Below are 56784 nucleotides of genomic sequence, written 5' to 3' on the forward strand. Positions count from 1 at the left end.
GGGTCGATGTCGGTCTGGTTCACTGAAGTGGCCATATCCAGCGCAGCATCGCCCAGCCAATCGCGAAAGGCCGCCGTAAAAGCGACATCGGCGATCTGGTCTTACGGAGTTACCCCTTGGCTTGCTGGCGAATAGCACTCGATGACAGCGATGAGCGTGGGCCGTGGATGAAGGTCCAGGCCGGCGCCTTCATGCGGGCGAGCCGGGGCGCGTCACCCTCGTCGACGCGGGCATAGTCGAAGGTCTTGGCCACGACCGAGGACAGGAAGGACAGCGTCGCGCCCGGGCGGTCGATGACGGCGATCGGGAAGGTCATGACGATCTGGCGCCAGCGCTGCCAACGGTGGAAATCGCGGAGTGAGTCGGCGCCCATGATCCAGACGAAGTCGACGCCGGGATTGCGTGCCTTGACCAGCGCCAGCGTGTCGGCGGTGAAGCGAATATGATGCGCCGCCTCGAAGGCGGTGACCTTGATCTTCGGGTTCTTGGCGATCTGCTCCGACTGCAGCAGCCGGTCGCTCAGCGGCGCCAATTCCCTCGTGCTCTTCAGCGGATTGCCTGGAGTGACCATCCACCAGAGCTGGTCGAGCGCGAGGCGCCGCAAGGCAATTTCCGCCACCAGCGCATGGCCGGCATGCGGCGGGTTGAATGAGCCGCCGAACAGGCCGACGGCAAGGCCCTTTTCGGCATGCGGCATGCGGAGGTAGTGCGAGGAAAGAGGCGCCCCACCCTCCCCCTTGTGGGGAGGGTCGATCCGCGAAGCGGAGCGGGGTGGGGGGATTGCAGAATTCAGCGTCGTACCCCCACCCGGCTCGCTGCGCTCGCCACCCTCCCCACAAGGGGGAGGGTAAGGCCAGCGCTCAAGGCCTCACCTGTCCCGACCCGCGCACGCGGTATTTGAACGAGGTCAGCTGTTCGACGCCAACCGGTCCGCGCGCATGCATCTTGCCGGTGGCGATGCCGATCTCGGCGCCCATGCCGAACTCGCCGCCATCGGCGAACTGGGTGGAGGCATTGTGCAGGAGAATCGCCGAGTCGATCTCGTTGAAGAAGCGCTGCACAGCCTCTGCATCCTCGGCGATGATCGCCTCGGTGTGATGTGAGGAGAACGTCTCGATATGGTCGATGGCACCGGCAATCCCGTCTACCAGCTTTACCGCGATGATGGCGTCGAGATATTCGGTCACCCAGTCGGCATCGGTCGCCGGCTTGGCGTCGAAGAACAGCTTCATCACTTCCTGATCGGCATGGATCTCGCAGCCGGCTGCGCGTAGCGCGTCGAGGATCGGCACCAGATGCGTGGAGGCCACCGCGCGGTCGACCAGCAAAGTCTCTGCAGCGCCACAGACACCGGTGCGCCGCATCTTGGCGTTGACGGCGATCCTGACCGCCATGTCAAGATCGGCCGAGCGGTCGATGTAGAGATGGCAGATGCCTTCAAGATGGGCAAAGACCGGCACCCGCGCCTCGCTCTGGACGCGCCCGACCAGGCTCTTGCCGCCCCGCGGAATGATGACGTCGAGATTGCCGGAAAGCCCTTTCAGCATCTCACCGACGGCGGCGCGGTCAGTGGTCGGCACCAGCTGGATGGCGTCTTCGGGCAGGCCGGCGGCCTTCAACCCCTCGACCAGGCAGGCATGGATGGTGGCGGATGAATTGAGCGAGTCCGAGCCGCCGCGCAGGATCACCGGATTGCCGGCCTTGAGGCAGAGTGCGCCGGCATCCGCCGTCACATTCGGCCGGCTTTCATAAATGACGCCGACAACGCCGAGCGGCGTGCGCACGCGCTCGATCTGCAGGCCGTTGGGGCGATCCCAGGCGGCAATCACATCGCCGACCGGGTCCCTGAGCCCGGCGATTTCACGGATGCCATCCGCCATGGCACGGGTGCGCGCCGGATCGAGCTTCAACCGGTCCATGAAGGAGCCGGACAAGCCCGATTCGTGTCCGTTAGAGACATCGATGGCGTTGGCATCGAGAATCTGCTGCTGGCGCGCGATGATCGCGTCGGCCATGGCGAGAAGTGCGGCATCCTTGGCGGCGGCGGTCGCAATCGCCAACGGTCGGGCGGCCGCGCGGGCGCGGCGGCCGATATCAGCCATCAGCGCGACGGTGTCATCCCCGGATTGTTCATGCAACTTCAGCATGTCTCATCCTCCGCTTACCTCGCCCCCGGCCCATACCTGGCCGGCAGCCCGTATCTGGTCACCCGGATCGCTCACCACCAGATCGTCGCGGTGGATCATCGCAGAGCGCGCCTCATAGCCGAGCACGGTTTCGATCTCGGCTGTCTTCAGGCCTGCGATCCTTACGGCATCGGCGGCATCGTAGGCAACCAGCCCGCGCGCGATCTCGCGTCCCTCGGGCGACAGGATCGCCACCGTGTCGCCACGCGAGAAATTGCCGCTGACCAGCCTGACGCCGGCCGGCAGCAGCGATTTGCCGGACAACAGCGCGCCGATGGCGCCGGCATCGACGGTGAGCCGCCCGGCCGGTTCGAGCTGGCCTGCGATCCAGCTCTTGTAGCCTTTCACCGGGTTGGGGCTTGGTTTGAAGAAGGTGGCGCGCTCGCCACGTTCGATCGCCATCAGCGGCGACAGCCTGGTGCCCGAGGTGATGATCATGGCGGTTCCGGCGGCGGTGGCGATCTTGCCGGCATCGAGCTTGGTGCGCATGCCGCCGCGCGACAGTTCGGAAGCGGCCGCCCCCGCCATTGCTTCGATATCGGGTGTAATGCGGTCGACCACCGGAATGAATTTCGCAGCGGGATCGCGCGCCGGCGGCGCCGTATAGAGCCCGTCAATGTCGGAGAGCAGCACCAGCAGGTCGGCGCCCATCATGGTCGCCACCCGGGCCGCCAGCCGGTCATTGTCGCCATAGCGGATTTCGGAGGTCGCCACCGTGTCGTTCTCATTGATGACCGGCACCGCCTTCATCTTGAGCAGCGTCGAGATCGTCGCGCGGGCATTCAGATAGCGACGGCGCTCTTCGGTGTCGCCCAGCGTCAGCAGGATCTGGCCCGATTTCAACGAGCCCTTGCCCAGCGCATCCGACCACGCGCCGGCCAGCGCGATCTGGCCGACGGCCGCAGCCGCCTGGCTTTCTTCCAGCTTCAATGCCCGTTTGCCGAGACCGAGAATGGTCCGGCCGAGCGCAATGGCGCCCGAGGACACGACCAGGATCTCGGCGCCACCATTGGCCAGCACCGCAATATCCTCGGCAAGCGAAGCCAGCCAGTCGCGCTTCAGGCCGCTGGTGCGGTCGACCAGCAAGGCCGAACCGATCTTGACCGTGATGCGCCGGTATTTTGTCAGCGACTGCGCCGTCATCGCTATCGGTCCCAGCGGGTCTCGACGGGAGCGGCAGCCCTGTCGCGCGCTTCGCCGACAACCGCCATCAGCGCGCGCAGCACCGCTTCGACGCCCTCGCCGGTGGCCGCCGACAGCAGCATCGGCGCGCGGCCGGCAGCGCGTTTGAGCGACGCAACCTTCTTCTTGCGCTCATCGGCATCTAGGATATCGACCTGGCTGAGCGCGACGATCTCGACCTTCTCGATCAGCCCATTGCCATAGGCGTCGAGCTCGGCGCGCACGGTCTTATAGGCTTTGCCCGGATTTTCCTCCTGCGCCGAAACCAGATGCAAAAGCACACGCGTGCGCTCGACATGGCCGAGGAACCGGTCGCCGATGCCGACACCCTCATGCGCGCCCTCGATGAGGCCCGGAATGTCGGCGATGACGAATTCGCGCGCATCGATGCGGGCAACGCCGAGACCTGGATGCAGCGTGGTGAAGGGGTAGTCGGCGATCTTTGGCTTGGCTGCGGTGACGGTTGCCAGAAAAGTCGACTTGCCGGCATTGGGCAGCCCGACCAGGCCGGCGTCGGCAATCAGCTTCAGCCGCAGCCAGACATTCATCTCTTCGCCGGGCTGGCCCGGATTGGCGCGGCGAGGGGCCTGGTTGGTCGAGGTCTTGAAATGCTGGTTGCCGAAACCGCCATTGCCGCCCTTGGCCAGCAGGAAGCGCTGGCCGACCACGGTCAGGTCGCAGATCAGCGTCTCATTGTCCTCGGCAAACACCTGGGTTCCGGCCGGCACCTTGAGCGTCACATCGGCGCCCTTGGCGCCGGTCATGTTGCGGCCCATGCCGTGGACACCGGTCTTGGCCTTGAAGTGCTGCTGGTAGCGATAGTCGATCAGCGTGTTCAGCCCATTGACCGCTTCCAGCCAGACATCGCCGCCGCGGCCACCGTCGCCGCCATCCGGGCCGCCGAACTCGATGAATTTTTCGCGCCGGAACGACACAGAGCCGGCGCCACCGTCGCCGGAGCGGATATAAACCTTGGCTTGATCGAGAAATTTCATTGGACTACGCAGTTTCTGTTGGCCTTGCGGCTTTGCTTTAGATCTTGCGCCTTGCTCTAAACCAAGGCGCGGCCAAGGGCGAGGCCGTTTTGCGACTAAAGCGCCGGATGCCCTTTTGCCGGGGACGCGGTAGCAGTGTTCGCGGACGGAGCTTGAGGGGCGCGGGAATGAAGGTTGTAAGCTACAACATCCAGTACGGTATCGGTCTGGATGGCCGCTACGATCTCGGCCGCATCGCCGCGGCGGTTCGCGGCGCCGATGTGATCGCGCTGCAGGAAGTGACCCGCAACAATCCGAGGAACGGCAACCGCGACATGGTCGCCGAGATCGGCGAGGCGCTGCCCGAATATTTTGCCGCCTACGGCAGCAATTTCGAGGTCAATGTCGGCTCGCGCCTGGAGGCCGGCCGCGCCGTCACCACCACTTTCCAGCTCGGCAACATGGTGCTGTCGAAGACGCCGATCCATCTGTCGCGCAATCTGCTTTTGCCGCGCAGCCGCAGCCTTGAGGCGATGAACTTCCAGCGCGGCGCACTCGAGGCGCTGGTCGAGACCCCGCTCGGCTTCATCCGCTTCTATTCCACGCATCTCGACCATCGCAGTCCGGTTGAACGCGCCAGCCAGATCCGTTTCCTGCGCCAGCGCCTGTTGAACTATGCCTTCGAGGGCGGCGGCCTCTCCGGCATTCCCGAGATCGGCCTGCCGGACCTGCCCTATCCCGAAGCCTTCATCGTCATGGGCGACTTCAACATGCTGCCCCGCTCGCCCGAATATGTCGAACTCGTCGGCCGCCCGGATCATGAATTCGGCATGCCCTTGACCGCCGATCTCGCCGTCGACGTCGCCCAGCGCCTGAACACACCAGACGTCGTCACCTGGGTCGATCCCACGCGACCCGAAGACACAAGCCGCCACAAGCGCATCGACTACATCTTTACCTCGGCCTCGCTCGCCGGATCGCTGAAGCGCCTGTGGGTCGACCCGCAAGCGGTCGGTTCGGACCATCTCCCGATTTGGGTCGAGATGGGCTGAGTTGAGCCCGATCCACAACCAACGTTTCCAAACCTGTCGTTTGGAGGCACGCGCTAGGTGTGTTGAGATTCAGGTCAGGCCGAGCCGAAAACACTGGTTTTCGAGAACCGGAGCGGAGTGTACTTAAGTACGTGCACCGGAAGCGCATAAAACCCGCGTTTGCAGGCCGGCCTCACCTGAATATCAAAACACCTAGAAATGCACCCAGTTTCGAAGACTGATCCAGGTCTTTCTGTCCAGCCGGTACCGCTCGACCGGCACCTGGCCGGCGACGATCGAGTTCAGCATGCCCTGGCCGGCATACTGGAAGCCGCATTTGTGGATGACCCGGCGCGAGGCCGGATTGATCACCCGCGTCGAAGCCTGCAGCACCTGGATCGAGGTCCGTTGGAAGGCGAGGTCGACCAACGCGTGCGCGGCCTCCGTCGCATAGCCGCGCTTCCAGTAGGGCTCGCCGATCCAGTAGCCGAGCTCCAGCCCGCGGTCGGTCATGTTGAGGCCGGCGCAGCCGACGAAAATGTCGGTACTGGCCAGCGTCAGCGCATAGGCGATGCCGGCCCGGCGCGATCTCGTCATAGCCAGGAAGGCGCGTGCCTCTGCCTCACCATAGGGGTGCGGCATGCGGGCCAGCATCTCGGCGACGTGACGGTTGTCGGCAAGCTCGACCAGTTGCGCGATGTCGGCTTCGCAGGGAGCGCGCATCACCAGCCGCTCCGTGGCCAGCACCGGGCAATCTATCGCGTAACTTTCGTCTTCGGTGTCTTCCGCTTCGGCAACCATTCGACGTCCTCCAGGCAAGAAAAAAGGGGAGATGGAAAACCCATCTCCCCTGATCCTTTTCCTGGCTCCATTCACTGGTTTGGCCAGACACCGGTTCCCGAGATGGGCGCCGGTTTTATAGTGCGGAACCGGCTACTCCGCGGCTTTGGTAATCGGGTTGACCGATACGTAGGTTCGGCCGTTGGCTTTTTTGTTGAAGGTGACTGCGCCGGTCTCGAGCGCAAAAAGGGTGTGGTCCGTGCCCATGCCGACATTGACGCCGGGATGCCAGGTGGTGCCGCGTTGACGGATGATGATGTTGCCCGGGATGACGGCTTCGCCGCCGAACTTCTTCACGCCCAGACGCTTGGAATGCGAGTCGCGACCGTTGCGCGACGAGCCGCCAGCTTTCTTGTGTGCCATCTAACTAACTCCGATGCGCCCTGGGGCGCTTGAATGGTCTTATGAACGCGTTCGCGTTCCGTTTCAAGTCCGATCCGGCGACCTTGTCGCCGGATCGTTTTACTTCTTCGCCAGTTCCTTGGCCTGCTCGCGCCAGTCGTTGATCTGGTCGGTGCTGAAGGGCATGTGCGCGTCGATCTTGGCCACGTCCTTGTCCGACAGCTTGGCAAGCTGGGCGAAGGTGGTGATGCCCTGCTCGTGCAGCTGGCCGGCGGCAACCGGGCCGATGCCCTTGATCACGGCCAAATCGTCCGGCTCGCCCTTCGGCGCCTTGAACAGCGGCGCGGCGACGGCGGTCTCCGTCTTGGCTTCATCCTTCGGAGCAGCCTCGGCTTTGGCTTCCTTCTTCGCCTTGGCTTCCTTCGGCGCGGCCTCGGCCTTCGCCTCGGGCGCTACGTCAGCCTTGACTTCCTTGGCTTCCACCTTGGCTGAGGCCTTCTTGGAAGGCTTGGCGCCACCCAGCAGGATCTCGGCGATCCGCACGGTGGTCAGAAGCTGGCGGTGGCCGATCTTGCGGCGCGAATTCTGCCGGCGGCGCTTCTTGAAAGCGATGACGGTGCGGTTCTTGCCCTGCTCGACGACTTCCGCCGTGACCAGAGCGCCATCGACGAACGGGGCGCCGAAGGTGACATTTTCGCCTTCGCCATGGGCGAGGACGCTGCCGATTTCGACGATATCGCCGACATTGGCTTCGAGCTTCTCGATCTTCAGGAGATCGTTGGCGGCAACGCGATACTGCTTACCGCCCGTTTTAATGACTGCGAACATTTTTTGCCTTTCGCTGTTCGGTCGGCCTCGATGAGCCGCGTCACGCGGTTCGGCCGTCTTTTTGTCAGTCTGCGGGTTCGAAAAACAAGCGGCGTGGAAGAACCCTCCACGCCGATTGCGCGCTTCCCCTAACCGAAGGTTCGGTACGAGTCAAGGCAAACGGGCGGAATCCTTGGCCACGCCGCCTCCTTGCCGCCCCCGATCCCTCCGGTCGAGGACCGGTTAGCCCCATCTGCCGACGTGGCCGCAACGCAGCCCTCCCGGCAGAGCCCGCACAGGAAGCTGAATTCCCCCGCGGATTTGGCCTTGTAACCTGCCCGCCCAGCCGTTATCTAGTGCGCCGCGCCGGCAACGGCCGACCATGACCGCGGAGAGGTGGCAGAGTGGTCGAATGCACCGCACTCGAAATGCGGCATGGGTGCAAGCCCATCGGGGGTTCGAATCCCTCCCTCTCCGCCACCCTACGCCCTGCGGGCTTCGGGTGGCAGGCCACCCGGAACCGCATCTGGGCGTAGGAGTGTCGCCCGAAGCTACGAAGTAGCGTAGGGGGACCGGAACGAAGCAGGATGCCCTCCGAAGCTTCAGCGAAGGGGCTGCCGCTAGGCAACGAGGCCTTGCCTCATTTGGTTTACCTCTTCGATCGGGACTGGATGCCCGGTGAGGAAGCCCTGCATCAAATTTACCCCCAGGCGCTGCAGCAATATGTACTGCTCTTCGGTTTCGACGCCCTCGGCGAGCACGACATGGCCGAGATTGCGAAGCAGTCCGACCATGTCCCGCAACAGGCTCAAGCCGCGAGAGGTCTGGCAATCGTGGAGGAAGCTGCGATCGATCTTGACCACGTCGAATTTGAACCGGCGCAGCCATGTAAGGCCGGCAAATCCCGTTCCGAAATCGTCCAGCCAGATCTGAACGCCGAGTTTTCGCAGCCGCTCCACGTTTCTTACCGCTTGCGCCTCCAGAAAGATGTCACTGCCTTCGGTGATTTCGATGGCCAGTTTCTGGGGCGCAAGGCCGTGCCTGCCAAGGATCTCGGTGATCCGGAGTGAAAAGTTGGGAGCCTTGAGCTGAAGAACGGAGACGTTCACCGTCACGACCGAGCCCAATCCGTATTCCGCCATGTCACCGCAGGCTCGATCGATCAGCCACGTACCCAGTTCCACGATCGCTCCGGTCTGCTCGGCAACGGGTATGAACACGGACGGACTGATCATGGTGCCGTCGAAGTCGCATACACGCATCAGACTCTCGTGCCCCAGCACGCGGCCCGACGCCAGCTCGCGAATTGGCTGGTAGGCGACAGAAACGAGCTGGTTGGAAACTGCCACCTTCAGCAGTTCTGAAAGATTTTCGCCGGAGCGATCCTGGCTGGTGGCGTGCGGGTCGTAAATCGTGAACGTAGCCCGACCGGCAAACTTGGACGCGTAGAGCGCGCGGTCAGCTTCCTGCAGCAGGATTCTAAGCTCTATGCTCTGATCGGCGCGCGTCAACGACGCCCCGGCACTGATCGTTACGATGTTGAGCTTGTCGCCCCGATCAGGGTGGTAGATATCCAAATCCTCTACAGCGCGACAGAATTTCTTCGTTATCTCATGAAGGTGAGCCCGCCCGGTGACCTTGCAGAGAATGACGAATTCTTCTCCGCCATAGCGGGCCGCGATGGCGTTGTTGGCAGCCGCCATCTCGGAGAGGACATGGGCGAGTTTGATCAGGCAATCGTCGCCGGCCTGATGACCAAGTCCGTCATTGAACCTTTTGAAGTAGTCGACGTCGATCAGAATGAGCCCTATCTCGTCGTCGTCCGCGGCCCAGTCTTCGCGCAGCTCCGAGAATTCTCGAATGATCGCCCTGCGGTTCTTCATTCCCGTGAGCGGATCGGTGTCGGCGATTTCGGTTAGCTTTTGCCCCTTCTTGATAGCAGCCTGCTCCTGGAATTGTGCCCGAAGCGCGTGCAGGAAGGTCTGGTAACGCTCCAGGCTCAGCCGCCAGGAAAGATAAAGCGACAAGACGAGGCAGTTCACGAAATAGGCCGACAACACGACCCGACCGGCGATGTCGGCCTGAAGGGAGAACATCGCGGCGTACACAAAGCTTGCGGCGACCGTCGCGGAGGCAAGGGCTGAAAGCCAAAAACGGAAGTTGAAGAACAGATTCGCACCCAGGATGAACACGGTGCCAAAAACCATGAAATGGGAGAGGGCATCCTGATGCTCTGTTCCAACAGCGGAGACGAGCCACCCAAGGGCACCGGAGACAATCGCCAGCGCTGCTACAAGGTGCAAGGTGGCAAGGGCAAAGCCCCGTCGGGCGACAAATTCGACAAGCGCCAGGGAAGTGATCCCTAGCGTAACGCGCGTCAAAACAAGCCGGCCGGCGATATCCGGAAAAAGAAACCAATCGAAAAGGCCATAGGCCACATAGCTGAATACAGCAGCCGCAATACCCCATCGCACAAGACTGCGATTCTCATCGGCATCCTTCTGCAGGAACAGTGCCAGCAGTTCCGGATCGGCGGAATGCCACCGCGGACGTCCAATCGCTGCCGCCACCTTCTGGGCAACGTCCTCGCTCAGTTGCATCGCAACGCTCCTCCGCGATCTGCAGTAGCGAATGCAACAGCCGACGTCGCCTGCGGTCGGGGAATGAAGACGCCCCTGTCCGCAGGAAAAGTCAGATGTCGCTAACCGAGGGTAAACGGGTGGTTCGGATTTAGCCAGTTTTGCAGAATTGATGGCCGCTCCATCGACTAAAATTTTATTAAAATTTTATTAAAATTGTTAGCATTGGTTGGCGGCGCACCTATGCTGCTGACCGGGGACCGGGGCGGTAACCGGAGAGTAAACGGCATGCCTATCAAGCCAAAACTGCAGCTCGACCAATACAGCCTGGTCACCACCAGGCTGATGAAGAAACATGTTGCGACCTCCGAAGAGGCAGCTGACTCCGACGAGTTGAGGGACAGCACGGCCCAGCTCGCCCTGATACTGGACCTTGCTCATCAAGCCTTTGCGCGACACAAACCGGCCGCCCCCATTGTCCATCGTTTGGCGGGGCGACTCCACAAGCTCCGCCGGCAGGTTGCTCCCGCGGTTTGGCAGAAACTCGTTCCTTTGGCTCAGCAGCATCGGGTTGCGGAATATTTGCTCCAGGACCCGTTCACGCGGTGGTCGGTCGAAAAACCGCGCGGGTATTCGGGCGATGCAGGCCTGCTGGATATTTACTACAAGCATCCGATCGCCGACGAGATCGTGGCCTCGTCGACCTTACTTGGTCGGCAAATCTATGCGTACACCAGTGAAGCTGCCAGTTCGGTGGCGGGGCGCGAGCGGCGGGATATTCTGGCCAGGACCGTGGAAGAGACAGCCAGCAGTGTGGAAAAGGCTGAGGTGCTGGCGATTGCATGCGGCCACCTCAGGGAAGCCGAACGCTCCGACGCGTTGGCCAGGCATAAACTGCAACGTTGGATCGGCCTGGATCAGGACCCCGTCAGCGTAGCCACGGTGAACCACGACTTTGCCGGCACGGCAGTCGAGGCAGTCCAGGGTTCCGTACGCGGCATCCTGCGCCGCGCCTACGCCCTTGGCACATTCGATCTCGTCTACGCATCGGGGCTTTACGATTACCTGCCGCGTGCCATCGGCGTCCGCCTGCTTCAAAGAGCCATGGAACTAGTCAAGCCCGGTGGCGAATTCCTGTTTGCCAATTTCAGCGACGAGATAACGACGGATGGTTACATGGAGACTTTCATGGATTGGCCGCTCATCCTACGTTCGGCCGACGATATGTGGGACATCATCAATGCCGCCCTCGGCGGGAGTCCTTTCGACGCGAAAGTCTACTATGGCTCGAACCGGAATATCGTTTACGGCAAGGTGAGGAAGGGCGATCTCTAACTAGGCGCGGGAATCGCGCGCGCATCCCCGTAACAAGGTAGGTCTGCCATGACGAGGCCATGCCTTCGCCGGCTTTCCGGCGACGGGCGAGCAGGTCGTCCGGGCTGCGGGCGGCCTACGCCGTGTTCGTTCTGCTTGCCGCCATACAGATGTGGCGGCGGTTCCAGCAGCACGACGGTGCTGCCCGCTCGGCGGGCTGTGTCTGGCCGTGTTGCTGGCACTGCCGCTGATCGCCAGGCTGTCGGTCGTGCAATGCAACGCGACTGGCCGGCCTGATCAGGCCTCGAAATAGCGGGCAGGATCGAGATCGGCGATGAGCCCCGGCCCGGTCGGCTGCCATCCCAGCGCAGTGCGGGTCTGCTCACTTGACGCCGACAAGTCCCTGCCGATGAAATGCCCGAGAAAGCCGAAATGCGCAGCCGCGTCCTCGGGGCCTATGGAAACGACCGGCAGGCCGAGCCGGCGGCCGATGATCTCGGCGATCTCTTTGCTCGCCACGCCCTGTTCGGCAACCGCATGATAGCTGACGCCGCCCGCCCCCTTCTCCAGCGCCAGCCTGTACAGGGTGGCGGCGTCGAACCGGTGCACCGCCGCCCAGCGATTTGCGCCGTCGCCGACATAGGCCGAGACGCCCTTTTCACGCGCAATGGCAATCAGCATCGGCACGAAACCGTGATCGCCCTCGCCATGGACGGTCGGCGCCAGCCGCACCGTCGATGCGCGCACCCCGCGCGCTGCGAGCGCCACGGCCGTTGCTTCCGAAGCGCGCGGCATGGCGGCCGATGGAGGCGCGGGTTTGTCGTCTTCGGTTGCCGGCCTTCCCTGCGCAAAACCGGCGAGGCCGGAGGTGACAAGCAGCGGCCGCTCGGAACCCTCGAGCGCCGCGCCGAGCGTTTCGATGGCGCGCTGGTCAACTGCGCAACTGGCGGCGAATCTCGAAAAGTCGTGGTTGAAGGCCGTGTGGATGACGCCATCCGATTGGGCAGCGCCGCTGCGCAGGCTCTCGAAATCCTCGATATCGCCGCGATGCGCCTCGGCGCCCGCGGCCACGATCGACTCCGCACCTGCTTCCGACCGCGCGAGGCCAAGCACCTGATGGCCCGCCCCGAGCAATTCCCGCACAACAGCCGAACCGACAAAACCGGTAGCCCCGGTAACGAACACACGCATGATCATTTCTCCTTGGTTTTCGGCGAAGGCCGTACAGGCAGCCTGTTGCCGAAGGAGATAGAAGGTTGCGATCATACGATCTATACTGTAAAATCCGAGATATCTTCGCAATCGTCCGAGAACGCTCATGGATCCGCTGTCAGACGTGCTGTCGCTACTGAAGCCGCGCAATTACCTGTCGGCTGGGCTGGAAACCGGTGGCGACTGGGCGATCCAGTTCCCTGACCAGCAGGCCGCCATCAAATGCGGCGCCGTGGTGTCCGGCCGATGCTGGCTGTCGGTCGAGGGCGTCCCTGACGCGGTGCGGCTGGACGTGGGCGACTGCTTCCTGTTGCCGCGCGGCCGGCCTTTCCGCCTTGCCAGCGATCTCGGCCTGCCGACGGTCGATGCGCGAACGATCTTTTCACCGGCGCGGACCGGCGGCATCACCGTCCATAATGGCGGCGGCGATTTCCTCCTGGTCAGCAGTCGCTTCACGCTGTCCGGCGACCATGCCGGCATCCTCTTGCGGATGCTGCCGCCCATCGTCCACATCCGCGGCGAGAGCGACCATTCGGCGCTTCGCTGGCCGGTGGAGCGGATGATGCAGGAATTGCGCCAGCGGCGTCCCGGCGGCTTTCTCATCGTCGAGCACCTCGCCCACATGATCCTGATCGAGGCCTTGCGCCTGCATATGACCGCGCAAGGCAATGTCGGCTGGCTGTTCGCACTTACCGACAGGCAGATCGGCGCGGCGATCGGCGCCATGCACGAGGACCCGGCGCATGGCTGGACATTGCAGCAACTGGCGGAGCGCGCGGGCATGTCGCGATCGACTTTTGCGCTCAGATTCAAGCAGACGGTCGGGGCCTCACCCCTGGATTATCTGACGCGCTGGCGCATGATGCTGGCCGGCGACAGGCTGATGCATTCCGGCGATCCGGTTTCCGTCATCGCGCTGGCGCTCGGCTACGAATCCGAAAGCGCCTTCAGCACGGCATTCAAGCGCGTCATGGGCTGTTCGCCGCGGCAGTACAGCCGCCGGGAGCCGGACCTGACTGCGCAGGCCGAACGCGAAGCCGCCTGAGGCGGCGATCCGATCGCCTTGATCACCTTGCCCTTAAAGGCTGAAGCGCGAACGAAACTCGGTGAACGACATCGCCAGATGGTTCTCGTCCACATGGCCGGTGATTCCGTCCACACTGCGCGAGTCGAGTTGTAGCGGGCGAGCCAGAGCGGACAATTGCCGAAGCCGCTCGGATTTCCCAGCGCGCTTCGACCGCTGCGGCCCTTCTGCTCAGATCGATCCCTTGCTTGCTCCATGGCATGCGCTTGACAATCGACTGATTCGCAACCCTTCGGGAATATAAGTATTTCAGTTAACTTGGGGATAATCGGCAGCAGGAACTAGATTTCAGACGCTCAATTGGCACGAGCAAAATCGCGTTTTTCATGCTTTCAGAATGACTTGCTCGCGTGCTGGCGGTTAACCGGCACCAACTTCTCCGATTTCCTTGCCTCTACGGCTGGGTAGCGCAATACGGTTAATTGCGCGATTGCTAATATGCCTATATCTTAGGCGGCGCGGGGGGCCTCATATCTTCCCGCAGTGGCCGGTGCCGTGAAGCCCCACAAGCATGCCCAACCTGCACCGGCCATTCCCTATGGCTGGGTATGGTGTTCCCGCTCGGCAATCTTTTCCAAGAGCTTCCGTGAAGCCTCTAGGACGCGTCGCGTTTCGGCGATGGTCGATTGCAGGGAGTCCAGTTGGCTCTCCGCTCGGAGCTGGCTACGGCGGGCGCTTTCAATGAACTGGTGGTCAGGTTCCCACCGGTCTTTCAGACGAACGAACTTGTCGAGAAGCAGGCGTATCCGCTGGCCCTCAGCATAGGACAGCGCAAACGGTTCAATCACGAATGATCGGGTAATTTCCTGGTCTTCCTTGGCCACAGGAACGGACCATTCGCCGCCGGTTCGACCACTTCCACGCAAGGCAATGCTTTGCGGATTGGACCCACGTTTCCACCACAGCCTCTATACGAAAAGCAATGGTAACCTCGAGTTTTATACTCCCGTCGAACGCGGGTTTTCAACAACAAAGATGGTCTGAATCATACCATTCGGGTCAGCGGATCGCGGCTGCCGACGTAGCGTCTCCAAGGCCGCGAAAACCGCCATCCGCGCGCAACAGCGGGTTTCCATAGTCACGGCTACATCCGAAGAATCGACCGCATAGATTCAGGAATGTGTGTTGTCGTCACGGTTCCATACAATTTGGAAGGCCATTCCCCTATGGCAGGGTAGCGCCAAAATGAAAGGATAAGCGGGCGGGCAAGTTGAAGGCGTACTGATGCCGGATCGGGCTTTGGTCCAGCAAAAGCCTCTCAGCCTGACGCCTCGGAAAGGTGCGCGGCAATGGCGCTCAGAAAAACCTTGCCGAACTCCTTGAGTTTGGCGGCGCCGACGCCATTCACTTCGGCAAAATCGTCGAGGTCTTGCGGACGACGCTCGGCCATGTCGATCAGTGTACGATCCGAAAACACCACATAGGCCGGCACCTGGCGTTCCTTGGCCAGCCGCAGCCGCACCGTCTTGAGCGCCGCGAGCAGCGACGCATCGACATTTTCGCTCTGAGGGCTCTGCCCGGCGCGAGCCGCGCGGCGCGCGGCGCGCGTGCGCATCTCGACCCGATACTGGAACGGCACCTCGCCCCGGCCGAGTGCGTGGCCCTTGTCCGCGATGGCCAACCCGCCATGGCCGGCCGGGTCCGGCATCAGGAAACCGTTCGCGACCAGCTGGCGAATCATAGATTGCCAAAAATCCTTCTTGTGCGCGGCGCCATTGCCGAAGGCTGCCAGCCTGTGATGCCCCCTTGCCGCGATCTTTTCAGTCTCGTGGCCGATCAGGATGTCGATGACATGGCCGGCGCCGAAGCGCTCGCCGCTCTGCGCCACCGCCGACAGGATGAGGCGCGCCTCGGCGGTGCCGTCGGCGCGCGGCGCCTGTTCCAGGCAATTGTCGCAATTGCCGCAAGGGACCGCCTCTTCACCGAAATAACCGAGCAGCACCTGGCGGCGGCACTCGGCCGTCTCGCAATAGCCGATCAGCGTATCGAGCCGGCCATGCGAGCGGCGCTTGTGTTCGACAGCGGCGTCCTCGTCGTCGATGAACATGCGGCGCATGCGGATGTCGCCAAGGCCGTAAAGCATATGCGCCTCCGCCGCCCGGCCGTCGCGACCGGCGCGGCCGATCTCCTGGTAATAGGCTTCGAGGCTGCCCGGCAGGTCGGTGTGGAAGACATAGGCGACATCAGGCTTGTCGATCCCCATGCCGAAGGCGATGGTCGCCACCATGACGACGCCCGACAGCGTCATGAAGGCGTTCTGGTTGGCATCACGCGCCTCCTTGCTCATCCCGGCGTGATAGGCGAGCGCGGTCACGCCGTTCTTTTCGAGGAATGCCGCCATCTCTTCGGTCTTCTTGCGCGACAGGCAGTAGACGATGCCGCTGCGCCCCTGATGGCGCTCGATGAAGTTGAGCAACTGCCGCTTGCTGTCCTGCTTGGGCTCGATGGCAAGCTTGATGTTGGGCCGGTCGAAGCCAAGCACCTGCGTTTCGACACGCCCGCCAAACAGCCGTCTCTCGATGTCTGCCCGCGTCGTCTCGTCCGCCGTCGCCGTCACCGCAATGATCGGTACGTCGGGAAAGATGCCACGCAGCTGCGACAGGTCTTCATATTCGCGCCGGAACGCCGGCCCCCACTGCGAAATGCAATGCGCCTCGTCGATGGCGATCAGGCTGACATCGAGCCTGGCAAGCGCATCCAGCATCCGCTCGGTCATCAGCCGTTCCGGCGCGAGGTAGAGCAGCCGCGTCTGGCCCGACGCGACGCGGCGCCATGCCGCGACATTGGCATCACGGTCGATCGAGGAATTGATCGTATCGGCGGCGACGCCGGCGAGGCGCAGTGCCGCGACCTGATCCTGCATCAGCGCCACCAGCGGCGAAACGACAATGGTCAGCCCACCCTTGACCAGCGCCGGAACCTGGTAGCACAGCGATTTGCCGGCACCCGTCGGCATGACGGCCAGCACATGGCGGCCGCCAAGCAGCGCCTCCATCACCGCGGCCTGTCCGGGACGGAAATCGTCGAAGCCGAACACGTCCTTGAGGACGCGCCGTTTGGGATCGTGCGTCGGCACGCTCGTCGTCGATATCTGCATCACTGATGTTTTTGCGATCGGCCGCCCGAAGCAGCGGCGTGGACAGAACGATTAGCGCAGCCCCTGCGTGACCACAACAAGCAGCAGCAACACCCCACCGGCGATCGACCTGATTGGCATCGTTAAACCTATCTTCACCATGTTGCGGCACCGTCCAACCCTGCGGCGATGTTTCGAGTACCGCTGCGCCACGAGCGCACAGGCAACAGCCCGCGCCTCCCCAGGAGGCGCGGGTTTCCTGTTTCTGGAATTGCCGAAAAAGGTTCAGGCCAGGAAATCGGCGCGGTGCGGGGTAAAGCTGTCGACCAGGCGCCCGGCCTCCAGCGCCTTGACGCCGTGCACCAGATTGGACGGCACGATGAAGCTGCCGCCGGTCTCGATGGTCGCGGTGCGGCCGTCGATGGTCACCTCGAAGCGACCTTCGGCGACATAGCTGGCCTGGACATGCGGGTGCGAATGCAGTGCGCCGACGCCGCCCTTGTCGAAGCCGAACTCGACCATCATCAGCTCATCGGTGGAGACGAGAACGCGGCGTCTGTTGCCGTCCGGCGTCGGCGTCCAGGCGCTCTCGCCGGGCTGTGCGAAAATCTTGGCTTCAATCATGACCATCTCCTCATCGCGCCAGCCAGCCGCCGTCCACGGGAACCACCGCGCCATGCATATAGTCGGACGCTGGCGCCAGCAGGAACACGGCGGCATCGCCTATGTCTTCCGGCCCGCCCCAACGTCCCGCCGGAATGCGCGCCAGGATGGCAGCACTGCGGTCGGGATCGGCGCGCAACCCCTCGGTGTTGTTGGTTTCGATATAGCCGGGCGCAATCGCGTTGACGTTGATGCCTTTTGCCGCCCATTCGCAGGCCAGCAGCCGGGTTATGCCGAGCGCGCCATGTTTCGACGCGGTGTAGGACGCGACGCGGATGCCGCCCTGGAAACTCAGCACCGAGGCGATGTTGACGATCTTGCCGCGCCGCCTCGGGTCGGTCAGCACGCGCCTGGCAAAACCTTGGCTGAGAAAGAATAGCGTCTTCAGATTGACGTCGATGACGTCGTCCCAGTCGGCCTCGGAGAAATCGACCGCATCGGCGCGGCGGATGATGCCGGCATTGTTGACCAGCCCGTCGATCGGGCCGGTCTTTTCCCAGACCTGGTCGAGCATCGCCTTGGCGGCCGCATGGTCGGCAAGATCGCATCGCACCGCCTCGAACTGGCCACCGGCTTCCGCGACTTGTCTTTCCGTGTCGTCCATCGCCGAGCGGCCGACACCGATGACGGTGCCGCCGGCGCGCGCGATCGAGCCGGCGATGCCCTGGCCGATGCCGGTGTTCGCGCCGGTGACCAGGATACGCTTGCCGGCCAGGCTGAAGGAGGAAGGGCCGCTCAACGCAATTCACCCAGCGGCACCGGGTCGACATCGGTGTAGTCGACATTGTCGCCGGCCATCGCCCAGATGAAGGCATAGTTCGAGGTGCCGGCCCCCGAATGGATCGACCAGCCCGGCGACAGCACCGCCTCCTCGTTAGCCATCACCAGATGCCGCGTTTCGTCCGGCTCGCCCATGAAATGGAAGACGCGCGCCGTCTCCGGCAGGTCGAAATAGAGATAGGCCTCCATGCGCCGGTCATGCACATGGCAAGGGATAGTGTTCCACACCGAGCCCGGCGCCAGTTGGGTCATACCGACCACCAGTTGGCAGGTCTTGACGCCATCGGCATGGATGAACTGGAAGATGGAGCGTTCGTTGCAGGTTTCCTTGCTGCCGAGATCGAGGCGCTTGGCATCGCCAATGCGGATCAGCCGGCTCGGATGGGTATGATGCGCCGGCGCGCTGAGCAGATAGAATTTGGCCGGTGCGCCCGCGTCGGCCGACGCGAACGACACGTCGGTCCTGCCCATGCCGAGATAGAGCATGTCACGTGCCTGCAACTGGTGGGTCTCGCCATTTGCCGTCACCGAGCCGGCGCCGCCGATGTTGACGATGATCAGCTCGCGGCGGTCGAGAAAATTCTTGGTCCCCGTCGGCTTGATCGCCTCCAGCGGCAGCGCTGTCCCTTCCGGCACGGCGCCGCCAACGATCATGCGGTCATAATGGGTGTAGGTCAGGCTGATGCGTCCCTGCTGGAACAGGTCGTCAATATGGAAATTGTGACGCAGTTCGTCGGTGCCCATGGAAGCAGCGGCGACCGGGTCGATGGCGAAACGCGAGGTGAAATCGGTATGCGGGTGACTTTGAGTCATTGCTGCTCCAGCTGAATGAATGGCTATTTGGTTGCCGACGCCTTGACCGAGTCGGCGTAGTAGACCTGGCGGGCGTGCAGCCGCTCGCGGTAGCGCTCTTGGCTGGCGGTGAGATGAGCGCGCATCGCCTCGCGCGCGGCTTCGGCGTCGCCTGAGGTGATCGCATTCAGGATCACCAGATGCTCGCGTTGCAGCCCTCGCTGATAGCTGTCGGATTGCACCAGTTCGGTCGACCAGGGCGAGGTCACGTCGCAAGGAATGGCGCGGCGTCCGAGCACATCGAGCATCTCGACATAGAACGGGTTGTTGGTGGCGCTGGCGATTGCCCGGTGGAAGGCGAGATCGGCCGGACCGGTCGGCTCACTGTTAAGAAGCAGCCGTTCGAATTCGAAGAACGCTTCCTGGATCGCTGCTTCCTGCGCGGCGTTGCGGCGAATGGCGGCGAGCCCGGCCGATTCGATTTCGACGGCCAGGCGCACTTCGAGCACATTGAGCGCGATGGAATCCTTGCTGCCCATGTCGGCGGCGAGCGCGCCGAACATCGTTGAGATGTGCTCGGTGACGAACACGCCTGCGCCCTGGCGCGCCTCGACCAGCCCGTCGGCGGCGAGCTTGGCCAGCGCTTCGCGGATGACGGTGCGGCTGACGCCGAAGGTCTCGGTCAGTTGTCCTTCGGTCGGCAATTTGTGGCCGGGCAGGATCTCGCCCGCCTGCAGCTGCTTGCGGATCGCTGCGACGACGGTCTCCGACAGTTTGGGTTTTCTCTCGACCCTGAGATCAACAGCGCTATCCGATGCCATATCGCACCCCTGTTTGAAGACGTCTATTTGAAGACGCCCTATTTGAACACGCTCGGCAACCAGAGCGAAATCGCCGGAATATAGGTCACCAGCCCCAGGACCACGATGCCCGCGCCATAGAACGGCCAGATCGAGCGCATCGCTTCCCAGACCGTAATCTTGCCGACGGCACAGGCGACGAACTGCACCGTGCCGACCGGTGGCGTGTTGAGCCCAATGCCGAGATTGAGGATGGTGATGACGCCGAAATGCACGGGGTCGACGCCGTAATGGGTGACCAGCGGCAGGAAGATCGGCGTGCAGATGATGATCATCGGCCCCATGTCCATGAAGGTGCCGAGCAGCAGCATCAGGACGTTGAGCAGAAGCAGCACCACCAGCGGATCGGTGGAGATGGCGTTCATGCCTGCGATCAGCAGCACCGGCACTTTGAGATAGGCCATCAGCCAGCTGAACGAGGCCGCCGTGCCGATGATCAGCAGCACCATTGAGGTCGTGCGCACCGCGCCCTTTGTGGCATGGACGAAATCGCTCCAGGCCATCGACCGGTAGACGAAGACGGTGACCAGCAAAGCGTAGATGATGGCGATGCAGGAGCTTTCCGTCGCCGTGAAAATGCCCGAGCGAACGCCGCCGAAGATGATCCCGATGAGCAGAAGTCCGGGGATGGCGATGACCGCCAGCTGGCCGACACGCGAGAAGCCGGGAAAAGCCTCGACCGGGTAGCCGCGGCTGCGGGCGACGAAATAGGCGGTGACCATCAGCGAAGCGGCGAACAGCAGACCAGGCAGGATACCGGCGGTGAACAGGTCGGCGATCGAAATCTTGCCGCCGCCGGCGATCGAATAGATGATCATGTTCTGCGACGGCGGCAGAAGCAGCGCGATCAGGGCCGCCATCGAGGTGACGTTGACGGCATAGTCGGCGCCGTAGCCGCGCGCTTTCATCTGCGGGATCATCAGCCCGCCGACGGCAGCGGCTTCCGCCACAGCCGAGCCGGAAATGCCGCCGAACAACGTCGCGGCGATGATGTTGACCTGACCGAGCCCACCGCGGACATGACCGACCAGCGAGCCGGCAAAGGAAACGATGCGCTGCGCGATGCCGCCGCGCACCATCAGGTCGCCGGCAAAGATGAAGAACGGGATCGCCATCAGCGAGAACGCCGACATGCCCGACTTCAATTGCTGGAACACCACCAGGGGCGGCAGGCCGAGATAAAGCACGGTGGCGAAGGACGCCGCACCCAGGCAAAAGGCGATCGGCGTGCCGGCAAACATCAAAAGCGTGAAGACGCCAAACAGGATCCAGAGTTCCATCTAGGCCTCCTGCACGGCCGGCATTTCCGGCACTTCTTCGAGATTGATATCCTTGTCGATGTCGGCGCCGGACCAGCGCAGCGCGATGCGTTCGGCCGAGAACAGGCAGATCAGAAAGCCGCCGGCAACCAGCGGCAGATAGTCGAAACCGCCGGGAAGTTCGAGCGCCGGGATGACAGTGTGCCAGGTCAGCCCGACCAGCTTGCAGCCGTACCAGACCATGCCGAAGCCGAAGCCAAACGCGATCAGGTCGGACAGGGTGCGCAGCGCCCATTTGCTGCCCTTGGGCAGGATATAGAGCAGCACGTCGAAGCCCATATGGTAATTCTCGCGCACGCCGACGGCAGCGCCCAGGAAGATGAACCAGTTCATCAGCATGATGGCGGTGACTTCGGTCCAGCTCGGTGACGCGTTGAGCACGAAGCGGGAAAACACCTGGTAGGCAACAAGCGCGGTCATGGCGACCATCCCGATGCCCGCGAGATAGAGCGCACCGTCGCAAATCTTCGAAAGCACCGCGCTGAAGCGCGGTGGCGCTCCGCTCCTGGCCGTTCCCGCAGTCATCCGATCCTCCCGGTCTTTCCGTCCCCTAAAAGCGATTGGCGGGGCGGCGCCATGCCGCCCCGCCAGAAAATCACTTGGTCGCCTGGATGCGCGTCGCGAGGTCCTTGAGCTCCGGCGTCTTCAGATACTTGTCGTAGACCGGCTTCATCGCATCGATCAGCGGCTGCTTGTCGATCTCGCTGACCTTGACGCCGGCCTTCTCGACGATCTCTCGCGACTTCTTCTCCTGCGCGTCCCACAATTCGCGCATCTTGACGACGCTATCCTTGGCCGCCTGCTTGACGATCGCCTGGTCTTCCGGCGTCAGTCTGTCCCAGCTCGATTTCGACATCACCAGCACTTCCGGCACGATCTGGTGCTGGTCGACGGTATAGTGCTTGGCGACTTCGTAGTGCTTGGCGGATTCGAAGCTGGGCCAGTTGTTCTCGGCGCCGTCGATGACGCCGGTTTCGAGCGCCGAATAGACCTCGCCATAGGCCATCGGCGTGGCATTTGCGCCAAGCGCGTTGACCATGTCGACGAACACGTCGGACTGGATGACGCGGAACTTCATGCCTTTCAGATCGGCGATCGAGGTGATGTCCTTCTTGGTGTTGTAGAAGGAACGGGCGCCGGAATCGTAGAAGGCAAGGCCGACCAGATCATGCGTCTCGAAGGCCTTGAGGATCTCGTCGCCGATCGGCCCGTCCATGACATGGCGCATGTGCTCGACCGAACGGAACATGTAGGGCAGCGACGGCACGGCGGTTTCCGGCACGATGCCGTTGAACGGACCCATCGAGACGCGGTTCAGATCGATGACACCGGTCTGCGTCTGCTCGATCGTGTCCTTTTCCTCGCCGAGCTGCGCCGAATGATAGACCTCGACCGAATAGCGGCCGGCGGTGCGCTCCTTGATGAGCTCGCCGAGATATTTAACCGCCTCGACAGTCGGATACCCGTCCGGATGGGTGTCGGCCGAGCGCAGTACGGTTTGGGCGCCGGCAACGCCGATCATCAGCGAGCCGAAGGCGAATGTGGCTGCCACCAGTTTTGAAAAATGCAACATGACTGTCTTCCTCCCTTTTAAAATTCCACGCGCCCGGCTCACAGCCGGTACGCCTTCTTGGCAAGCGTGTAGGCAAGCTCCCGCGCCAGCTCATGCGCCTCGTCCTCACGCAGCCGGTGCTCGGCGACGAGACGGGCGAGAAAGGCGCAGTCAACCCGGCGCGCCACATCGTGACGGGCGGGAATCGACGGAAAGGCACGGGTGTCATCGTTGAAGCCGACGGTGTTGTAGAAGCCGGCGGTCTCGGTGGTCATCTCGCGGAACCGGCGCATGCCTTCCGGACTGTCGTGGAACCACCAGGCCGGCCCGAGCTTCAACGCCGGATAGACGCCGGCCAGCGGCGCCAGTTCGCGCGCGTAGCTGGTCTCGTCGAGCGTGAACAGAATGATGGAGAGGTCGCGCTCCAGCCCGACGCAGTCGAGCAAGGGTTTGAGCGCCGCGGCATAGTCGGTGCGGGTCGGAATATCGAAGCCTTTGTCGCGGCCGAATTTTTGGAAAACACCAGGCGAGTGGTTGCGCCAGGAGCCGGGATGGATCTGCATGACCAGCCCGTCGTCGCGGCTCATCTTGGCCATTTCGGTCAGCATCTGGGCGCGAAACAGTTTGCGCTCGCGCTCGTCGTCCGAGCCGCGGCGGATGCGGTTGAACAGCTCTTCCGCCGCCGCATCGGAAAGATTGGCGGTCTCGGCCGTCGGATGGCCGTGATCCGACGAGGTTGCGCCGAAACTTTTGAAGAAGGCGCGGCGCTGGCGATGGGCGTCGAGATAGCCGACCCATGTGCCGGTGTCGCAGCCGGCGATCTCGCCCAGACGATCGAGATTGGCCGAAAATCCTTCGAAGTCGGGATCGACGACGGCATCCGGCCTGTAGGCAGTGATGACGCGGCCCTGCCAGCCGCTGTCGCGGATCGTCTTGTGCCATTGGAGATCGTCGAGTGCGCCCTCGGTCGTCGCGATGACCTCGATGTTGAAGCGCTCGAACAGCGCGCGTGGGCGATAATCGTCGCGCTGCAAAAGCGCCGCGATGGTGTCGTAATGGCGGCTAGCGGTGCTGGCGTTGAGCGGCTCTTCGATGCCGAACAGATGCTCGAGCACATGGTCGAGCCACAACCGCGTCGGCGTGCCGCGGAAGAGGTAATAGTGCTCGGCGAAGCGCCGCCAGATCGCCCTGGGATCGGTCTCGACCGGCGAGCCGTCGAGGGTCGGGACGCCGAGATCTTCCAGCCGCACGCCCTGGCTGAACAGCATACGGAAAATGTAGTGGTCGGGCACCACCAGCAATTGCGCGGGATCGGGGAATGGCTCGTTGAGCGCATACCAACGCGGATCGGTGTGGCCGTGCGGGCTGATGATCGGCAGGTCCTTGATGCCGGCATGGAGATCGCGCGCGATCGACAGCGCGCGCCCTTCGGCGGCAAAAAGCAGATCCGGATCGGTCAGTCCCGCCACGTCGTTCCTCCCAGGGGCGATATCGGTAGGATTGGAAAGAAATAATGTCAACATACAAAAACTGGATTGTTGTATGATGACTTTTAACCGGCGTCAGGTCATTGTGCGGCGGAAGAGCGGATGTTACGCCGCTAGCAGATCCCGCCCCGCACACCATCCAGCGACAAGCCGCGCCATGACCAGCAGACGCCTTTCCAACGCAACAGTGCAATCCTTGCCGGCCTCGGTCGCGGTCCCCCCCTATGATCGCGCCAGTGTCGCCCCAGGCATCGTCCATCTCGGCGTTGGAGCCTTCCACCGTGCCCATCAGGCCGCCTATGTCGATGACTGCCTGGCGGCCGGCGAGACCGGCTGGGGCATTGTCGGCGTCTCGCTGCGCAGCCCCGACACGCGCGATGCGCTGACGCCACAGGACGGGCTCTACACGCTGGCGGTGCGCGGCAGCGATGGCGAAGCGCTGCACATTATCGGCTCGATCCAGTCGATGCTGGTCGCGCCGGAAGACCCCGGCGCGGTGCTGGCCGCGCTGACCGACCCGCGCACCCGCATCGTCACCCTGACCATCACCGAAAAGGCCTATCTCAGGGCCGCCGATGGCAGCCTCGACGAAAACCATCCCGATATCGTCCACGATCTGGGCAATCCCGGATCTCCCAGGACAGCGCATGGATTCCTGGCGGAAGCGCTGGTGCGACGCCGGGCCGCCGGCACGCCGCCCTTCACCGTGCTTTGCTGCGACAACCTGCCGGCCAATGGCGCCACGCTGCACCGGCTGCTGGTCGGGTTTGCAAAACTGCGCGATGCCGGCGCTGCTGCTTCAGGCGACGCTGCCCTCGCCGGTCATATAGCCGATGACGTTGCATTCCCATCGAGCATGGTCGACCGCATCGTGCCGGCAACCACCGATGCCGACCGGGCGCGCATCGCGGTCGAACTCGGCCTCGAGGACGCCTGGCCGGTGATGACCGAACCGTTCCGGCAATGGGTGATCGAAAACAGGTTTCCAGCCGGCCGCCCGGCCTGGGAGAAATTCGGCGTCACCATGGTCGAGAATGTCCGGCCGTTCGAGGACATGAAGCTTCGGCTGCTCAACGGCGCCCATTCGGGCATCGCCTATATCGGCCTGCTCAGCGGCCACGTCACCGTCGACCGCGCCTTCGCGGATCCCGCGATCCGCGCGTTCGTCGACCGGCTCTGGGCCGAGGCCATCCCGACATTGCCTGCGGATGCCGGGCTCGACACGTCAGCCTATACGGCCGAACTTGCCGAACGTTTCTCCAACACCGCGCTGGCCCACCGCACCGCGCAGATCGCCAATGACGGCAGCCAGAAATTGCCGCAGCGCATTGTCGCTACCGCCATCGAGTGCATCCAGGCCGGCCTGGTCCCGGAGCATCTGACGCTGGTGATCGCCGCCTGGATCGCCGCCTGCGAGGCGCGCGGCAAGGACCTGCCGGAAGCCCACTTTACCGATCCGCTCGACGCCGCGTTGGCGGCGCTCGGAGCGCAGCCGACGCTGGAACGGGTGGTGACGGTGTTTGACCTCGCCGGCTTCGCCAGCGGCAGCCCCGAGCGCCAGACGCTGATCGAACTGGTTGCCGCCCATCGCGAGCATATCCTGCAAGGCGGGGTGGCGCTCGCGCTCGCGGCACTGGGTGTACCGGGAAAGACCAGGTGACCTGACGTCGCCTGGATACAAAAAGCCGGGCTTAAGCCCGGCCTGTTTCATACCTTTGCCCGACCATGACCCCTCGGATCACGTCCAATCATTCTGCGGCTTACGCCGGCAGCAGCGCGCCTTCGAGCGTGGTAAGCTGGCTAAGGAACTGCTCCGCCTTGCTGCGGCTCTGGTCGTCCTTGGCGTCGGCGGCGTCTTCCTTGGCTTCCTGGATGCGGCGGGCGAGATCGGCGCGGTCGATATCGCCGACGGCGACCGCCGATTCGGCGAGCAGCGTGCAGCCGGCAGGGACGATGTCGGCAAAGCCGCCGAACACCACATAGCGTTCTTCCTTGCCGCCGGCGGTCTTCAGCGTGACGACGCCCGGCTTGATCGTGGTCATGACTGGCGCATGGTGCGCCATGACTGTCATTTCACCTTCGGCGCCTGGAATGACGACGGACTCGACCTGCTCGGAAACCAGGAGGCGCTCCGGCGAGACCAGTTCGAACTTGAAAGCTTCAGCCATGTCAATTTAGTGAGTAGGGAATAGTGAGTAGGGAGTAGGGAGAGGACAGCTGTCCTGATCACCCGGCCGCTATTCACTACTGACTACTGACTACTCCCTATTGCCTTGATTACGCTGCTTCAGCCGCCAGGCGCTGAGCCTTCTCGACCGCTTCGTCGATGCCGCCGACCATGTAGAAGGCGGCTTCCGGCAGGTGATCGTAGTCGCCGTTGCAGAGGCCCTTGAAGCCCTTGATTGTGTCGGCGAGGTCGACCAGCTTGCCCGGCGCACCCGTAAACACTTCGGCGACGAAGAACGGCTGCGACAGGAAGCGCTCGATCTTGCGGGCGCGGGCCACCGTCTGCTTGTCCTCTTCCGACAGCTCATCCATGCCAAGGATGGCGATAATGTCCTGCAGCGACTTATAGCGCTGGAGGATCGACTGCACCTGGCGGGCGACGGCATAGTGCTCCTCGCCGACGACCAGCGGATCGAGCATGCGCGAGGTCGAGTCGAGCGGATCGACGGCGGGGTAGATGCCCTTTTCCGAGATCGCGCGGTTGAGCACGGTCGTCGCGTCCAGGTGGGCGAACGAGGTCGCAGGCGCCGGGTCTGTCAAATCGTCGGCCGGCACGTAGATCGCCTGCACCGAAGTGATCGAACCCTTGGTCGTTGTGGTGATGCGTTCCTGCAGCGCACCCATGTCGGTGGCCAGCGTTGGCTGGTAACCCACGGCCGAAGGAATACGGCCGAGCAGCGCCGACACTTCAGAACCGGCCTGCGTGAAGCGGAAGATGTTGTCGACGAAGAACAGCACGTCCTGGCCCTGGTCGCGGAAATATTCGGCGACCGTCAGGCCGGTCAGGCCGACGCGGGCACGCGCGCCCGGCGGCTCGTTCATCTGGCCATAGACCAGTGCCGCCTTGGAGCCTTCGCCGCCGCCCTTCTTGTTGACGCCGGACTCGATGAACTCGTGATAAAGATCGTTGCCCTCGCGGGTGCGCTCGCCGACGCCGGCGAAGACCGAGAAGCCGCCATGCGCCTTGGCGACGTTGTTGATCAGCTCCTGGATCAGAACCGTCTTGCCGACGCCGGCGCCGCCGAACAGGCCGATCTTGCCTCCGCGGGCGTAGGGCGCCAGAAGGTCGAGCACCTTGATGCCGGTGATCAGGATCTGCGCTTCCGTCGACTGTTCGACATAGGTAGGCGCCGGCTGGTGGATGGCGCGCATCTCGATGCCGTCGACCGGGCCTTCTTCGTCGACCGGCTCGCCGATGACGTTGATGATGCGGCCGAGCATGCCCGGGCCGACCGGAACGGTGATCGGCGCGCCGGTGTCATAGACGTCCTGGCCGCGAACCAGGCCTTCGGTGGAATCCATGGCGATACAGCGCACGGTGTTTTCGCCCAGATGCTGGGCAACTTCGAGCACCAGGCGGTTGCCGACATTGGAGGTTTCGATGGCGTTCAAAATGGCCGGCAGATGATCGCCGAACTGCACGTCGACGACGGCGCCGATGACCTGGCGAACCTTGCCGATGGCGCCGGTCTTCTTGACGGCAACGCTCGTCGTCTTCACTGCCGGAGCCGCGGCCTTGGCGGGCGCGGCCGCCTTCTTGGCCGGAGCGGCCTTCGCCGCTGCTGCCGGAGCCTTTGCGGCCGCCTTGGGGGCCGTCTTCGCGGGGGTCGCTGCTTTCGCCATCGTCTTTACCCTTCTCGTCCTTTGTTTCTCACGCTCCATCAGAAGGTCGATGACCTCCTGGCGGTCGCGCCTAGAGCGCTTCGGCGCCCGAAATGATTTCGATCAGTTCCTTGGTGATCTGCGCCTGGCGCTGGCGGTTATAGGTGATCGACAGTTTGTTGATCATGTCGCCGGCATTGCGCGTTGCATTGTCCATGGCGCTCATTTTGGCGCCCATCTCGCCGGCTGCGTTTTCGAGCAGCGCGCGGAAGACCTGGACCGAGATGTTGCGCGGAATGAGGTCGGTGAGGATCTCGCCCGGCTCCGGCTCGTATTCGTAGACGGCATTGCCACCGGCGGTCGCTTCGGCGGGAGCGGAAGCCACGCCGGCAGGAATGATCTGCTGCGCGGTCGGAATCTGGCTGATCACCGACTTGAACTGCGAATAAAACAGCGTGCAGATATCGAAGCCGCCTTCGCCGAACAGATGGATGATCTTACGGGCGATCGCATCGGCATTGACGAAGCCGAGCTTCTTGACATCGCGCAGGTCGACGCGGTCGATAATCAGCGAGGCATAGTCTCGGCGCAGAATGTCGAAACCCTTCTTGCCGACGCAGATGATCTTGACCTGCTTGCCGTCGGCCAGAAGCCGGCGGATATGGTCGCGGGCCAGACGTGCGATCTGCGAGTTGAAGCCGCCGCACAGGCCGCGCTCGGCGGTGCAGACGACGAGCAGATGCACATCGTCCTTGCCGGTGCCGGTCATCAGCGCCGGGGCATCGCCGCCGCCGCCGATCGCCTGCGTGATATTGGCCAGCACCGCACCCATCCGCTCGGAATAGGGACGCGCCGCCTCCGCTGCTTCCTGCGCGCGGCGCAGCTTCGCCGCGGCGACCATCTGCATCGCCTTGGTGATCTTCTGCGTCGCCTTGACCGAGGCGATACGGTTACGAAGGTCTTTTAATGAAGGCATGCTTCAAACCTGATCCCGAGCGTCCGGCTTCTTCTCAAGCGAAGGTCTTGGCGAAGGCGTCGATCTCGGCCTTCAGCTTGGCGCGCAGATCGTCCGACAGCGCCTTTTCCTTGCGGATGCCGTCCAGCACGTCCTTGCCGGCCGAGCGCATATGGCTGAGCAGGCCGTGCTCGAACTTGCCGACCTGGTTCAGCGCCAGCTTGTCGAGATAGCCGTTGACGCCGGCGAAGATCACCGTGACCTGCTCCTCGACCTTGAGGGGCGAGAACTGCGGCTGCTTCAACAGTTCGGTCAGGCGCGAACCGCGGTTGAGCAGGCGCTGCGTGGCGGCGTCGAGATCGGAGCCGAACTGCGCGAACGCAGCCATTTCGCGGTACTGCGCGAGCTCGCCCTTGATCGAGCCGGCGACCTGCTTCATCGCCTTGATTTGCGCCGACGAACCGACGCGCGACACCGACAGGCCGACGTTGACCGCCGGACGGATGCCCTGGAAGAACAGGTTGGTTTCGAGGAAGATCTGGCCGTCCGTGATCGAGATCACGTTGGTCGGGATGTAGGCCGACACGTCGTTGGCCTGCGTCTCGATGATCGGCAGCGCGGTCAGCGAACCGCCACCCAGATCGTCGTTGAGCTTGGCGGCGCGCTCGAGCAGGCGCGAATGCAGGTAGAACACGTCGCCCGGATAGGCTTCGCGACCCGGCGGGCGGCGCAGCAAGAGCGACATCTGGCGATAGGCGACGGCCTGCTTCGACAGATCGTCATAGCTGATCAGCGCATGCATGCCGTTGTCGCGGAAATATTCGCCCATGGTGGCGCCGGTGAACGGCGCCAGGAACTGCATCGGCGCCGGATCGGAAGCTGTGGCGGCGACGATGATCGAATATTCAAGGGCGCCGCGCTCTTCGAGAACCTTCACGAACTGCGCGACCGTCGAGCGCTTCTGCCCGATGGCGACGTAGACGCAGTAGAGCTTTTCCTTTTCCGGCCCGTTGTCGTGCACGGCCTTCTGGTTGAGCATCGTGTCGAGGATGATCGCGGTCTTGCCGGTCTGGCGATCGCCGATGACCAGCTCGCGCTGGCCGCGGCCAACGGGGATCAGCGCATCGATGGCCTTGAGGCCGGTCGACATCGGCTCGTTGACCGACTTGCGCGGGATGATGCCTGGCGCCTTGACGTCGACGCGCTTGCGTTCGGTCGCCTTGATCGGGCCCTTGCCGTCGATCGGATTCCCGAGCGCGTCGACGACGCGGCCGAGCAGGCCCATGCCGACAGGCGTATCGACGATGGCGCCGGTGCGCTTGACTATGTCGCCTTCCTTGATGTCGCGGTCGGCGCCGAAGATGACGACGCCGACATTGTCGGCTTCGAGGTTGAGCGCCATGCCGCGGATGCCGCCGGGGAACTCGACCATTTCGCCGGCCTGGACATTGTCGAGGCCGTAGACGCGAGCGATACCGTCACCGACGGACAGCACCTGGCCGACTTCGGAGACCTCGGCCTCCTTGCCGAAATTCTTGATCTGGTCTTTGAGAATTGCGGAAATTTCCGCGGCGCGGATGTCCATCAGCCGACCTCTTTCAGTGCAAGCTTGAGCGAATTGAGTTTGGTTTTGAGCGACGTATCGATCTGGCGCGAGCCCATCTTGACCACCAGCCCGCCGAGCAGCGACGGATCGACGGTAACAGTGATGGCCATGTCCTTGCCGGCGACGCTTTTCAGCGCGGCCTTGAGTTCCGTCTGCTGGGCAGCCGTCAGTTCATGCGCCGAAGTGACCTCGGCTGATGTCTCACCGCGCTGTTCGGCAGAGATCCGGCGAAATGCCTTGATCATGCCGGGCACCGCGAAGAGCCGGCGGTTGCGGGCGACGACGCGCAGGAAATTGCCGGTCAGGCCGGTGATGCCGGCCTTGTCGGCGATCGACGCGATTGCCTTGGCCTGGTCCTCGCTGGAGAACACCGGGCTGTTGATGAGGCGCGTCAGGTCGGCGCTGTCATCCAGCATCTTGGCGAAACTGTTGAGGTCGGCCTCGACCTTGGCCACCGAATTCGACTGCAGCGCAAGTTCGAACAGCGAACCCGCGTAGCGTTCTGCGACACCTGAGATTGGCGATGACGATTGAGCCACGGACCGTCTTTTCTCTTGTCTGAGGGGCCGCAGATTGTTGGCGCGAGCAAAAACTCTGGCTAAATCTTTGACCTTACTAAGTTTTTCCAAGCACGGAGGCGCGGCTTCCGCTATCCCCGGCCGAAAGTCGATTGCCGTCTAGCACAGGCATTTTAAGACCGCAATGCGTCGTTCCGCATGCTTTTCGGGCACTATTGTCGCATCCGGCCGCAGAGTTCAACCGAAGCCTTTGGATTGGCTGCCGATTCAGGGCAGAAAGCCGAAGACGAAGGCGAGCGGCAACGCGGCCAGGACGAGTTCGACGACGATCGACGCCCAGTTGAAAGGCGTGTTGGCGCCGTCCGACATCATCGACAGCAAACGGCCAAAAGCGGTGAACAGCCAGGAAAAGCCGAGTGCCATATAGAGCCACGGCTGCGCCAACAGAATGCAGCACAGGCTGACGCCGAGATAGAAGCCCGACATCCGGCCGCGCCCTTCCGCGATTGCCGCTGCCCTTTCGGCCCGGACCTGCAGCCGCAGAATCCGAAATGCCAGCCCTGGCGCGAGGAAAAACAGCAGACCGAGCGCCAAGGTGACGACGGCGCTGGACCAAGCCAGCCATTCGCCCTGGCTGGTCGGCCACGGAAACGCAAATTCCATCTTGCTTTCATCCCCTCACAGCAATGCCGGATGCATTGAATGTCGCTGCAAAAAGAAGTCAAGCGCGCGGCAGTTTTGGCACGCAATTCGTGAAGGAGCGGAAGGCTGTTTAGGCCGCGCGCGCGTCCGCCCAGCATCGTGGCCAACCTGTATTGTCAGGCGACGCCTCCCTCCTATCTGCAGGACCGGTTTTGCACAGCCAAAGGCCCCGACACCGATCGCCTTTATTTCCTGACCAGGCACCTCAATCTGGCCGGCACGGAAGCAGATCGATGGAAGCTGAAAGTTGTCGGCAGCGGCAATGTCGCCGTGGCCGCCCAGCCCTGATCTCTGTTTTGGCCCTTCAGGGCAGCATGAATGCGACCGCCGCCTCGGCATGGATGCGCGTGGTGTCGAACACCGGAATGTCGAAATCGCGCTGGCCAATTAACATGGTGATCTCGGTGCAGCCCATGATGACGCCATCGATCTTCTCATCGCGTCGCAGACGGGCGACCTCGTCGATATAGGCCGCCTTCGATGCCGCGCTGACGATGCCCCGGCAGAGCTCGTCGTAGATTACCTGGTGCACCATGTCGCGCCCGGCCTGGTCCGGCACCACGGGCTGCAGCCCGTATTTCTCCGTCAGTCGGCCCTTGTAGAAATCCTGCTCCATGGTGAAGCGGGTCGCCAGCAGCGCCGGCCGCTTGACGCCGGCGCCCTTGACCGCGACGGCCGTGGCGTCGGCAATGTGGATAAGCGGGATCGACACCGCCGCCTGCACCCGGTCGGCGAGCTTGTGCATGGTGTTGGTGCAGATCAAAAGCCCCTCTGCGCCGCCCGCCTCCAGCTTGCGCGCCGCATCCGCCAGCAGCACGCCCGCACTGTCCCAGTCGCCATGATGCTGCCGGTCGGCGATTTCGGCGAAGTCGAAGGAATAGAGCAACAGCTTTGCCGAATGCAGCCCGCTCAGCCGCTCGCGCACGATCTCGTTGAGCAGGCGATAATAGATCGCCGTCGATTCCCAGCTCATGCCGCCGATGAGGCCAAGGGTTTTCATGCGCTGAGCCTCCAGCAGGACCGAACGATCTCTCTCACAGAAAAGCTTTACGGGTCGATGTCAATCTTAACGCGCGCCGTACCACGCTCTTCGGCCCGCCTCCACAAACATCACCGCGCGCCCGATTCGGTCATCCTCGCATTGGCGCCGAGATGATGCAGGCTTTGTATCGTGTGCCTTGAACTCCAGGCAACCGGCGGATCGGGCAGATCGAGATCGAACTGTGCCCGCCCGAGCAGCGAATTGACGATCTTGGCGCTGCGCCAAGCCATCAGGCTGAGCTGCGGCTCGGCTATGCCATGGCTGAGCCGGCCGGCATTGAGCGCGTAGATCCGGCGGTCGTCGGGCCCGTCCCATTCGACCTCGAAGCTGGCGTTGAGCCTGTAATGACCGCGCTCGTCCAGCGCGATCCTGTTCATGAGCGGTGCCATGCAATCAGGAATGGCAAAGGCATAGCCGGTGGCCAGAACCACCGCATCCACGGTGCGCGTCTCGATGGCGCCGTCGAAGCCGTTGCGCATGATCAGCCGGTATTCGCTGCCTTCCCGCGTCACGTTCAGCACTTCGCGGTGCGGCGTCATGTTGACCGCCGTCGTTTCCTCCGAGAGGTGCCGCAGCGTGTAAAGCTGGCGATAGATCGCCTTCAGCGTGCTCGTCGATGCGCCGTCACCGGCAAGCAGCTGCTGTTCCAGGATCGTCCCGCGCCGCCCTTGCGGCAGCCGATGGAAGTTTTCGACATAGCCCGGCGTGAAGAGTTCGTCGGTGAAAGGCGAGTCGTCCAGTGGCAGGAAATTCGGCCGCATCGAGATCCACTCGATTTCGCGGCCGGCGAAGCGGTCGGAGGAGATCAGATGCAGAAGCACTTCGGCGCCGCTCTGGCCACCGCCGATCACGGCGACACGCTGTCCGCTCAGGCGATCGAGGCGGTTGGCGGCCTGGGCGTTGTGGAAGCATTGATCGGAGGCCGCCGCCCGCGCCCAGGCGGGGATGTTGGGCACCAGCCCGACGGCAATGGCGAGATTGCGCGCGTTCACCTGCTCGCGGCCGATACGCAGCCTGAAATTCGTTCCGTCGAAGTCGATCCGGTCGACGGCGCTGGCGAAGCGCAGCGAAGACAAGTTCTCGCCGACCCATCCGAGATAGCGGGCGAATTCCGGCCGCGGGATGGCTGAGAAATCCGCGTTGAGGAATTCATAGAACCGCTTCTGCGCGACCAGATAGGACATGAACGACCATGGGCTGGTCGGATGCGTCGCGGTGACGAGATCCTTGAGGAAGGATGTCTGCAGTTCGACGCCCGGCAGCATCATGCCCGGATGCCATTCGAGCCGCGTCGCCCGATCGAAGAAGCGCGCTTCGACGCCGTCCACCGCATCGAGATGGGCGGCGAGGCTGAGATTGAACGGCCCGATGCCGATGCCTGCGAGGTCAAGCGTATGGGTCATGGCGAACTCCTTATGGAGCTGGCTGGGCTGATGGGAGATCGCCGGGCTGACTCGGGGTTAAGCGGATTGTCGAGCGGTGTGCCAAGGTCGGGCAGAGGGCGTTCGCCGCTGTCGCCGTAGCCGATGGCGAAGCGCACCTTGTTGATGGCGATGCGTGGGATCTTCGGAGCAAACAGATCGAAGAGCGCGAACCGTTCCGACAGATCCGGGTTCTGCGCCTGGTAGCGCCGGATGGCGCCGGCCAGGATGGCGTAGAAAGTCCTCTCGTCGAAGCGGTCATAGGCGGCCAGCGCCTCGGACAGGAAACGCAGAACGCTGACGATGTGTCCCGTTTGCAGATGCTGGAGAAGATGTGCCGGGGGCCGGCGCTTCAGCGTCGACAGGATTTTGGGGTCGAGGCCGGCCAGTTCGGGAAACGGCTGGTCGACGAGATCGAGGTCGCCCTGGAAATCCTTGACCGCCACGCCGAGAGGCGCCGCTCCGTCGAGGATGATGGTGACGTTCTGGCCATGGGCGATGAAGCCGACGCCGTAACGGCACATGAAGTGGTAGAGCGGCACGAACACCGTGGAGAACAGGCGGTCCAGCCATGCCTCCGGACCAAGGCCGGATTGCTCGATGAGGGCGCTGGCGATCGGCCTGCCATGGGCGTCGCGCTGCGGCAGGGCGCCCATCATCATCGGCCGCTGGCCCGCTGTCAGATCCTTTTCGGGGCTTTCGCGCCATATGGCGCCCAGCATCTCGCAAAACTGATAGGGCGCGCCTTCAACGCCGGTATAGTGCGGATGCGGATAGAAGGCGCCGGCGACTTCCTGCAAGACCTTGACGTCCTTGAGCACCGGGTCCGCGGCCGCCACCGTGGCCAGCCAGCGCGACAGATCGGCGCCGATCACCATGTATTTGCCCGGCACGCCGCGCCACGCTGAGGTGTTGAGGACGGTCAGCGGCAGCTTGACGTGCAGCGCCTCGGGCCGTGCCACATTGGCAAGCGTGCGCAGCGACTGCAAGGGCAGGAACGGATCGCCGAACTGGCCAAGCGGCACCAGCCGGCCGGCGGCGATCTCGCTACCATATTGCGAGGCGATCATCGCCTGCCACTGCCAGGGGTGGACCGGCAGCAGCCTATGCGTCGATCGCGAGATCCCGGCGGCGCTGAAAGCCGCTTCGAGCCTTGCGCGCTCGTAGTCGCCGAGTGCGGCCTGCAGCAGCGCCTCTTCGTCGAGCCCGCAGTCAAGCGCCAGCAGGCAGCGATCGCTGGCGGCGGCAAGCCAGAAGAGCTGGAATGCGGTGGCCGATTCTGGCGCGTAGCGCTCGAAGTCGTCCCGTCCCCAGCCAAGCCGTCCCTTGTTGGCAGGGGCCTTCGGATGGCCGTCGAGCAATGCCTGCAACTCGGTATCCGGCAGCGCGGCTAGATCGGCGGCCGGTCGATTGCCGCGTGCCTTGGCGATCCGCATGTCGGCCATCAGCGTGTTGTAAAGCTCCTTCGCATAGGTGCAGAATGTTGCCGGCGACATGCCGAGCGTCTCGCGCGCGTCGGCGAAGAAGGCGACCGCATCGTCGACCGGCAGCTCGATGCCGGCGTCGCGAGTCAGCGTCTCCGGACGGACGGCGATCTGGCCCCACAGGCGCCGCGTCGCGGCAAAGCGATAGGTCACGCCGGGGCCGAGCGTCAGCTCCCATCGGCCGGGCGAAAGCTCGCGCGGCGACAGGCACTCCTCGAAGGTCAGTTCGGAAATGGCCTTGGCGACGGCGTCGCGGTTGATCGCGGCCCAGCGTGTCGCCTCCCCCGCTTTGGCAATCGGTTGCTGCACCGTCACAGCGGCACCTCGCGGAAGAAGCGCTCGCGTTCGCAGCAGACCAGCGCCGCGCGCTTGTGCGGGAAGTCGAACTCCTTGACTTTGTCGTAGGCGGCGCCGGCGCAATAGCTCAGCATCTTCTGGTGCGCGGCGCGTGGCTCGCCGACGACGCGCTGCGTGCGCGGCTCGTCGAGGAACAGATAGTGGGTGACGGAGCGGAACAGTGACAGCGTCTTCGGCCGGCCGAGATGGCGCATATTGCCGATCAGCCCATGCCAGCCGCGGTCCCAGTCGTGCGGCTCATAATAGGGCCCGAGCCGGTCCTCCTTGGCCCAGTAGAACTCGAAATAGCCGGTCGGCTCGCCGTCGAAGCTGGCGATGACGCCGAAAATATGCGGATCGCTTTCCTGCTCGGCGAGATATTTGTCGAGATCCTCATGGCTCTGGGCAAGTTCCCAGAAGAAGGCGACGCGGCCATCGTTCATCCAGCGATGGAAGAGGTCGAGATCGGTCCGGCGGTCGATCGGCCGCAGCGACACGGTGAGGCCGATTTCCGGAATCCAGCGTTCGTACATCGGGCCGCAGGGGCGCGGTTGGCGCAATGGCGGCAGCCGGTCTTCCGGGCCGATAGCGGTCGTCAATGCCGGATAGGTGACATGCGAGGCCTGGCTGCGCCACAGCAGCGGCAGCTGGCGCAGGACCGAGCGATGAATGACGGCGCGCTCCGGTTCGCCTGCGGCCGTCTCGGTGGCCAGCGCCGAAACCGGCCACAGCGTCTTGGCCGCCGGCAGGAAGGCGCAGTCGAAGGAAGGATGCAGGCGCAGCGCGGCGTCGACGAGACCTGCCAGGATTTGCGGTTGGTCGAGGCGGCCGCCAATGAACGCGACATCGTCGATGAGCAGGCGGCCATCCGCGATGGAGATGCGGGCCTGTCCCACCGCTGTTCCCTCAGCGTTGACCAGGCTGACATGGCCATCGCCGGCACAAATGGCGAGCGGCTCCGCGGCCGAGGCCAGATGCTGCCATCCTTCGTTGCCGGCGACGGTGGCGGGTGACCAGTTTTTCGCAGCCTCGATGTTCATGCGTATTCTCTCACATGCAGGGGGTTGGGAAGCTCGACGTAACCGGCCAGCGGATCGGTCACCTCGGTGTTCTCATTGATGTCGCGCAGCGCGATCAGGAAATTGCCCTTGGCGGCGAGCGTCGGCGCGTTGAGCAAATAGTCGACGCAGGACCGGTCAGCCATCGGCGTGGCGGCCAGCCGCTCGAGCGAGCGGCGGAATATCGCCAGCAGATCGTCTTCGTTGGTGAGGCCAGCGGCGGCAAGGGCTGCGACGGCGGCGAAAGCGCCATTGACGACCAGATAGTAGCCGAACAGCTTCGCGGCCGCTTCCGCTGGGAAGACATGATCGCCCGCCTGACCAGCCTCGGGCGCGAATTCGCGCAGCCTGGGCAGGAATTCCTCGACATAACCGGTGCCCTGGCAGTCGCGAAAATAGAGCGCATTCGGCCAGCCGCCGGCGAGGCCGACGACGAGGTTTTGCTGATGGGCGCCGAACAGCAGGCCGAATTCCGAGAAGGCAACGATAAACGGCTCGATGGCGGCATGAAGGAAACGCTCGAACCACAACCGCGCCGTTTCCTCGACAGGTCGCTTCTCGTCGCGGGCGATACGGTGGACCAGGTCGGACAGATGGCTTTCGGTACGGCCGGGATGGCGCTCGCAAAGCGCGCCGAGAACGGCAGCCGGCGGATTGCCCGTGCCGCGAAACGGATTTTCGCGAAACGAGACGATGGTATCCGTCATCAGCCGGCCGTCTTCGTCACGCAGGCCGAACCAGGCGGGCTCACCCAGCACCGTCATGGTCGGGCAGCGCCGCTGCAAGGCATAGCCGAGCTTGCCCTTGACCAGCCGGTGCACCGAAAGGCCGCGCCGGCACTCATGCTCCTCGACGATGCGCCTGGAATTGGTCAGGCGCAGGCTGAGCGAGAATTTCAGCATCCACTCGGCTTCAGACGAATGAACCGTGCGCAGCGAGGTCGTGGCCCGCCACGCTGGTCCGCCGAGCCCAACATCGACGATACGACCGGCGCGAAACAGGCGCTCGACGCGGTCTTCCAGCATGAGCCGTACGGCCTGCCACGGATGCATCGGAACGAGAACCTTGCCCTGTTGCTTGCCAGCCCGAGCAAGCAGCTGCGGATCGCTGGCGGCAAGCCCGCGGACCATCTCGGTGACATCTAGCGGCTCGACGCTGCCTCCAGTGAGGATGGTCGGGTCGACGGCCCACCAGCGCAGTTTGAATGCATTGCAGTATTCATGCCCGAAGCGCGCGGAATCCGTGTGCGTGAACTCTTCGCGACTCATCGGCGCCGGATGCACGGCATGGCCGAAGCGCAGGGCGCTTTCGGCATCGATGAAATCAGGATCGCCTTCGGAGAAGGGCCGCGACGATCCACGCGCCGCAGTCGCGTCAGCGATTGCGGCGATGCTGGCCAGGCTGCGGCGCAGGAAGGTCAGTCGGCTTTTCGCTGTCGCCCGGCCGGCAATGTCGGGATCCGCCAGGATCAGCGCCAAAAGGCTGAAAAGGTCGATCTCGGTCGCTTCGCCATCGGCCCCCTCGTTACTAATATCGAGGCGCCAGAGCGGCATCGCTAAATCGTGGTAACCAACCTTCGAGCGATGCCGCGCCTCGACGAGCACCGCCGCGCGCGAGGCAGGGAAATTCAGACGCAGCACGGCTGCCTGCGGCCGAAACAGCCCGGTTTGCCTGGCGTCGACGAATTCCCAGCTATCCCATTCCCGCAGCAACGCATTGAGTAACGGGCTTAATGCAGAGAAAGATTCTGGTTTTACTTGTTCCATGTGCATCCCCCATAAATCCCAATAACTGCATGCATTGCATTTATACGTTGTCGTCTTTAAACATTTCTGTTGATTATCTATTCTGAACAAGAAATAAGCTTGGTCTTGTGACGACCCGTATGAAAAATCGATCTTCGCTTCTGCGCCGCCTGGCAACCGCGGTCTCGGCAATCGGCTTCGGCCAGTCGGCCTTCGTATCGCTCGTTCCCCTGGTGATGGAGCGGCTGAGGCTCGACACGTTTGCCATCGGCGCGGCAACTGCTGTCGGCGCGGCGGCCTTTCTGGTCGGCTCGCCGCTGTGGGGTCGCATGGGCGAGCGGCTTGGCCATGCCAGGCTGCTGCGCTTGCTCGGCCTCGCCATGCTGGCCGGCCAGGCGGTGTTCGCCATTCTGCTGATAGCCGGCACGGGAGCCGCGCTGGGCATCGCTTTGCTGATGCTTTCGCGAACCGTGTACGGTTTTGCCGCGTCCGGCGTCATGCCGACGGCGCAGGTCTGGGCCAGCCGCTCGGTTGCCGATGACAGGCGACAGGCCGCGCTGGGACTGCTTGGCGCCGGCGTCAGCATGGGGCGGCTGGCCGGCGCGCTGGCGGCAACGGCTGCCGTCCTGTCGCCGCTGCTGCCGCCCATCCTGTTCCTGTTCAGCCCGCTGTTGCTGTGGCTCGCGCGGGGCAAAGGGGAAGCCGGCGGACGGACCGACGGCAGGGCGGCCGACGTCGGCCGAGGAATATCGCCCTTCGATCGCCGCGCTCTGCCTTGCCTGGCGATGGGCTTGTGCCTGACGCTCGGCTTCGGACAGGTGCAGATGATGCTCGGCCCGATGACCCAGCAGCGTTTTGGCCTTGGTGCGACGCAGGCCACGACGTTGACCGGCCTGGCCCTGATGCTGGTCGCCGTCGTCATGGTTCTGGTCCAGGGACTGCTCATGGCGCGCCTGCGGCTGGCGGAGCGCAACAGCGTCATCGTCGGCTGTCTCATGGTTTGCGTCGGCATGACGGCGCTGGCCGTCACGGCCAGCCATGTTGCCTCGGCAGCGTCTCTGGTGGTGGCAGCGGCCGGCATTGCGCTGGCTACACCCGGCTACACCGCCTGGCTGATGAAGCGCCTGGAGCCCGGCGAGCAGGGCGCGGCGGCCGGCTGGCTCACCAGCACCCATGTGCTCGGCCAGAGCATCGGCGCATTGGCCGGCGGCTTCGCCTTCACGCTCTGGCCCTTTGCGCCGCTGGCCGGCTGCGCCGCGCTGGCTCTGGCCGCCGCCGGTCTTGCAGCCATGATTCATAAGCACTAGCGAACCCGCGCTCATTCGGCGACCTCCGGCAGCGGCATCGGCGTTCCTGGCTGGGTCTTTGCGGCATCGGCGAAATGGGCATTCAGCATGCGATAGGTCGCCACCACGGCGATGCCCGACAGCACTGTCGCCAGGGTGAACAACGCGGAGTAGCCGAGCATGTCGGCAAGGCGGCCGGCAAGCATGGAGCCGACGAGGTAGACGATGAGCTGGGCGCAGGACAGGATGGTGAAATCGGTGCCGGGTTGGTCCGACGACGTGACGGACATGAACAGGCTGTAGAGCGCCACGATCTCCATGTAGCGCACCAGCGTCTGCAGGAACGAGGCGCCGAAGATCGGCCAGAAGCCGGCGATAGCGCCGAAAGCGTGTAGCGCGAAGATCAGGAAGCAGATGGTTCGCAGCGCGCCGAGCAGGCCGAGCACCGAGGCGGCGCCCCTGTTGTGCAGCAGCCACGCCGCCAGCGCCGAGCCGCCGAGCCCGACGGTGAGCGCGGCACCGCCCGAGAGATAACCGATGATATCGAGCGGCACGCCGGCATCGACGAGATAGGAGCCTTCCATCGACTTCACCAGCCCCTCGCTGGCGCGGTAGATGAGCGCGATCCACAGGATCTGGCGTGCCTCCGGCCGGCGCAGAAAGCGCAGGATCGAGGGGCGGTCGATGGCCGCCTGCGGCGCGCTGGCGACGGGATCGGTCTCGCGCATGGCGAAGGCGGCGACCAGCGGGATGATGGACAGCGCGGCCACCATGGCCACCATGGTTTGCCAGCCGGCATGATGATAAGCCAACAGGCCGAGCGTGCCGCCGAGAACGACGCCGAGCGCGACGGCGCCGCCCTGGATCGCATTGCCGATCGGCCTGTCCTTCGGGTCGAGATATTTGGCCGCGTAGCCGTCGGTGGCGATGTCCTGGGTCGACATCAACAGGCTCACGACAAGGCCGACGGCAAAGATACCGGCGACATCGGTCGGCTCGATCCAAAGCATGGCGGCGATGCCGGCGATGACGCCGATCTGGGTGATGATGACCCAGCCGGCGCGATGGGCGCGGGCCATTGGCCGAAAGCGGTCGACCAGCGGCGCCCATAGGAATTTCAGCACCAGCGGCAGCATCAGCAGCGCGATCAAGCCAATGGCGGTGCGCGACACGCCCTGCTCGCGCAGGATCGGCGGGATCGCCGCGGCAAACAGATAGCTCGGGATGGCCTGCGCCAGATAAAGGCAGGCGAGAACGACGAAAAGCCGCAGGCGCGGAAGCCCGGCGGGCGCCGGCCGGTCTGCGTCGGCGCTCATTTGACATAGTCCTTCGGTGCGTAACCGTTCAGGAAGGCGCCGGCCTCCGCCCGGCTGCGGGTGACGAGCACTGGAAAGCCGAACAGGCTTTGCCAGACGCGCTGCATGTTCTCGTCGGCGGCGGGGCGCACCAGCGCACAGGCGCGGCAGGCTTTTTCGAGCTGCTCGCGTTCCGCCTTGTACCAGAGGTTTTGCGCCTTGCGCCGGGCGTCGCTCAGCGCGATCTCGATGCGGATATCAACCAGGAGCACGAACGGCTCCCGTTCCTGCGAAAGGCGGCCGAGCGCCTCGATATAGCGCGCGCCATCCGCCGGATCGGCTGGCGCTTCTGCCAGCAGCGAGACTAATGCACCGTCTCGTTGGAGAGACACCGCCACCGCCGCCCCTCAGAATGTGATCTGGTAGGACAGAGCGACCGAACGTCCCAGACCCGGAACGTCGGCGCCGCGGGTCGCCGATGCGGAAGGGTTGATGTAGTAGGTGTCGAACACATTGCGCACGGCAAGGTTCAGCACGCTTTCATTGCCGAACGTCTTCGAGACGGCGAGATTGACCAGTGCTGCACCGTCCAGTTCCTGGGTGGCGATGCGGTCGCGTCCGGAAAACAGCTCCAACTCGCTGCGCAGGGTCAGCTCGTTCTCGAAACGGGTGGTGAGATAGACCAGGCCCTTGTAGGTCGAGGGGACACGGTTGTTCGGCAGATACTCGTTCGCTTCGATGTGGCCGTCGTGATCCGCGTCGTATTTGCCTTCGACATAGCCGACCGATCCGCCCAGCGTGAACATGCCGCTGAGGTCTGCCTCGAGATTGGCTTCGACGCCCCAGATACGTTCCTTCTGCTGCGATACCCGGTTGTTGACGATGTCGTAGCTGACGCCGTTGTCCGAGGTCGACAGATAGGTGCTGACGCCGCCGCGATAGTCGCCCCAATCGCCGCGCAGACCGGCTTCCCAGGTGTTCACCAGCTGGGGTTCAGGCGCGATATCGGCATAGCTGATCGCATAATCCGGCGCGTTGGTGCACGGCAGCAGCGGCCGGATGGCGGTGCCATAGGCGTCGCAGGTTTCGGCGTTGGAGTTCAACCCGGCCCGGCGGGTGAAGCCGCCAATGTCGGTCAGGCTGTAGCCTTGCGAGAAATTGCCGAAAAGCTGCATCCTTTCGGTCAGATCGTAGACGGCGCCGGCGTTGAAGGTGACGGCGTCGTAGTCGAACGAGCCGCCGGTCACCCGGATCGCCGGCAGGCCGATAATGTTGCGGCCGAGCAGAACGGCAGCGGCAGGCCGGGTGAAGTCTTCAACATTGAGATAAAACTGGTCGTAGCGCGCGCCGCCGCTGATGCGAAAGCGATCCGTCACCGGAATTTCGCCTTGCGCAAACAAGGCAACCGAGTTCTGGGTCGTGGGCGAGATGGCGTCCTGACCGTTGGTCAGCTGCTGATCGGTGGCATCGAAGACGTAGTCGGCGCCCCAGGTCAGCGTGCTGCCCTGAGTGATAAAGTTCATCGGCGTGTTGACGGTCAGGTTGACGCCGCTGCGCCGCGATTGCAGCGCCGTCTGGTTGAAGTCGGCGGTCGGGTCGGTACCCGGCGGCAGGATCACCGGCCGCGTCGGGTTCGTCGGTAAATACACCTGGCTGTTGACGGCCGAGAATTTGGTAAAGGGCGACTGCTTGAAGATGTCGTTGTAGAACGCCTTGACCTCGAGGTTTCCGAGCGCGAAGTCGCTGTCGGTGTATTTGGCGGTCAGATATTTCGAATCTTCCTTCAGCGGCTTGCCTTCATAGGGATCGCCGAAATCCGGGGAGACGGGATTGGTCCTGTAATCGGTGAACCAGTCCGGCTTCTGGTTGGCATAGGTCCAGTCGACGCTGGCCTCGAAGCGCCTGGAATCGAACTGGTAGCCGGCCACGCCGAACAGATTGCCCGTGCCGGTGCGGTCGCCGCCGCCTTGGCCAAGCATGGCGTCCGAAGCCACCTCGTTGCCGTGGCCGTCATAGGTGCGGCGCGACAGATCACCGGACGCCGAGAAGAAATAGTCGAAATCGCCTTTCTTGCCCTCGACCGAGACGCTGGTGCTGGGCCCGGCCGATTTGCCGGGGTTTTCGGTGAAGGCGGTGACGCCGGTGCGCACTGTCACCTTCGGCTTGTCGCTATCGCCGCGCTTGGTGATGAAGTTGATCGTGCCGCCGGTGGCCCCGGCGCCATAAAGGCTGGACGCGCCATTGATGACTTCGATGCGCTCGACCGAATTCAGGTCGATCATCGACAGGATGCGTGAGACGTCCCGCAGCGGTGTGTTGCGCGGCACACCGTCGACCATGATGAGAACGCTGCGCCCGCGGAAGGTTTCCGAAGCGCCGGAAATGGTCTGGTTGCGTGGCGCGTAGCCGGGGACGATGCGGCTGATCAGGGTCGCGGCGTCGATATTTTCCTGCGTTGCTTCCTCGACCTGTTGCCGTTCCACGACCTGAACGGACTGGGCAACGCTGGAAATCGACCTTTCATTGCGGCCGGTGACCAGGATCTGATCGAGCACGGTGGCTCCCTGCTGGTCCGTCGGAGCGGCTTCCTGGGCAAATGCCGCGCCTGCCATAATCGACGAACCCAAAGCCGATGACCAAAGAAGCGTACTGAAAAATCTGCGCATGCTGTCCCCATCCATGCCCTGGTCCCCAGCGCCAGAGCGGAAAGGCCCAGTTATAATTCATGATAAAACGAGTCAACATTTATTTTGTGGCTTTTCAAATCAGGATTAGTCAGCGAACGGATGAGAGCCGGGTACATGAACGGCGCGCATTTTAGCCGGCACTAAGATGCTGAGTTTTCTTGACAAACGGCTTACGGGCGGCCGGCGGCGGCGTCAGCCTTTGTGCTTACAAGAAGCTCTGCGGATCGATGTCGACCTGCACGCGGACCGAGCCGCGCTGCTTCGGCCCTTCGGCCAGCATGGTGCGGATGAAGCCTTGGATGTCGGCGCGCTTTTCACCCTGGATCAGCAAACGGAAACGATGGCGCCCACCGAGCAGCGACAGCGGCGCCTCGGCCGGACCGAGCACGAACAGGTCGCTGGCCTGGGGTGCTGCACGGCGCAGGCCGCGCGCGTGGCCTTCGGCCTCGGCCCGCGTCACCGCACTGACGATGACGCCGGCAAGCCTGCCGAAGGGCGGCAGGGCTGCCCGTTCGCGCTCAGTGATCTCGCGTTCGTAAAAGGCCTCGGCATCGCCCGAGACGATCGCCCGCATCACCGGATGGTCCGGCTGGAAAGTCTGCAGCAGGCCGAGGCTCTTCTTGCCGGTGCGGCCGGCGCGGCCGGTCACCTGGCTGAGCAACTGGAAGGTGCGCTCAGCGGCGCGGGGATCGCCATTGGCGAGGCCGAGATCGGCATCGACGACACCGACCAGCGTCATGTTGGGAAAGTTATGGCCCTTGGCGACCAGCTGCGTGCCGATGACGATGTCGGCCTCGCCATTGGCAATGGCCTCGAGCTCCAGCCGCAGCCGGCGCACTCCACCCATCAAATCGGATGACAGGACGATCGTGCGCGCGTCGGGGAAATGCGCCACGACTTCTTCAGCTATCCGCTCGACGCCAGGCCCGCAGGCGACCAGATGGTCGAGCGTGCCGCATTCCGGGCAAGCCTCCGGCCGCTTCTCATTGTGCCCGCAATGATGGCAGACGAGTTGGCCGCGAAAGCGGTGCTCGACCAGCCAGGCCGAACAAACCGGGCAGCCGAAGCGGTGGCCGCAGACACGGCACAGCGTCAGCGGCGCATAGCCGCGCCGGTTGAGGAACAGCAGCGACTGCTCCTTCTTCTCCAGCGTACGTTGCATCTGGTCGATCAGCAGCGGCGACAGAAAGCCGCCGCGGGCCGGCGGCGCGCGCCGCATGTCGATCGTCTTGAGATCGGGAAGCGCGGCTTCGGCAAAGCGCGCCGACAGCACCGCCCTGCTGTAGCGGCCCTGCTGCGCATTGACCCGGCTTTCGACCGATGGCGTCGCCGACGCCAGCACCACCGGGAAGCCGCTGATATGGCCGCGCACCACCGCCATGTCGCGCGCATTGTAGAAGACGCGATCCTCCTGCTTGTAGGCGGGGTCGTGCTCCTCGTCGACGACGATCAGCCCGAGCTCGCGGAACGGCAGGAACAGCGCCGAACGCGCCCCGGCAACGACGCGCACGCCGCCTTCCGCCACCTGTCGCCAGACCTTTTCGCGCATTCGGGGCGGCAGGTCGGAATGCCATTCCGCCGGCTTGGCGCCGAAACGCTGCTGGAAGCGTTCGAGGAAGGCATGCGTCAGCGCGATCTCCGGCAGCAGGATCAACACCTGCCTGCCCTGGTCGAGGGCTGCCGCCACCGCCTCGAAATAAACTTCCGTCTTGCCCGAGCCGGTGACGCCGTCGAGCAGCGTGACGTTGAAAGCAGCGGCCGCGACATTGGCGCGCAGCATGGCGGCCGCGTCTGCCTGGTCCGGCATCAGCTCCGGCATGGCGTAGGAGGGATCGGGCGCGGCGACCACCGGTCGAGGCGGGATCATCACCGTCTCGAACACGCCTTGCGCCTTGAGTCCCTCGACCACCGTCGACGACACGCCCGCCGCGTGCGCCAGGCCGGATCGCGTCCAGGCAAGCCCCCCTTCCGCCGTCTCCAGCACGCGCGTCCTGGCATCCGTCATCCGGTCGGGCATGACGAGGGTCCGCTGCAGGCCCTCGATCCATGGTTCGGGATCGAACGCCTCCGGCGCGCGCAACAGCATGCGCGCCACCATGCCGGGCGGCGACAGCGTGTACTGCGCCACCCAGTCGACGAAGCGGCGCATGCCGCGGTCGATCGGCGGGCAGTCGAAGACCTGTTCGATCGGGCGCAGCTTTTTGGCGTCGATATTCTCGACCGCACCATCCCAGACGATGCCGGCAACCTGGCGCGGACCGAGCGGCACGCGCACGATCGAGCCCGGCACCACGCGCACGCCGGCAGGCACAGCGTAGGTGTAGGGCCGTTCGGCCGGCATCGGCACCAGCACCGGCGCGGCTGCGACAAAGGGCGAATCTTCGATCATCGGGCGTGACCTTGCCCCGACTTTGGTCTAGATCAAAGGGCAACCCGGAATGTGCATGGCATGCACATGGAAATCTTTCAGGAGACCCCCATGAAATTTTTTGTCGACACCGCTGACATCAAGGACATCAAGGAACTGAACGACCTGGGGCTGCTCGACGGCGTGACCACCAATCCCTCGCTGATCCTGAAATCCGGCGGCAAGATCGCCGAGGTCACCAAGCAGATCTGCGACATCGTCAAGGGCCCGGTTTCGGCCGAGGTCGTTGCGATCGAATACAAGGACATGATGGCCGAGGCCAACATCCTGGCCAAGATCGCCGACAATGTCTGCATCAAGGTGCCGCTGACGCTCGACGGCCTGCGCGCCTGCAAGACGATCCGCACCGAGATGAACCGCATGGTCAATGTAACGCTGTGCTTCTCGGCCAACCAGGCGCTGCTGGCGGCCAAGGCCGGCGCCTCGTTCATCTCGCCCTTCGTCGGCCGCGTCGACGATACCGGCGCGGACGGCATGGAACTGATCCAGGAGATCCGGCAGATCTACGACAATTACGATTTCGACACCGAGATCCTCGTCGCTTCGGTTCGCACCGTGAACCACGTCAAGCAGGCAGCCCTGATCGGCGCCGATGTCGTTACCGCGCCGGCCGCGACGCTGAAGGCGCTGGTCAAGCACCCGTTGACCGACAAGGGCCTGGATCAGTTCGCTGCCGACTGGGCCAAGACCGGCCAGAAGATCGGCTGAGATCGGTTCGATACAAACGAAAAAAGGCCGGGAAACCGGCCTTTTTGTTGCGGACTGCTAAAAGTCTAGTTGGCAGCGCCAGGGAATGCTCAGGCCTTCTTGCCGTGCCTGACCAAGTCCTGGGCGACCGACAGGCTCACCATTTCAGCCAGTTCACGCGCGGCGCGGTTCTCGGCGTCGAGCTGCGCCCGGTAGGAGGCGAACTCCTGCGTCGGCTTGTCGAAGGATGATGGGATCGACCGTTTGCCGGTTGCGATCACCACGCCGGTCCTGGCATCGGTCAGCACATAGTTTGCGGTCAGCGTCACCGTGCCTGCCGTCGGCTCGTCTTCGTCGGTCTGGATCTGCACCACCGCGGCCGATTCGACCAGTTCGGTGACGCCGAGATCGAGCATGTAGACCGGCGCCGGCGGCTCGCCGGCGCCTTGACCAAAGGCAAATATCAGATTGCTGCGGACCTGCTGGGCGTAGCGGGTCTTGACCGGCTTGACCGCGACCGACGCCAGTTCCGCTGAAGCGCTGAGCGTCGAGCCGGCCGTCAACGGCGCGCTGGAATAGAGCGGCCTGACCGTACAGGCCGAAACCAGCGCCATCGAAGCGACCATGCCGTACAGCGCTGCGCGGCGCAGCAAGCGCGTCGTCTTTTCCAGATCGGGCCCCATCCTTCTGAGGTCAAGCAACGACATTGACGATCCTCTGCGGCACGATGATCACCTTGCGGGGCGCCTTACCTTCCAGCGCTTTCTGCACGAAGTCGAGAGCCAGAACCGCTTTTTCGACCGCACCTTGGTCCGCGTCGCGGGCAATTGTCAAATCGCCGCGCTTCTTGCCGTTGACCTGGACCGGCAGCACGATCTCGTTGTCGACGACCAGCGCCGGATCATAGACCGGCCATGGCCGTTCGGCGACCAGATCGGTGCCGCCCAGCGTGTGCCAGCACTCTTCGGCCAAATGCGGCATGACCGGCGCGACCACATGCACAAGAATCTCCACCGCCTCGCGGCAGGCGCCTTTCAGCGCCGCGTCGGCCTTGCCCTCGGCGACGTCGTTGAGCGGCGCGGTCAAGGCATTGGCCAGTTCGTAGATGCGGGCGATGGCGCGGTTGAAGCCGAGCTTCTCGATATCCTCGCCGATGGCCTTCAGGATCTTGTTCGCGGCCTTGGAAACGGCACCCGCCTCGCCCTCCTTCGCCGCCTGCGGCTTGACACCGTCGAGCGTCTCGGCGGCGATCGACACCAGGCGCCAGATGCGCTGGATGAAGCGGTGCGCGCCGGCCGCGCCGTCGTCGGTCCATTCGACGTCGCGCTCGGGCGGCGAATCCGACAGCATGAACCAGCGCGCAGTGTCGGCGCCGTAGCCATCGGTGATGTCTTCCGGGCTTACCGTATTCTTCTTCGACTTCGACATCTTTTCGAGTGAGCCGATCGCCGCCTCTTCGCCGGTGGCGATCTCGATGGCGCGGCGCTTGCCGCCGACATCCTCGATCCTGACCTCAGCCGGCGACAGCCAGCGGCCATTGCTCGACGCACCGCCGACGCGGTAGGTCTCATGCACCACCATGCCTTGCGTGAACAGGCCCTTGAACGGCTCGGCCAGGTCGAGATGCCCGGTCGCGCGCATGGCGCGGGTGAAGAAGCGCGAATAGAGCAGATGGAGGATCGCGTGCTCGATGCCGCCAATATACTGGTCGACGGCCAGCCAGTCATCGGCAGCCTTCGGCTCCGTCGGCTCATTGGCCCAGGGCGCTGTAAAGCGCGCGAAATACCAGGACGAATCGACGAACGTGTCCATCGTGTCGGTCTCGCGGCGCGCATCCTTGCCGCATTGCGGACACTTCACATGCCGCCAGGTCGGGTGGCGGTCGAGCGGATTGCCGGGACGGTCGAACTCGATGTCGTCGGGCAGCTTGACCGGCAGGTCGGCTTTCGGCACCGGAACGACGCCGCAATCCTCGCAATGGATCATGGGGATCGGACAGCCCCAGTAGCGCTGGCGCGAAATGCCCCAGTCGCGCAAGCGGAAGTTCACCTTGCGCTCCGCCATTGGCCGCCCGCCTATGGTTTTCTGCTCCAGGAGCTTTGCCACCTCGTCGAACGCCTGCTCCGGCTTCATGCCGTCGAGGAAACGCGAATTGATCATCACGCCGTCATCGACATAGGCGTCTTCCGTGACCTGGAAGGTTTTGGCGTCGGCATCTTCCGGCATCACCACCGGGATCACCGGCAGGCCGTATCTGTTGGCGAAATCGAGGTCGCGCTGGTCGCCCGACGGGCAGCCGAATATGGCGCCGGTGCCGTATTCCATCAAAACGAAATTCGCGACGTAGACCGGCAGGGTCCACGAGTCGTCGAACGGATGCACGACGCGGATGCCGGTGTCGAAACCTTTCTTCTCGGCCGTCTCCAGTGCGGCCACCGACGTGCCCATATGTCTGATTTCTTCGATGAACTTGGCCAGTTCGACATTGCTCTCGGCGGCCTTCCTGGCCAGCGGATGATCGGCGGCGACCGCCATGAAGGAGGCGCCGAAAATGGTGTCGGGCCTGGTCGTGTAGACTTCCAGCTCGCTCGTGTCGCCACCAATCTTGCTAGAACTTGGCTCTGCCAGCGGCCAGCGGATCAGCAGCCCTTCCGAGCGGCCGATCCAGTTCTGCTGCATCAGCTTGACCTTTTCCGGCCACTCGCCGAGACCGTTCAGCGAATCCAGCAAGTCCTGCGCGTAATCGGTGATCTTGAAGAACCACTGCGTCAACTCACGCTGTTCGACCAGCGCGCCCGAGCGCCAGCCGCGCCCGTCGATGACCTGCTCGTTGGCGAGCACCGTCATATCCTCCGGGTCCCAGTTGACCTTGGAGGATTTGCGCGTCACCAGCCCCTTTTCGACGAAGTCGAGGAACAGCATCTGCTGGCGGTGGTAATAGTCGACGTCGCAGGTGGCGAACTCGCGCGCCCAGTCCAGCGACAGGCCCATCATCTTGAGCTGCTCGCGCATGGCGGCGATGTTGGCGTAGGTCCATTCCTTGGGATGGACCTTGTTCTGCATCGCCGCGTTTTCGGCCGGCATGCCGAAAGCGTCCCAGCCCATCGGGTGCAGCACGTTGAAGCCCTTGGCCCGCTTGTAGCGCGCCACCACATCGCCCATCGTGTAGTTGCGGGTGTGGCCGATATGGATCTTCCCCGAGGGATAGGGGAACATCTCCAGCACGTAGTATTTCGGCTTTGGATCGTTGTTATGCGCTTCGAACAGCTTCTTTTCGGCCCAGGCCTTCTGCCATTTGGGCTCTGACGCGCGCGGATTGTATCGTTCGGTTGCCATCGGATGATTTTCACTTAAAAGCAGGCGCAGACCGCCGGACAAGGCCCGGTGGCCAAGGTAAATGTCGTCGCGGTGTTCACCATGGATTGCCGGACCCGTCAACTGCGGCGAGCCGGCCAAGACGATTAAAGACAGGCAGGATATGGACATGGCCAGCGCCGTCGAACAGTTTTTCGCCGTCAAGACGAGGATCGCTGCCGCCGAGCGCGAGGCCGGCCGCGACGCCGGTTCGGTGACGCTGGTTGCGGTGTCGAAGACTTTTGAGGCCGACGTCATCCGCCCGGTCATCGAGGCTGGCCAGCGCGTCTTCGGCGAAAACCGCGTGCAGGAAGCGCAAGGCAAATGGCCGGCCTTGAAAGCGGAATTCCCTGATATCGAACTGCATCTGATCGGCCCGCTGCAGTCGAACAAGGCGAGGGAAGCCGTCGCTCTCGCCGACGTCATCGAGACCGTCGACCGCGAAAAGATCGCCGCCGAACTCGCCAAGGAAATCGTGCGCCAGGGCCGCACGCCGAAACTCTACGTCCAGGTCAATACCGGCTCGGAGCCGCAGAAGGCCGGCATCGAGCCGCGCGACGCCGTCGCCTTCGTCGCCCGCTGCCGCGATGTCCATGGCCTCGCCATCGAAGGCCTGATGTGCATCCCGCCGGCCGACGAAAACCCCGGCCCGCATTTCGCCCTGCTGGAAAAGCTCGGCATGGAGGCCGGCGTGGCAAAACTGTCGATGGGCATGTCCGGCGACTTCGAGACCGCCATAGCCTTCGGCGCCACCAGCGTTCGGGTCGGGTCAGCGATTTTTGGAAGCCGGTAGCCTTCGGCTTCGTGAGACACCTGTCGTTCCTCGGCTATTCGAGCTAATGTTTCGAGCACATCCGGCGAGTTAGCGAGGACTATTCTTCTTGGACTGGCACCTCAGGGACGCGAGAAACAATCTTTCGAAGCTTGTACGACAGGCGCACGAAGAAGGGGCGCAAACCATCACCTTGCGCGGAAAGCCGGCTGCCGTCGTATTATCTCCTGATGACTATGACCAACTGATCGGCGCAAAGCCTTCGCTTGCCGAATATCTTCTCTCCGGTCCCGCGTGGGACGACGATTTCGACGAGGAGGTCAACCGCCGCTCAAAGACGATGATCCGACCCGTGGAATTCTGATAGGTTTTTCGGCATGAAGATCTCGCGACGGTTGACGGGCTCTATGAGCCAACTGCGCTAGGTCGATTGCGCCACGACTGGAAACGAAACGCGCCGTTCCTATTTGCTTGGCGTCATCACCAATCTGCTGGAGCCACCATGCGCTACAATCAACTCGGAAATACGGGGATGTTCGTCTCCGAACTGTGCCTCGGCACCATGACCTTCGGCGCCGCCGGCGAGAATGCCCAATGGGGCCTGATCGCCAGCCTCGACCAGAAGGGCGTCAACGACATCGTTGCCCGTTCCATCGCCGCCGGCGTCAATTTCTTCGACACGGCCGACGTCTATTCATTCGGCCAGTCCGAACGCCTGCTTGGCCAGTCGCTCAAGGATCTTGGCGTCAAGCGCTCGGACGTCGTCATTGCCACCAAGGTGCATGGCGCCATGGGCCAGGGCCCGAACGAGCGCGGCTCTTCGCGCGGCCACATCATGGATTCGGTCGAGGGCAGCCTGGAACGGCTGCAGCTCGACCATATCGATCTCTACCAGCTGCACGGCACCGATACGGTGACCCCCATCGACGAGACGCTGCGGGCGCTCGACGATCTCGTTGCCAGCGGTAAGGTCCGCTATGTCGGCGTCTCCAACTGGGCGGCCTGGCGCATCGCCAAGGCGCTGGGCGTTGCCGAGCGCAAGGGATTTTCCCGCTTCGAGACCATCCAGTCCTATTACTCGATCGCCGGCCGCGACCTCGAGCGCGAGATCGTGCCGCTCATCCACGAGGAAAAGCTCGGCCTGATGGTCTGGTCGCCAATGGCCGGCGGCCTGCTGTCGGGCAAATACGGCCCCGGCGCGCCCGGCAATGGCGAAGGCCGCCGCGCCGCCTTCAACTTCCCGCCGGTCGATGAGGACCGAGCCTGGGAGGCTGTCGCCGTGATGCGCGAGATCGCCCAGAAGCACGGCGTCAGCGTCGCCACGGTGGCGCTCGGCTATGTCCTGGCCAAACCTTTCGTCATGAGCGTCATCATCGGCGCCAGCCGCATGGAGCAGCTCGAGCAGAACCTTGCCGCGGCCGAGGTGAAGCTCGACGCCGACGATCTCGCCAGACTGGATGAGGTCAGTGCGCTGCCGGCCGAATATCCCGGCTGGATGCTGGAGCGTCAGGGCGCCGGTCGCCGCCCGGCGCCGTTCACCCCGAAGAAATAGTCATCGCTGTCGCCTGATGCTTGGGGGGTCATCTGGCTCCCCAACGTCTTTTCAGCTCATCCGCACGCTCTCGACCAGAAAGTCGAGAAACGCCCGCACCCGTGCGGGCAAATGCCGGCCCTGGCCGACATAGACGGCGTGGGTAGGCTCCTCGTCGCCCGGATTGAAATCCTCCAGCAGCGCCGTCAGCCGCCCCGCCGCGATGTCATCGGCCACATGCCAGTGTGCCAGCCGGGCGATGCCGGCGCCGCCGACCGCCATCAACCGCATCGACTCGCCATCGCCGACCAGCGTGTTTCCCACGATGGGAACCGTGATGGCATTGTCAGCTGCGTCGACAAACTGCCAGCCATCGACATGCCGGACAAAGCCGAAAGCCATGCGATTGTGCCGGCTGAGATCGGCTGGAATCAGCGGTGTGCCATGTGTCTTGAGATAGGACGGTGCGGCAACGACCGTCATCCGGGTTTGCCCGAGCTTGCGCGCCACCAGCCGCGATTCGCCGAGCGGCCCGGCGCGGATGGCGACGTCGGCACGCTCAGCCATCAAATCGATGACGCTGTCGGTCAGCACCAGATCGACCGAAATCTCGGGATAGCGTTCGAGGAAATCAGGCAGCAGCGGGATCAGCCGATGCACCCCGAAGGGCACATAGGAGTTGACGCGCAGCCGTCCGCGCGGCGCGGCACCCACGGCCGCCTCGCGCTCGGCCGCCGCCATATCGGCCAAGATGCGCACCCCGCTGTCATAGAACGCCGTCCCTTCCGGCGTCAGCTGCAGCTTGCGCGTCGAGCGGGTGACCAGCCGCGCGCCGAGCCTTGCCTCCAGTCGCGCGATCAGCTTGCTCACCGCCGACGGTGTCATACGCAGCGAACGAGCCGCAGCCGAGAAGCTGCTCGCCTCGACGACGCGGACGAACACTTCGATCTCGCCGGAACGGTTGATGTCGGGTCTGGCCATCTGTGAATCTATTTCACAGGAAATATGCCCAAGGCAAGTCTGGTTCACAAGGCATGGCAACACGATCTCTGCGGTCGGGGCGCGGATCTGGACAGCGCGTTCATTCGAGTTCGAACTGGAAACCGCCATGCCTCTTGCTCTCTACGCCCTCGCTGCCGGCGCCTTCGGCATCGGCGTCACCGAATTCGTCATCATGGGGCTGCTGATCGATGTCAGCAAAGATCTCGGAGTCTCGATCTCGGCCGCCGGCCAGTTGATTTCGGGCTACGCGTTGGGCGTCGTCATCGGCGCGCCGCTTTTGACCATCGCCACCGGCAACTGGCCCCGCAAGACCGTCCTTCTGGCCCTTATGGCGATCTTCACGCTCGGCAACCTCGCCTGTGCGATCGCCCCCGACTACTGGACGCTGATGGGCGCCCGCATCATCACCGCCTTTGCCCATGGCACTTTCTTTGGCGTCGGCTCGGTGGTCGCCACCGGCCTGGTCGCGCCCAACAAGAAAGCCTCGGCGATCGCGCTGATGTTCACCGGACTGACTATCGCCAACATCCTCGGCGTGCCCTTCGGCACCTGGCTAGGCCAGGCCTTCGGCTGGCGCGCCACCTTCTGGGCGGTAACCCTGGTCGGCTTGGCAGCCTTTGCCGTCATCCTGCTTCTGGTGCCGCGCAGCAAGGAAGCGCCCGAGAAGACCAATCTGCGCGCCGACCTCGCCGTGCTGCGCCGCACGCCGGTGCTGCTCGGCCTCGCCACCACCGTGCTCGGCTATGCCGGCGTCTTCGCCGTCTTCACCTACATCGCCCCGCTGCTCACCGAGATCACCGGTTTTGGGGAAGCCGCCGTGTCGCCGATCCTGCTCGTCTTCGGCGGCGGTCTTATCGCCGGCAATCTGCTTGGCGGCAAGGTCGCCGACCGCTGGTTGGTGCCGGCGGTGCTCGGCAGCCTCGTGGTGCTGGCGTTGGTGCTGGCCACAATGACCTTCGCCGTCCACAGCCAAATCCTGGCCGTCACCTATGTCGGCCTGCTTGGTGCCGCCGCCTTCGCCACCGTGGCGCCGCTGCAGATGTGGGTGCTGGAAAAGGCGCAAGGCGGCGCGGGCCAGAGCCTCGCCTCGTCCTTCAACATCGCCGCCTTCAACCTCGGCAATGCCGCCGGCGCTTGGCTTGGCGGCGCGGTGATTGCCCATGACCTCGGCCTCGGCTCACTAACCTGGATCGCCGCTTTGCTGCCGGTCGCGGCTCTTGGCGTCGCTGCCCTGGCGCTGCGCCTCGATCGCGCCCCCACAATCGGGGTGCCGGTCTGCGCCCAGTCATGAGCATCACGCGCAATCCTTCTTCGACATCATCAAGGAGCATAAAATGGATTATCGACGTCTCGGCGCATCGGGCCTGAAAGTGCCCGCACTCTCTTTCGGCGCCGGCACTTTCGGCGGCTCCGGGCCGCTGTTCGGGGCCTGGGGCAACAGCGATGCCAAGGAAGCGCGGCGGCTGATCGACATCTGCCTCGAGGCCGGCGTCAATCTGTTCGACACCGCCGATGTCTATTCGAACGGCGCCTCCGAGGAAGTGCTTGGCGAAGCCATCAAAGGCCGCCGCGACGCGGTGCTGATCTCGACCAAGACTTCGCTGCCGATGGGCGACAGACCGGCCGACTACGGCTCGTCGCGCTCGCGGCTGATCAAAGCCGTCGACGCCGCCCTGAAGCGCATGGGCACCGATTACATCGACCTGTTGCAGCTGCACGCCTTCGATGCCGGCACGCCGATCGAGGAGGTGTTGTCGACGCTGGACGACCTCGTGCGCGCCGGCAAGCTGCGCTATGTCGGCGTCTCCAACTTCTCCGGCTGGCAGGTGATGAAATCGCTGGCGGAAGCTGACAAGCATGCTTATCCGCGCTACGCCGCGCATCAGGTCTACTACTCGCTGGTCGGTCGCGACTATGAATGGGAGCTGATGCCGCTCGGTATCGACCAGGGCATCGGCGCGCTGGTGTGGAGCCCGCTCGGCTGGGGCCGCCTGACCGGCAAGATCCGCCGCGGCCAGCCCCTGCCGGAAAAGAGCCGGCTGCACGACACCGCCGATTTCGGCCCGCCGGTCGCGGACGAACATCTCTACCGGGTCATGGATGCGCTTGATGCGATGGCTGAAGAGACCGGCAAGACCGTGCCGCAGATCGCCATCAACTGGCTGTTGCGGCGCCCGACCGTGTCCTCGGTCATCATCGGCGCCCGCAACGAGGAACAGCTGCGCCAGAACCTCGGCGCCGTCGGCTGGGCGTTGACGCCGGAGCAGGTCAAAAAGCTCGACAAGGCAAGCGAAGTGGCCGCGCCCTACCCGTACTTCCCCTATCACCGCCAGGAAGGTTTCGCCCGGCTGAACCCGCCTGCGGTGTGATCGCCGACGTTGAAGCTGCCAATCTCCCCCCTTGCGGGGGAGATCAGCTATACTGCCGCTCAGTGCAGCACGAACTCCCCATCCACCTTCCGCCATTCGTTCGGCGCGATCAGCTTCTGGTGCGTGTAGCTGATCGAATGCAGCGGCCCGTCGAGCCTGGCCTTCCAGAACTCGATGAACTTGATCAGCACCGGAAACTTCGGCGCCAGATCGTAATCCTGCCAGATGAAGCTCTGCAGCAGATGCGGGTGGTCGGGAAAATGGTACAGAATCTTGGCCGTGGTCAGGCCATACCCCTTGAGCATCAGGTCCATTTCGGAATGATCGCGCATGACAGCCCCTTGGCCTAGTTGATTCTCCATTCCTCCCAACACCGAATTGTGCGCGCCGTTCCTTAACTGTCTATGATTTTCCTGATCCCAGTCGGGTTTTATGCACGAAAACATGCAGTTAGCAGCGACCGCTGCCGAGTGCTGATACAACCGAAACGGGAGCTGCGGCATCCCGCCACGCGAATCCAACGTCTAATGTTGCCGTCAGCGCGGAACTGTTAATAATGCCGCCGAATTCGCGGCTGCGTCGCCGTGATCCTGGCTGT

At 63.7% G+C, this 56784-nt stretch carries 50 protein-coding genes and 1 tRNA gene (1 of these 51 only partly in view); 12 read left to right on the top strand and 39 right to left on the bottom strand.

What is annotated here, in order from left to right; translation table 11 throughout:
• From NKJ64_RS07505 to obgE, 5 genes are all read right to left on the bottom strand, one after another.
• On the bottom strand, positions 1-35 hold the start of the coding sequence (locus NKJ64_RS07505; protein WP_023818237.1) for an MFS transporter. The gene continues 1246 nt to the left of window position 1, outside the view; the window shows 35 of its 1281 coding nt (coding positions 1-35); the start codon lies at positions 33-35; the stop codon falls past the left edge of the window.
• 74 nt (positions 36-109) lie between these two features.
• Entirely contained in the window at positions 110-697 is a 588-nt protein-coding gene (locus tag NKJ64_RS07510; protein WP_023815254.1) for a nicotinate-nucleotide adenylyltransferase, read from the bottom strand.
• A 163-nt stretch (positions 698-860) separates the two neighbouring features.
• Entirely contained in the window at positions 861-2147 is a 1287-nt protein-coding gene (locus NKJ64_RS07515; RefSeq protein ID WP_286487937.1) for a glutamate-5-semialdehyde dehydrogenase, read from the bottom strand.
• Positions 2148-2150: 3 nt separating this feature from the next.
• Positions 2151-3329, bottom strand: coding sequence for a glutamate 5-kinase (proB, locus tag NKJ64_RS07520; RefSeq protein WP_023829303.1), 1179 nt, complete (start codon positions 3327-3329; stop codon positions 2151-2153).
• A gap of 2 nt (positions 3330-3331) precedes the next feature.
• Positions 3332-4363, bottom strand: a complete 1032-nt coding sequence (gene obgE, locus NKJ64_RS07525; RefSeq protein ID WP_023668691.1) for a GTPase ObgE — start codon at positions 4361-4363, stop codon at positions 3332-3334.
• Between the two features lie 167 nt (positions 4364-4530).
• Here obgE and NKJ64_RS07530 point away from each other — a divergent pair, with 167 nt between their 5' ends.
• A complete protein-coding gene (locus NKJ64_RS07530) occupies positions 4531-5394 on the top strand; it encodes an endonuclease/exonuclease/phosphatase family protein (protein ID WP_352462254.1) in 864 nt (287 codons plus the stop codon).
• Positions 5395-5586: 192 nt separating this feature from the next.
• Here NKJ64_RS07530 and NKJ64_RS07535 read toward each other — a convergent pair whose 3' ends face one another.
• From NKJ64_RS07535 to NKJ64_RS07545, 3 genes are all read right to left on the bottom strand, one after another.
• Positions 5587-6174 (bottom strand): GNAT family N-acetyltransferase, encoded by a 588-nt coding sequence (locus NKJ64_RS07535; protein ID WP_023700237.1) that lies wholly within the window; start codon positions 6172-6174, stop codon positions 5587-5589.
• Between the two features lie 132 nt (positions 6175-6306).
• The gene (rpmA, locus tag NKJ64_RS07540) at positions 6307-6576 is read right to left on the bottom strand and encodes a 50S ribosomal protein L27 (RefSeq protein ID WP_015315190.1); all 270 of its coding nucleotides are present in this window, start codon (positions 6574-6576) and stop codon (positions 6307-6309) included.
• A 99-nt stretch (positions 6577-6675) separates the two neighbouring features.
• Positions 6676-7383 (bottom strand): 50S ribosomal protein L21, encoded by a 708-nt coding sequence (locus NKJ64_RS07545; protein WP_023693165.1) that lies wholly within the window; start codon positions 7381-7383, stop codon positions 6676-6678.
• Between the two features lie 369 nt (positions 7384-7752).
• Here NKJ64_RS07545 and NKJ64_RS07550 point away from each other — a divergent pair.
• Positions 7753-7842: transfer RNA gene (locus NKJ64_RS07550), tRNA-Ser, on the top strand.
• 140 nt (positions 7843-7982) lie between these two features.
• Here NKJ64_RS07550 and NKJ64_RS07555 read toward each other — a convergent pair.
• Complete coding sequence (locus NKJ64_RS07555; protein WP_023829305.1) at positions 7983-9962, bottom strand: putative bifunctional diguanylate cyclase/phosphodiesterase; 1980 nt, start codon at positions 9960-9962, stop codon at positions 7983-7985.
• Positions 9963-10229: 267 nt separating this feature from the next.
• On the opposite strand from NKJ64_RS07555, the gene NKJ64_RS07560 reads away from it, so the two are divergent.
• A complete protein-coding gene (locus tag NKJ64_RS07560) occupies positions 10230-11276 on the top strand; it encodes a class I SAM-dependent methyltransferase (protein WP_023829306.1) in 1047 nt (348 codons plus the stop codon).
• Between the two features lie 276 nt (positions 11277-11552).
• On the opposite strand, the gene NKJ64_RS07565 is transcribed toward NKJ64_RS07560, so the two are convergent.
• Positions 11553-12446 carry an SDR family oxidoreductase gene (locus NKJ64_RS07565; RefSeq protein ID WP_023755530.1) on the bottom strand — a complete coding sequence of 298 codons (894 nt, stop codon included), beginning with the start codon at positions 12444-12446 and terminating at the stop codon, positions 11553-11555.
• A gap of 127 nt (positions 12447-12573) precedes the next feature.
• Here NKJ64_RS07565 and NKJ64_RS07570 point away from each other — a divergent pair, with 127 nt between their 5' ends.
• Positions 12574-13512: an AraC family transcriptional regulator gene (locus NKJ64_RS07570; RefSeq protein ID WP_023693170.1), complete on the top strand. Its 939-nt coding sequence runs from the start codon at positions 12574-12576 to the stop codon at positions 13510-13512.
• Between the two features lie 575 nt (positions 13513-14087).
• On the opposite strand, the gene NKJ64_RS07575 is transcribed toward NKJ64_RS07570, so the two are convergent.
• The 10 genes from NKJ64_RS07575 to uxaC all read right to left on the bottom strand — a co-directional run bounded on the left by NKJ64_RS07575 (position 14088) and on the right by uxaC (position 24062).
• Positions 14088-14375, bottom strand: coding sequence for a hypothetical protein (locus NKJ64_RS07575; RefSeq protein WP_069202690.1), 288 nt, complete (start codon positions 14373-14375; stop codon positions 14088-14090).
• A 434-nt stretch (positions 14376-14809) separates the two neighbouring features.
• Positions 14810-16648, bottom strand: a complete 1839-nt coding sequence (gene recQ, locus NKJ64_RS07580) for a DNA helicase RecQ (protein ID WP_352462294.1) — start codon at positions 16646-16648, stop codon at positions 14810-14812.
• 264 nt (positions 16649-16912) lie between these two features.
• Complete coding sequence (locus tag NKJ64_RS07585; protein ID WP_023684110.1) at positions 16913-17251, bottom strand: cupin domain-containing protein; 339 nt, start codon at positions 17249-17251, stop codon at positions 16913-16915.
• 10 nt (positions 17252-17261) lie between these two features.
• Entirely contained in the window at positions 17262-18029 is a 768-nt protein-coding gene (gene kduD / locus NKJ64_RS07590) for a 2-dehydro-3-deoxy-D-gluconate 5-dehydrogenase KduD (protein ID WP_023742216.1), read from the bottom strand.
• The gene (kduI, locus tag NKJ64_RS07595; RefSeq protein WP_023728681.1) at positions 18026-18883 is read right to left on the bottom strand and encodes a 5-dehydro-4-deoxy-D-glucuronate isomerase; all 858 of its coding nucleotides are present in this window, start codon (positions 18881-18883) and stop codon (positions 18026-18028) included. The genes kduD and kduI overlap by 4 nt, the downstream gene beginning before the upstream one ends.
• A 23-nt stretch (positions 18884-18906) precedes the next feature.
• The gene (locus NKJ64_RS07600) at positions 18907-19683 is read right to left on the bottom strand and encodes a FadR/GntR family transcriptional regulator (RefSeq protein WP_023700229.1); all 777 of its coding nucleotides are present in this window, start codon (positions 19681-19683) and stop codon (positions 18907-18909) included.
• Between the two features lie 38 nt (positions 19684-19721).
• Positions 19722-21002 (bottom strand): TRAP transporter large permease, encoded by a 1281-nt coding sequence (locus NKJ64_RS07605; RefSeq protein WP_352462256.1) that lies wholly within the window; start codon positions 21000-21002, stop codon positions 19722-19724.
• Positions 21003-21566 (bottom strand): TRAP transporter small permease, encoded by a 564-nt coding sequence (locus tag NKJ64_RS07610; RefSeq protein ID WP_023668678.1) that lies wholly within the window; start codon positions 21564-21566, stop codon positions 21003-21005.
• 70 nt (positions 21567-21636) lie between these two features.
• On the bottom strand, positions 21637-22614 hold the full coding sequence (locus tag NKJ64_RS07615; protein WP_023668677.1) for a TRAP transporter substrate-binding protein: 978 nt from the start codon (positions 22612-22614) through the stop codon (positions 21637-21639).
• A 38-nt stretch (positions 22615-22652) separates the two neighbouring features.
• Positions 22653-24062, bottom strand: coding sequence for a glucuronate isomerase (gene uxaC / locus NKJ64_RS07620; RefSeq protein WP_352462258.1), 1410 nt, complete (start codon positions 24060-24062; stop codon positions 22653-22655).
• 175 nt (positions 24063-24237) lie between these two features.
• On the opposite strand from uxaC, the gene NKJ64_RS07625 reads away from it, so the two are divergent.
• Positions 24238-25740, top strand: a complete 1503-nt coding sequence (locus NKJ64_RS07625) for a mannitol dehydrogenase family protein (RefSeq protein ID WP_352462260.1) — start codon at positions 24238-24240, stop codon at positions 25738-25740.
• 100 nt (positions 25741-25840) lie between these two features.
• Here NKJ64_RS07625 and NKJ64_RS07630 read toward each other — a convergent pair whose 3' ends face one another.
• The 11 genes from NKJ64_RS07630 to NKJ64_RS07680 form a co-directional block, all read right to left on the bottom strand.
• Positions 25841-26248: a F0F1 ATP synthase subunit epsilon gene (locus tag NKJ64_RS07630; RefSeq protein WP_023668674.1), complete on the bottom strand. Its 408-nt coding sequence runs from the start codon at positions 26246-26248 to the stop codon at positions 25841-25843.
• A 109-nt stretch (positions 26249-26357) separates the two neighbouring features.
• A complete protein-coding gene (atpD, locus tag NKJ64_RS07635) occupies positions 26358-27929 on the bottom strand; it encodes a F0F1 ATP synthase subunit beta (RefSeq protein ID WP_023698224.1) in 1572 nt (523 codons plus the stop codon).
• Positions 27930-27999: 70 nt separating this feature from the next.
• Entirely contained in the window at positions 28000-28884 is an 885-nt protein-coding gene (locus NKJ64_RS07640; protein WP_023668672.1) for a F0F1 ATP synthase subunit gamma, read from the bottom strand.
• Between the two features lie 34 nt (positions 28885-28918).
• Positions 28919-30448 carry a F0F1 ATP synthase subunit alpha gene (gene atpA / locus NKJ64_RS07645; RefSeq protein WP_023684101.1) on the bottom strand — a complete coding sequence of 510 codons (1530 nt, stop codon included), beginning with the start codon at positions 30446-30448 and terminating at the stop codon, positions 28919-28921.
• Positions 30448-31008, bottom strand: a complete 561-nt coding sequence (locus tag NKJ64_RS07650; protein ID WP_352462261.1) for a F0F1 ATP synthase subunit delta — start codon at positions 31006-31008, stop codon at positions 30448-30450. The genes atpA and NKJ64_RS07650 overlap by 1 nt, the downstream gene beginning before the upstream one ends.
• 246 nt (positions 31009-31254) lie before the next feature.
• Complete coding sequence (locus NKJ64_RS07655; protein WP_023688886.1) at positions 31255-31650, bottom strand: AGROH133_08824 family phage infection protein; 396 nt, start codon at positions 31648-31650, stop codon at positions 31255-31257.
• 343 nt (positions 31651-31993) lie between these two features.
• The gene (locus NKJ64_RS07660; RefSeq protein WP_023829311.1) at positions 31994-32689 is read right to left on the bottom strand and encodes an aspartate/glutamate racemase family protein; all 696 of its coding nucleotides are present in this window, start codon (positions 32687-32689) and stop codon (positions 31994-31996) included.
• A 110-nt stretch (positions 32690-32799) separates the two neighbouring features.
• A complete protein-coding gene (locus NKJ64_RS07665; protein ID WP_023829312.1) occupies positions 32800-34134 on the bottom strand; it encodes a lysine N(6)-hydroxylase/L-ornithine N(5)-oxygenase family protein in 1335 nt (444 codons plus the stop codon).
• Positions 34131-35951: an IucA/IucC family protein gene (locus NKJ64_RS07670; RefSeq protein WP_352462264.1), complete on the bottom strand. Its 1821-nt coding sequence runs from the start codon at positions 35949-35951 to the stop codon at positions 34131-34133. The genes NKJ64_RS07665 and NKJ64_RS07670 overlap by 4 nt, the downstream gene beginning before the upstream one ends.
• The gene (locus NKJ64_RS07675; RefSeq protein WP_023755520.1) at positions 35948-37012 is read right to left on the bottom strand and encodes a GNAT family N-acetyltransferase; all 1065 of its coding nucleotides are present in this window, start codon (positions 37010-37012) and stop codon (positions 35948-35950) included. The genes NKJ64_RS07670 and NKJ64_RS07675 overlap by 4 nt, the downstream gene beginning before the upstream one ends.
• Positions 37009-38796, bottom strand: a complete 1788-nt coding sequence (locus NKJ64_RS07680; RefSeq protein WP_027050560.1) for an IucA/IucC family protein — start codon at positions 38794-38796, stop codon at positions 37009-37011. The genes NKJ64_RS07675 and NKJ64_RS07680 overlap by 4 nt, the downstream gene beginning before the upstream one ends.
• 119 nt (positions 38797-38915) lie before the next feature.
• On the opposite strand from NKJ64_RS07680, the gene NKJ64_RS07685 reads away from it, so the two are divergent.
• On the top strand, positions 38916-40082 hold the full coding sequence (locus NKJ64_RS07685; protein WP_023726130.1) for an MFS transporter: 1167 nt from the start codon (positions 38916-38918) through the stop codon (positions 40080-40082).
• 11 nt (positions 40083-40093) lie between these two features.
• Here NKJ64_RS07685 and NKJ64_RS07690 read toward each other — a convergent pair whose 3' ends face one another.
• The 4 genes from NKJ64_RS07690 to NKJ64_RS07705 all read right to left on the bottom strand — a co-directional run bounded on the left by NKJ64_RS07690 (position 40094) and on the right by NKJ64_RS07705 (position 46432).
• Entirely contained in the window at positions 40094-41377 is a 1284-nt protein-coding gene (locus NKJ64_RS07690; protein ID WP_023755519.1) for an MFS transporter, read from the bottom strand.
• The gene (locus tag NKJ64_RS07695) at positions 41374-41748 is read right to left on the bottom strand and encodes a hypothetical protein (RefSeq protein ID WP_352462267.1); all 375 of its coding nucleotides are present in this window, start codon (positions 41746-41748) and stop codon (positions 41374-41376) included. The genes NKJ64_RS07690 and NKJ64_RS07695 overlap by 4 nt, the downstream gene beginning before the upstream one ends.
• A gap of 15 nt (positions 41749-41763) precedes the next feature.
• On the bottom strand, positions 41764-43968 hold the full coding sequence (locus tag NKJ64_RS07700) for a TonB-dependent receptor (RefSeq protein ID WP_352462268.1): 2205 nt from the start codon (positions 43966-43968) through the stop codon (positions 41764-41766).
• Between the two features lie 280 nt (positions 43969-44248).
• Positions 44249-46432: a primosomal protein N' gene (locus tag NKJ64_RS07705; RefSeq protein WP_023684089.1), complete on the bottom strand. Its 2184-nt coding sequence runs from the start codon at positions 46430-46432 to the stop codon at positions 44249-44251.
• 90 nt (positions 46433-46522) lie between these two features.
• Between NKJ64_RS07705 and fsa the strand changes: the two genes are divergently transcribed.
• Positions 46523-47179 (top strand): fructose-6-phosphate aldolase, encoded by a 657-nt coding sequence (gene fsa, locus NKJ64_RS07710; RefSeq protein ID WP_023684088.1) that lies wholly within the window; start codon positions 46523-46525, stop codon positions 47177-47179.
• 89 nt (positions 47180-47268) lie between these two features.
• Here fsa and NKJ64_RS07715 read toward each other — a convergent pair whose 3' ends face one another.
• Positions 47269-47865, bottom strand: coding sequence for an LPS assembly lipoprotein LptE (locus tag NKJ64_RS07715; RefSeq protein ID WP_352462270.1), 597 nt, complete (start codon positions 47863-47865; stop codon positions 47269-47271).
• On the bottom strand, positions 47852-50494 hold the full coding sequence (gene leuS, locus NKJ64_RS07720) for a leucine--tRNA ligase (protein WP_352462271.1): 2643 nt from the start codon (positions 50492-50494) through the stop codon (positions 47852-47854). The genes NKJ64_RS07715 and leuS overlap by 14 nt, the downstream gene beginning before the upstream one ends.
• A gap of 148 nt (positions 50495-50642) precedes the next feature.
• On the opposite strand from leuS, the gene NKJ64_RS07725 reads away from it, so the two are divergent.
• From NKJ64_RS07725 to NKJ64_RS07735, 3 genes are all read left to right on the top strand, one after another.
• Positions 50643-51305: a YggS family pyridoxal phosphate-dependent enzyme gene (locus NKJ64_RS07725; protein ID WP_023815279.1), complete on the top strand. Its 663-nt coding sequence runs from the start codon at positions 50643-50645 to the stop codon at positions 51303-51305.
• Positions 51306-51393: 88 nt separating this feature from the next.
• Positions 51394-51648 carry a type II toxin-antitoxin system Phd/YefM family antitoxin gene (locus NKJ64_RS07730; protein WP_023668654.1) on the top strand — a complete coding sequence of 85 codons (255 nt, stop codon included), beginning with the start codon at positions 51394-51396 and terminating at the stop codon, positions 51646-51648.
• A gap of 138 nt (positions 51649-51786) precedes the next feature.
• Entirely contained in the window at positions 51787-52836 is a 1050-nt protein-coding gene (locus NKJ64_RS07735; RefSeq protein WP_352462272.1) for an aldo/keto reductase, read from the top strand.
• A gap of 51 nt (positions 52837-52887) precedes the next feature.
• On the opposite strand, the gene NKJ64_RS07740 is transcribed toward NKJ64_RS07735, so the two are convergent.
• Positions 52888-53796: a LysR family transcriptional regulator gene (locus NKJ64_RS07740; protein ID WP_023806389.1), complete on the bottom strand. Its 909-nt coding sequence runs from the start codon at positions 53794-53796 to the stop codon at positions 52888-52890.
• 127 nt (positions 53797-53923) lie between these two features.
• On the opposite strand from NKJ64_RS07740, the gene NKJ64_RS07745 reads away from it, so the two are divergent.
• Positions 53924-55108 carry an MFS transporter gene (locus NKJ64_RS07745; protein ID WP_352462274.1) on the top strand — a complete coding sequence of 395 codons (1185 nt, stop codon included), beginning with the start codon at positions 53924-53926 and terminating at the stop codon, positions 55106-55108.
• 43 nt (positions 55109-55151) lie between these two features.
• Entirely contained in the window at positions 55152-56186 is a 1035-nt protein-coding gene (locus NKJ64_RS07750) for an aldo/keto reductase (RefSeq protein WP_352462275.1), read from the top strand.
• Positions 56187-56245: 59 nt separating this feature from the next.
• Here NKJ64_RS07750 and NKJ64_RS07755 read toward each other — a convergent pair whose 3' ends face one another.
• On the bottom strand, positions 56246-56518 hold the full coding sequence (locus NKJ64_RS07755) for an usg protein (RefSeq protein ID WP_023668649.1): 273 nt from the start codon (positions 56516-56518) through the stop codon (positions 56246-56248).
• Positions 56519-56784: the final 266 nt, after the last annotated feature.

Source organism: Mesorhizobium sp. M0062 (assembly GCF_040323125.1).
Lineage (GTDB): Bacteria > Pseudomonadota > Alphaproteobacteria > Rhizobiales > Rhizobiaceae > Mesorhizobium.

Excerpts from the sequence above, each read along its gene's own strand:
- fsa (WP_023684088.1), top strand. The coding sequence starts at position 46,523 with ATGAAATTTTTTGTCGACACCGCTGACATCAAGGACATCAAGGAACTG.
- NKJ64_RS07735 (WP_352462272.1), top strand. The coding sequence starts at position 51,787 with ATGCGCTACAATCAACTCGGAAATACGGGGATGTTCGTCTCCGAACTG.
- NKJ64_RS07555 (WP_023829305.1), bottom strand. The coding sequence starts at position 9,962 with ATGCAACTGAGCGAGGACGTTGCCCAGAAGGTGGCGGCAGCGATTGGA.
- NKJ64_RS07605 (WP_352462256.1), bottom strand. The coding sequence starts at position 21,002 with ATGGAACTCTGGATCCTGTTTGGCGTCTTCACGCTTTTGATGTTTGCC.
- NKJ64_RS07660 (WP_023829311.1), bottom strand. The coding sequence starts at position 32,689 with ATGAAAACCCTTGGCCTCATCGGCGGCATGAGCTGGGAATCGACGGCG.
- NKJ64_RS07700 (WP_352462268.1), bottom strand. The coding sequence starts at position 43,968 with ATGGCAGGCGCGGCATTTGCCCAGGAAGCCGCTCCGACGGACCAGCAG.
- NKJ64_RS07515 (WP_286487937.1), bottom strand. The coding sequence starts at position 2,147 with ATGCTGAAGTTGCATGAACAATCCGGGGATGACACCGTCGCGCTGATG.
- atpD (WP_023698224.1), bottom strand. The coding sequence starts at position 27,929 with ATGGCGAAAGCAGCGACCCCCGCGAAGACGGCCCCCAAGGCGGCCGCA.
- leuS (WP_352462271.1), bottom strand. The coding sequence starts at position 50,494 with ATGGCAACCGAACGATACAATCCGCGCGCGTCAGAGCCCAAATGGCAG.
- NKJ64_RS07705 (WP_023684089.1), bottom strand. The coding sequence starts at position 46,432 with ATGATCGAAGATTCGCCCTTTGTCGCAGCCGCGCCGGTGCTGGTGCCG.
- NKJ64_RS07665 (WP_023829312.1), bottom strand. The coding sequence starts at position 34,134 with ATGACCCATACGCTTGACCTCGCAGGCATCGGCATCGGGCCGTTCAAT.
- NKJ64_RS07640 (WP_023668672.1), bottom strand. The coding sequence starts at position 28,884 with ATGCCTTCATTAAAAGACCTTCGTAACCGTATCGCCTCGGTCAAGGCG.
- NKJ64_RS07610 (WP_023668678.1), bottom strand. The coding sequence starts at position 21,566 with ATGACTGCGGGAACGGCCAGGAGCGGAGCGCCACCGCGCTTCAGCGCG.
- NKJ64_RS07600 (WP_023700229.1), bottom strand. The coding sequence starts at position 19,683 with ATGGCATCGGATAGCGCTGTTGATCTCAGGGTCGAGAGAAAACCCAAA.
- NKJ64_RS07690 (WP_023755519.1), bottom strand. The coding sequence starts at position 41,377 with ATGAGCGCCGACGCAGACCGGCCGGCGCCCGCCGGGCTTCCGCGCCTG.
- atpA (WP_023684101.1), bottom strand. The coding sequence starts at position 30,448 with ATGGACATCCGCGCCGCGGAAATTTCCGCAATTCTCAAAGACCAGATC.
- NKJ64_RS07725 (WP_023815279.1), top strand. The coding sequence starts at position 50,643 with ATGGCCAGCGCCGTCGAACAGTTTTTCGCCGTCAAGACGAGGATCGCT.
- NKJ64_RS07560 (WP_023829306.1), top strand. The coding sequence starts at position 10,230 with ATGCCTATCAAGCCAAAACTGCAGCTCGACCAATACAGCCTGGTCACC.
- NKJ64_RS07630 (WP_023668674.1), bottom strand. The coding sequence starts at position 26,248 with ATGGCTGAAGCTTTCAAGTTCGAACTGGTCTCGCCGGAGCGCCTCCTG.
- NKJ64_RS07535 (WP_023700237.1), bottom strand. The coding sequence starts at position 6,174 with ATGGTTGCCGAAGCGGAAGACACCGAAGACGAAAGTTACGCGATAGAT.
- NKJ64_RS07675 (WP_023755520.1), bottom strand. The coding sequence starts at position 37,012 with ATGAACATCGAGGCTGCGAAAAACTGGTCACCCGCCACCGTCGCCGGC.
- NKJ64_RS07755 (WP_023668649.1), bottom strand. The coding sequence starts at position 56,518 with ATGCGCGATCATTCCGAAATGGACCTGATGCTCAAGGGGTATGGCCTG.
- NKJ64_RS07680 (WP_027050560.1), bottom strand. The coding sequence starts at position 38,796 with ATGGAACAAGTAAAACCAGAATCTTTCTCTGCATTAAGCCCGTTACTC.
- NKJ64_RS07545 (WP_023693165.1), bottom strand. The coding sequence starts at position 7,383 with ATGTTCGCAGTCATTAAAACGGGCGGTAAGCAGTATCGCGTTGCCGCC.
- NKJ64_RS07625 (WP_352462260.1), top strand. The coding sequence starts at position 24,238 with ATGACCAGCAGACGCCTTTCCAACGCAACAGTGCAATCCTTGCCGGCC.
- NKJ64_RS07685 (WP_023726130.1), top strand. The coding sequence starts at position 38,916 with ATGAAAAATCGATCTTCGCTTCTGCGCCGCCTGGCAACCGCGGTCTCG.
- NKJ64_RS07570 (WP_023693170.1), top strand. The coding sequence starts at position 12,574 with ATGGATCCGCTGTCAGACGTGCTGTCGCTACTGAAGCCGCGCAATTAC.
- NKJ64_RS07750 (WP_352462275.1), top strand. The coding sequence starts at position 55,152 with ATGGATTATCGACGTCTCGGCGCATCGGGCCTGAAAGTGCCCGCACTC.
- NKJ64_RS07510 (WP_023815254.1), bottom strand. The coding sequence starts at position 697 with ATGCCGCATGCCGAAAAGGGCCTTGCCGTCGGCCTGTTCGGCGGCTCA.
- NKJ64_RS07615 (WP_023668677.1), bottom strand. The coding sequence starts at position 22,614 with ATGTTGCATTTTTCAAAACTGGTGGCAGCCACATTCGCCTTCGGCTCG.
- proB (WP_023829303.1), bottom strand. The coding sequence starts at position 3,329 with ATGACGGCGCAGTCGCTGACAAAATACCGGCGCATCACGGTCAAGATC.
- NKJ64_RS07740 (WP_023806389.1), bottom strand. The coding sequence starts at position 53,796 with ATGGCCAGACCCGACATCAACCGTTCCGGCGAGATCGAAGTGTTCGTC.
- NKJ64_RS07530 (WP_352462254.1), top strand. The coding sequence starts at position 4,531 with ATGAAGGTTGTAAGCTACAACATCCAGTACGGTATCGGTCTGGATGGC.
- NKJ64_RS07715 (WP_352462270.1), bottom strand. The coding sequence starts at position 47,865 with ATGTCGTTGCTTGACCTCAGAAGGATGGGGCCCGATCTGGAAAAGACG.
- NKJ64_RS07745 (WP_352462274.1), top strand. The coding sequence starts at position 53,924 with ATGCCTCTTGCTCTCTACGCCCTCGCTGCCGGCGCCTTCGGCATCGGC.
- NKJ64_RS07655 (WP_023688886.1), bottom strand. The coding sequence starts at position 31,650 with ATGGAATTTGCGTTTCCGTGGCCGACCAGCCAGGGCGAATGGCTGGCT.
- obgE (WP_023668691.1), bottom strand. The coding sequence starts at position 4,363 with ATGAAATTTCTCGATCAAGCCAAGGTTTATATCCGCTCCGGCGACGGT.
- recQ (WP_352462294.1), bottom strand. The coding sequence starts at position 16,648 with ATGCAGATATCGACGACGAGCGTGCCGACGCACGATCCCAAACGGCGC.
- rpmA (WP_015315190.1), bottom strand. The coding sequence starts at position 6,576 with ATGGCACACAAGAAAGCTGGCGGCTCGTCGCGCAACGGTCGCGACTCG.
- kduI (WP_023728681.1), bottom strand. The coding sequence starts at position 18,883 with ATGACTCAAAGTCACCCGCATACCGATTTCACCTCGCGTTTCGCCATC.
- NKJ64_RS07565 (WP_023755530.1), bottom strand. The coding sequence starts at position 12,446 with ATGCGTGTGTTCGTTACCGGGGCTACCGGTTTTGTCGGTTCGGCTGTT.
- NKJ64_RS07585 (WP_023684110.1), bottom strand. The coding sequence starts at position 17,251 with ATGATTGAAGCCAAGATTTTCGCACAGCCCGGCGAGAGCGCCTGGACG.